45 protein-coding genes and 1 pseudogene are annotated in these 46512 nt (G+C 65.8%); 26 read left to right on the top strand and 20 right to left on the bottom strand.

What is annotated here, in order from left to right; translation table 11 throughout:
• Positions 1 to 141 precede the first annotated feature (141 nt).
• A complete protein-coding gene (locus ACQ7JA_RS24465; RefSeq protein WP_430902303.1) occupies positions 142 to 2397 on the top strand; it encodes a catecholate siderophore receptor Fiu in 2256 nt (751 codons plus the stop codon).
• Between the two features lie 29 nt (positions 2398 to 2426).
• On the opposite strand, the gene ACQ7JA_RS24460 is transcribed toward ACQ7JA_RS24465, so the two are convergent.
• Together ACQ7JA_RS24460 and ACQ7JA_RS24455 are read right to left on the bottom strand one after the other, a co-directional pair.
• Entirely contained in the window at positions 2427 to 3158 is a 732-nt protein-coding gene (locus tag ACQ7JA_RS24460) for a prolyl oligopeptidase family serine peptidase (protein ID WP_430902302.1), read from the bottom strand.
• A 196-nt stretch (positions 3159 to 3354) separates the two neighbouring features.
• Positions 3355 to 4608 (bottom strand): DUF2863 family protein, encoded by a 1254-nt coding sequence (locus ACQ7JA_RS24455; protein ID WP_430902301.1) that lies wholly within the window; start codon positions 4606 to 4608, stop codon positions 3355 to 3357.
• Positions 4609 to 4851: 243 nt separating this feature from the next.
• Here ACQ7JA_RS24455 and ACQ7JA_RS24450 point away from each other — a divergent pair, with 243 nt between their 5' ends.
• Together ACQ7JA_RS24450 and ACQ7JA_RS24445 are read left to right on the top strand one after the other, a co-directional pair.
• Positions 4852 to 7200, top strand: a complete 2349-nt coding sequence (locus tag ACQ7JA_RS24450; RefSeq protein ID WP_430902300.1) for a TonB-dependent receptor — start codon at positions 4852 to 4854, stop codon at positions 7198 to 7200.
• Positions 7201 to 7287: 87 nt separating this feature from the next.
• Positions 7288 to 7971: a Fe2+-dependent dioxygenase gene (locus ACQ7JA_RS24445; protein WP_430902299.1), complete on the top strand. Its 684-nt coding sequence runs from the start codon at positions 7288 to 7290 to the stop codon at positions 7969 to 7971.
• 71 nt (positions 7972 to 8042) lie between these two features.
• Here the strand turns inward: ACQ7JA_RS24445 and ACQ7JA_RS24440 are convergent, their stop codons facing one another.
• Both ACQ7JA_RS24440 and ACQ7JA_RS24435 read right to left on the bottom strand, forming a co-directional pair.
• Complete coding sequence (locus tag ACQ7JA_RS24440) at positions 8043 to 8189, bottom strand: lmo0937 family membrane protein (RefSeq protein ID WP_430902298.1); 147 nt, start codon at positions 8187 to 8189, stop codon at positions 8043 to 8045.
• Between the two features lie 122 nt (positions 8190 to 8311).
• The gene (locus ACQ7JA_RS24435; RefSeq protein WP_430902297.1) at positions 8312 to 8800 is read right to left on the bottom strand and encodes a type II secretion system protein; all 489 of its coding nucleotides are present in this window, start codon (positions 8798 to 8800) and stop codon (positions 8312 to 8314) included.
• A 184-nt stretch (positions 8801 to 8984) separates the two neighbouring features.
• On the opposite strand from ACQ7JA_RS24435, the gene ACQ7JA_RS24430 reads away from it, so the two are divergent.
• The gene (locus ACQ7JA_RS24430; RefSeq protein WP_430902296.1) at positions 8985 to 9269 is read left to right on the top strand and encodes a hypothetical protein; all 285 of its coding nucleotides are present in this window, start codon (positions 8985 to 8987) and stop codon (positions 9267 to 9269) included.
• Positions 9270 to 9364: 95 nt separating this feature from the next.
• On the opposite strand, the gene acnA is transcribed toward ACQ7JA_RS24430, so the two are convergent.
• The 4 genes from acnA to ACQ7JA_RS24410 all read right to left on the bottom strand — a co-directional run bounded on the left by acnA (position 9365) and on the right by ACQ7JA_RS24410 (position 14770).
• Positions 9365 to 12073: an aconitate hydratase AcnA gene (acnA, locus tag ACQ7JA_RS24425; protein WP_430902306.1), complete on the bottom strand. Its 2709-nt coding sequence runs from the start codon at positions 12071 to 12073 to the stop codon at positions 9365 to 9367.
• Between the two features lie 73 nt (positions 12074 to 12146).
• Positions 12147 to 12701, bottom strand: coding sequence for a hypothetical protein (locus tag ACQ7JA_RS24420; RefSeq protein ID WP_430902295.1), 555 nt, complete (start codon positions 12699 to 12701; stop codon positions 12147 to 12149).
• A complete protein-coding gene (locus ACQ7JA_RS24415; RefSeq protein ID WP_430902294.1) occupies positions 12701 to 13690 on the bottom strand; it encodes an HpcH/HpaI aldolase/citrate lyase family protein in 990 nt (329 codons plus the stop codon). Before ACQ7JA_RS24415 ends, ACQ7JA_RS24420 begins: the two co-directional genes overlap by 1 nt.
• A gap of 90 nt (positions 13691 to 13780) precedes the next feature.
• Complete coding sequence (locus tag ACQ7JA_RS24410; RefSeq protein WP_430902293.1) at positions 13781 to 14770, bottom strand: malate dehydrogenase; 990 nt, start codon at positions 14768 to 14770, stop codon at positions 13781 to 13783.
• Positions 14771 to 15031: 261 nt separating this feature from the next.
• Here ACQ7JA_RS24410 and ACQ7JA_RS24405 point away from each other — a divergent pair, with 261 nt between their 5' ends.
• The 12 genes and pseudogenes from ACQ7JA_RS24405 (at position 15032) to ACQ7JA_RS24350 (ending at position 26164) form a co-directional block, all read left to right on the top strand.
• Positions 15032 to 15796: a GntR family transcriptional regulator gene (locus ACQ7JA_RS24405; RefSeq protein WP_430902292.1), complete on the top strand. Its 765-nt coding sequence runs from the start codon at positions 15032 to 15034 to the stop codon at positions 15794 to 15796.
• Between the two features lie 276 nt (positions 15797 to 16072).
• Positions 16073 to 16486 (top strand): succinate dehydrogenase, cytochrome b556 subunit, encoded by a 414-nt coding sequence (gene sdhC / locus ACQ7JA_RS24400; protein WP_430902305.1) that lies wholly within the window; start codon positions 16073 to 16075, stop codon positions 16484 to 16486.
• 3 nt (positions 16487 to 16489) lie between these two features.
• Positions 16490 to 16858 carry a succinate dehydrogenase, hydrophobic membrane anchor protein gene (sdhD, locus tag ACQ7JA_RS24395; RefSeq protein WP_430902291.1) on the top strand — a complete coding sequence of 123 codons (369 nt, stop codon included), beginning with the start codon at positions 16490 to 16492 and terminating at the stop codon, positions 16856 to 16858.
• A gap of 2 nt (positions 16859 to 16860) precedes the next feature.
• Complete coding sequence (gene sdhA, locus ACQ7JA_RS24390) at positions 16861 to 18639, top strand: succinate dehydrogenase flavoprotein subunit (protein ID WP_430902290.1); 1779 nt, start codon at positions 16861 to 16863, stop codon at positions 18637 to 18639.
• 12 nt (positions 18640 to 18651) lie between these two features.
• Positions 18652 to 19362 carry a succinate dehydrogenase iron-sulfur subunit gene (locus tag ACQ7JA_RS24385; RefSeq protein WP_258825872.1) on the top strand — a complete coding sequence of 237 codons (711 nt, stop codon included), beginning with the start codon at positions 18652 to 18654 and terminating at the stop codon, positions 19360 to 19362.
• 172 nt (positions 19363 to 19534) lie between these two features.
• Entirely contained in the window at positions 19535 to 19837 is a 303-nt protein-coding gene (locus ACQ7JA_RS24380; RefSeq protein WP_430902289.1) for a succinate dehydrogenase assembly factor 2, read from the top strand.
• Between the two features lie 49 nt (positions 19838 to 19886).
• Positions 19887 to 21188, top strand: coding sequence for a citrate synthase (gltA, locus tag ACQ7JA_RS24375; protein WP_430902288.1), 1302 nt, complete (start codon positions 19887 to 19889; stop codon positions 21186 to 21188).
• Positions 21189 to 21348: 160 nt separating this feature from the next.
• Positions 21349 to 23655, top strand: coding sequence for a TonB-dependent receptor (locus tag ACQ7JA_RS24370; protein WP_430902287.1), 2307 nt, complete (start codon positions 21349 to 21351; stop codon positions 23653 to 23655).
• Positions 23656 to 23762: 107 nt separating this feature from the next.
• A pseudogene (gene gltA, locus ACQ7JA_RS24365) lies at positions 23763 to 23897 on the top strand (citrate (Si)-synthase); the annotation flags it as partial.
• 254 nt (positions 23898 to 24151) lie between these two features.
• A complete protein-coding gene (locus ACQ7JA_RS24360) occupies positions 24152 to 24706 on the top strand; it encodes a PEP-CTERM sorting domain-containing protein (protein WP_430902286.1) in 555 nt (184 codons plus the stop codon).
• A gap of 134 nt (positions 24707 to 24840) precedes the next feature.
• On the top strand, positions 24841 to 25749 hold the full coding sequence (locus tag ACQ7JA_RS24355; RefSeq protein ID WP_430902285.1) for a prolipoprotein diacylglyceryl transferase: 909 nt from the start codon (positions 24841 to 24843) through the stop codon (positions 25747 to 25749).
• Positions 25750 to 25759: 10 nt separating this feature from the next.
• Positions 25760 to 26164, top strand: coding sequence for a GFA family protein (locus ACQ7JA_RS24350; protein ID WP_430902284.1), 405 nt, complete (start codon positions 25760 to 25762; stop codon positions 26162 to 26164).
• A 13-nt stretch (positions 26165 to 26177) separates the two neighbouring features.
• Here ACQ7JA_RS24350 and ACQ7JA_RS24345 read toward each other — a convergent pair whose 3' ends face one another.
• The gene (locus ACQ7JA_RS24345) at positions 26178 to 26615 is read right to left on the bottom strand and encodes a hypothetical protein (RefSeq protein ID WP_430902283.1); all 438 of its coding nucleotides are present in this window, start codon (positions 26613 to 26615) and stop codon (positions 26178 to 26180) included.
• Positions 26616 to 27010: 395 nt separating this feature from the next.
• On the opposite strand from ACQ7JA_RS24345, the gene paoA reads away from it, so the two are divergent.
• The 5 genes from paoA (at position 27011) to rnk (ending at position 32745) form a co-directional block, all read left to right on the top strand.
• Positions 27011 to 27661: an aldehyde dehydrogenase iron-sulfur subunit PaoA gene (gene paoA / locus ACQ7JA_RS24340; RefSeq protein WP_430902282.1), complete on the top strand. Its 651-nt coding sequence runs from the start codon at positions 27011 to 27013 to the stop codon at positions 27659 to 27661.
• Positions 27658 to 28608 (top strand): FAD binding domain-containing protein, encoded by a 951-nt coding sequence (locus tag ACQ7JA_RS24335; RefSeq protein WP_430902281.1) that lies wholly within the window; start codon positions 27658 to 27660, stop codon positions 28606 to 28608. The genes paoA and ACQ7JA_RS24335 overlap by 4 nt, the downstream gene beginning before the upstream one ends.
• Positions 28609 to 28611: 3 nt before the next feature.
• On the top strand, positions 28612 to 30873 hold the full coding sequence (locus tag ACQ7JA_RS24330; protein ID WP_430902280.1) for a molybdopterin cofactor-binding domain-containing protein: 2262 nt from the start codon (positions 28612 to 28614) through the stop codon (positions 30871 to 30873).
• Positions 30874 to 31077: 204 nt separating this feature from the next.
• Positions 31078 to 32016: a hypothetical protein gene (locus ACQ7JA_RS24325; protein ID WP_430902279.1), complete on the top strand. Its 939-nt coding sequence runs from the start codon at positions 31078 to 31080 to the stop codon at positions 32014 to 32016.
• A 321-nt stretch (positions 32017 to 32337) separates the two neighbouring features.
• Entirely contained in the window at positions 32338 to 32745 is a 408-nt protein-coding gene (gene rnk / locus ACQ7JA_RS24320; RefSeq protein WP_430902278.1) for a nucleoside diphosphate kinase regulator, read from the top strand.
• Here rnk and ACQ7JA_RS24315 read toward each other — a convergent pair.
• The 5 genes from ACQ7JA_RS24315 to ACQ7JA_RS24295 all read right to left on the bottom strand — a co-directional run bounded on the left by ACQ7JA_RS24315 (position 32690) and on the right by ACQ7JA_RS24295 (position 37619).
• Positions 32690 to 33445, bottom strand: a complete 756-nt coding sequence (locus ACQ7JA_RS24315) for a phosphatase PAP2 family protein (RefSeq protein ID WP_430902277.1) — start codon at positions 33443 to 33445, stop codon at positions 32690 to 32692. The two genes, rnk and ACQ7JA_RS24315, sit on opposite strands and share 56 nt — an antisense overlap.
• 28 nt (positions 33446 to 33473) lie before the next feature.
• Complete coding sequence (locus ACQ7JA_RS24310; protein WP_430902276.1) at positions 33474 to 35123, bottom strand: phosphoethanolamine transferase; 1650 nt, start codon at positions 35121 to 35123, stop codon at positions 33474 to 33476.
• 87 nt (positions 35124 to 35210) lie between these two features.
• The gene (locus tag ACQ7JA_RS24305; RefSeq protein WP_430902275.1) at positions 35211 to 36431 is read right to left on the bottom strand and encodes a sensor histidine kinase; all 1221 of its coding nucleotides are present in this window, start codon (positions 36429 to 36431) and stop codon (positions 35211 to 35213) included.
• Positions 36418 to 37119: a response regulator transcription factor gene (locus tag ACQ7JA_RS24300; protein WP_430902274.1), complete on the bottom strand. Its 702-nt coding sequence runs from the start codon at positions 37117 to 37119 to the stop codon at positions 36418 to 36420. The genes ACQ7JA_RS24305 and ACQ7JA_RS24300 overlap by 14 nt, the downstream gene beginning before the upstream one ends.
• 29 nt (positions 37120 to 37148) lie before the next feature.
• Complete coding sequence (locus tag ACQ7JA_RS24295) at positions 37149 to 37619, bottom strand: hypothetical protein (protein WP_430902273.1); 471 nt, start codon at positions 37617 to 37619, stop codon at positions 37149 to 37151.
• 344 nt (positions 37620 to 37963) lie between these two features.
• Between ACQ7JA_RS24295 and ACQ7JA_RS24290 the strand changes: the two genes are divergently transcribed.
• Positions 37964 to 38455 carry a nuclear transport factor 2 family protein gene (locus ACQ7JA_RS24290; RefSeq protein ID WP_430902272.1) on the top strand — a complete coding sequence of 164 codons (492 nt, stop codon included), beginning with the start codon at positions 37964 to 37966 and terminating at the stop codon, positions 38453 to 38455.
• 60 nt (positions 38456 to 38515) lie between these two features.
• Positions 38516 to 39412 carry a tRNA glutamyl-Q(34) synthetase GluQRS gene (gene gluQRS, locus ACQ7JA_RS24285; protein ID WP_430902271.1) on the top strand — a complete coding sequence of 299 codons (897 nt, stop codon included), beginning with the start codon at positions 38516 to 38518 and terminating at the stop codon, positions 39410 to 39412.
• A gap of 130 nt (positions 39413 to 39542) precedes the next feature.
• Here gluQRS and ACQ7JA_RS24280 read toward each other — a convergent pair whose 3' ends face one another.
• Positions 39543 to 40007 (bottom strand): DUF421 domain-containing protein, encoded by a 465-nt coding sequence (locus ACQ7JA_RS24280; RefSeq protein ID WP_430902270.1) that lies wholly within the window; start codon positions 40005 to 40007, stop codon positions 39543 to 39545.
• Positions 40008 to 40264: 257 nt separating this feature from the next.
• Between ACQ7JA_RS24280 and ACQ7JA_RS24275 the strand changes: the two genes are divergently transcribed.
• On the top strand, positions 40265 to 42220 hold the full coding sequence (locus tag ACQ7JA_RS24275; protein WP_430902269.1) for a PAS domain-containing sensor histidine kinase: 1956 nt from the start codon (positions 40265 to 40267) through the stop codon (positions 42218 to 42220).
• Between the two features lie 10 nt (positions 42221 to 42230).
• Here the strand turns inward: ACQ7JA_RS24275 and ACQ7JA_RS24270 are convergent, their stop codons facing one another.
• Positions 42231 to 42410 (bottom strand): oxidoreductase-like domain-containing protein, encoded by a 180-nt coding sequence (locus tag ACQ7JA_RS24270; RefSeq protein ID WP_430902268.1) that lies wholly within the window; start codon positions 42408 to 42410, stop codon positions 42231 to 42233.
• 6 nt (positions 42411 to 42416) lie between these two features.
• Positions 42417 to 42797 (bottom strand): BlaI/MecI/CopY family transcriptional regulator, encoded by a 381-nt coding sequence (locus ACQ7JA_RS24265; RefSeq protein ID WP_430902267.1) that lies wholly within the window; start codon positions 42795 to 42797, stop codon positions 42417 to 42419.
• Positions 42798 to 42901: 104 nt separating this feature from the next.
• On the opposite strand from ACQ7JA_RS24265, the gene ACQ7JA_RS24260 reads away from it, so the two are divergent.
• Together ACQ7JA_RS24260 and ACQ7JA_RS24255 are read left to right on the top strand one after the other, a co-directional pair.
• The gene (locus ACQ7JA_RS24260; RefSeq protein ID WP_430902266.1) at positions 42902 to 43705 is read left to right on the top strand and encodes a lipid II flippase Amj family protein; all 804 of its coding nucleotides are present in this window, start codon (positions 42902 to 42904) and stop codon (positions 43703 to 43705) included.
• 81 nt (positions 43706 to 43786) lie between these two features.
• Entirely contained in the window at positions 43787 to 44230 is a 444-nt protein-coding gene (locus ACQ7JA_RS24255; RefSeq protein WP_430902265.1) for an FKBP-type peptidyl-prolyl cis-trans isomerase, read from the top strand.
• A 16-nt stretch (positions 44231 to 44246) separates the two neighbouring features.
• Here the strand turns inward: ACQ7JA_RS24255 and ACQ7JA_RS24250 are convergent, their stop codons facing one another.
• The 3 genes from ACQ7JA_RS24250 to ACQ7JA_RS24240 all read right to left on the bottom strand — a co-directional run.
• Positions 44247 to 44693 (bottom strand): hypothetical protein, encoded by a 447-nt coding sequence (locus tag ACQ7JA_RS24250; protein WP_430902264.1) that lies wholly within the window; start codon positions 44691 to 44693, stop codon positions 44247 to 44249.
• A gap of 84 nt (positions 44694 to 44777) precedes the next feature.
• Positions 44778 to 45425 carry a response regulator gene (locus tag ACQ7JA_RS24245; protein WP_430902304.1) on the bottom strand — a complete coding sequence of 216 codons (648 nt, stop codon included), beginning with the start codon at positions 45423 to 45425 and terminating at the stop codon, positions 44778 to 44780.
• 11 nt (positions 45426 to 45436) lie between these two features.
• Positions 45437 to 46512 (bottom strand): ATP-binding protein (locus ACQ7JA_RS24240; RefSeq protein WP_430902263.1); only part of this gene is annotated, 1076 nt, incomplete at its 5' end.

The following is a 46512-nucleotide window of genomic DNA, read 5'->3' as shown; positions in this document are numbered from 1 at the left end:
TTTCTTCTTTGGGGCAGGGTTCCGGTCATTGATAATGTTAACGCGAATAAGAATGATTCTTGTTTACATATGCGAATATTTTCTTTACAATAATTTTCTTTCTTGAACCTCCACTCTCTGATCGCTAAGGAACTGCAAGACATGAAAACAATAAAAAGCCGCAAACACCCGCAACCCCACGTGATGGGCGCAGCCCTGGCGGCCGTCCTGCTGCCGCTGGCCGCCCACGCGGCCGACGCGGACAACGCGGCGCCGGACATGAAGCCTTCGTCGAAGGTCGAAATCGTCGGCAAGACCGAAAACCCATTCAAGGCCGAGCACGCATCCTCCGCCAAGTACACCGAGAAGCTGCTCGACACCGCGCAGACCGTGCAGGTCATCAAGAAGGAACTGTTCGAGCAGCAGGGTGCCGTGACCCTGACTGAAGCGCTGCGCAACACCCCGGGCGTGGGCGCCTTCTTCCTGGGAGAGAACGGCAACACCAACACCGGCGACGCGATCTTCATGCGCGGCTTCGACACCTCGGGCAGCATTTTCGTGGACGGCGCACGCGACATCGGTTCGATCTCGCGCGACACCTTCAACCTGGAGCAGATCGACGTCCTGAAGGGCCCGGCGGGCACCGATACCGGCCGCGGTTCGCCGACCGGTTCGATCAACCTGGTCAGCAAGAAGGCCAACCTCACGGCCGGTAAATCGGGCTCCATCCTGGGCGGCACCGACTCGCAGAAGCGCGCCACCGCCGACGTCAACACGGTCCTGAACGCCGAGCGCGGCATCGCGCTGCGCCTGAACGCGATGGCCCAGGATTCGGATGCGCCGGGCCGCGAGGTGGTCAACAACAAGCGCTGGGCCGTGGCCCCGAGCCTGGGATTCGGCCTGAACGGCGCGACCCGCGTCTACCTGGACTACCTGCATGTGGACCAGGACAATGTGCCTGACGGCGGCGTGCCGACCATCGGCCTGCCGGGCTATGCCAGCCCGGACCCGACCCGCCCCTTCCTGAGCAGCGCCGCGCCTGTCGACCCGAACAATTTCTACGGCTCGAACAGCGACTTCGACAAGGTCAAGGCGAACATGGCCACCATCCGCGTCGAGCACGAGTTCGCGCCGAACATGCGCCTGTCCAACGTCAGCCGCTATGGCCGCACCAAGCAGGACTACCTCCTGACCGCCTGGCTGGCCAGCACCGCCAACTTCAAGACCCCGGTGGTCGGCGATCCCTCGACCTGGACCGTGGCGCGCAGCACCCGCACCGTCAAGGACGCCGAGAACAAGATCCTGACCAACCAGACCACGCTGACCACCGATTTCACGACGGGCGACGTGGCGCACACCCTGGTGAGCGGCCTGGAATTCGTCAACGAGACCCAGGTGACCTATGGCCGCACCGGCCTGGGCACGCTGCCGGCCGCCAACCTGTACCGTCCGAACCCGGCCGATCCGGTCACCGGCCTGACCCTGGCCCGTACCGGCGCCCACAACGAAGGCGACGTCGACACCCAGAGCTTGTTCGTGTTCGACACCATGAAGTTCGGCGAGAAGTGGATCTTCAACGGCGGCGTGCGGGTGGACCGTTTCCGCGGTACCTACAATGCGGTGGCCCTGACCAACAACGTGCTGGTCCCGACCCGTTTCAACGTCGGCAAGACCCTCGTCAACGGCAAGGCCTCGCTCCTGTACAAGCCGACCGCCAACAGCAGCGTCTACGGCATGGTCGCCAGCTCGAAGCAGCCGCCCGGCGCGGCCTTCACGGTCTCCGGCAGCGCCAGCAGCGCCCAGAACCCGGCCTACGATCCGCAGGCAACCCGCACCTACGAACTGGGCGGCAAGCTCGACCTGCTGCGCCAGAAGCTGGCCCTGTCGGCGGCCCTGTTCCGCACCGACGTGAAGAACGAGGTCGAGCAGGATCCGGTGGACCTGCAGTGGTACCAGACCGGCCACAAGCGCGTGCAGGGCGTCGAGCTGGGTATGACCGGCGCGCTGTCGACCAACTGGCTGGTGAGCGCGGGCTACCTGTACATGGACACCAGCATCGAAGCGGGACGCATGATCACTGCGGACGGCGGCAACAGCCTGACCTACACGCCGAAGTCCTCGTTCACCCTGTGGACCTCGTATGACGTGACGCCAAGCTTCAAGATCGGCGGCGGCGCCCGCTTCAGCGACGAGCTCAAGCGCGGCACCGACGGCGCGGTCGGCACGCCGAAGTACACCGAGTCCTACTGGGTCTTCGATGCGATGGCGTCCTATCGCATCAGCCCGAACCTGGACCTGCGCCTGAACGTGTACAACATCGCGGATGAAGAGTACGTGGCCAGCATCAACAAGAGCGGCTACCGCTACACCCCGGGCGCGGCGCGTTCGGCCAGCCTGACGGCGAACTTCCGCTTCTGATCACGACGCCGGCTTCGCGCCGGCGTTTTTCATTGCTTGCTCTGCTGCTGGAACCACTCGAACAGGCCGGCCTCGTTGTAGGCATGCACCCATGCCTGCACGTGCCCGGCTTCCGGCAGCATCGTGTACTTCACATTCCCTCCCTGCGCCTTGAGCGCGTCCACCATGCGCGCCGATTCCGATTCCGGCACCGCATCGTCCTTCAGGCCGTGGAAGACCCATACCGGCACGTTCTTGAGGCGGGTCGCCAGGCGCGGGATGCCGCCGCCGCAGATGGGGGCGACCGCGGCGAAGTAATCCGGGTAGCGGGCCGCGAAGTCCCAGGCGCCGTAGCCGCCCATGCTGATGCCGGTGAGGTAGACGCGCTTCGGGTCGACGTTGTAGCGCTTGAGGATATCGTCCAGCATCACCTTCAGCTGGTAGCTGTCCCACCATTCGCCCTCGGGCACCTGGGGCGAGACCACCATGAAGGGGAAGTCCGGGTCCTTCTCGACGATCGCCGGCGGGCCCCAGGTCTTGACCTTCTCCAGGTCGGCGCCGCGTTCGCCCGAGCCGTGCAGGAAGACAATCAGCGGAACCTTGTCGCCACGCGGCGAATAATTCTTCGGCAGGAAGGTGAGGTAATTGATCTTGCCCTTGATGCTGGTGCTGCGTGCGACCTGCGGCGAGCGGGCGGTGGAGGAAGAGGTGGCGGCGAGGGCGGCGCCGGCCGTGCACAGGGCGAGGGCGGCGATGGCGAGACGGGTCAGGACGCGGGGCATCTGGGACGACTCCGAAAAGAGTTGATGAGATGCATTAACTCTAGCACGGAGCGCGGGACATTCGCAGGGTGGTCGGCTTCGCCGACCGCGCGTTCAAGCGGCGTGAAATCGGACGATGCGGGTCAATGCACCGTGTATTTGAACGCGCGCACGGCGAAGCGTGGTCCAGTCCACTGGACTGGACCACGCCTACGGTTCAGTGGAAGTGCTCGGTGCCGGTTGGTGCGTCTTCCGGCATTTCGGCGTGCACCAGCTCGCCCGTCGGGTCGGCGAACAGCGGGGCGCCGCAGTCGTCGCAGTATTCGGCGACGTAGCGTTCGCTGATGCGCTTGATGTGGGCGATGCCGGCTTCGTTCAGGTGGGCGACGATCTCGTTGATCGGGGTCAGCGGGGCCGGGCCGATGGCGTAAGGGCCTTCCATCGGCGTGCCGTTCTCGTCTTCCTGGCCGTAGAGCGGCCACACGATGCCGTACATGACGTCGCTGTCCTGGCGCATCGTGAAGGAGACGCGGTATTCGTCGATCTGGATGTCGGCCGACTCTTCGCCGAAGCCGGCGATGACGGCGCGCAGGTCCGAGGGCTCCACGCCCAGGGTGTGGGTGAGGTAGTGGACGGCGGCGCGGATCGAGATCGGGCGGATCAGCTTGTCGGCTTCGCGGCAGGCCACGTAATACGCTTCCGGCAGCAGCAGCTCGACGCCGCAGCCCGGCAGCAGGCGCGCGATGTTCGCCGTGCCCTGGGCGCGCCACTGTTCCAGCGCGCGGTTGCGTTCTTCGGCGAACTGGATGTGGTGCTGCGGCTCCTGCCAGCGGAACATCGGGGCGCCCTGCGGCGCGACGATGGCCACCAGCAGGTAGCGGGTGTCGGCCAGGAAGGGCGCGGTTTCCTCGCCGCGCGCGGCGGGCTTGACCGTGCCGCCCTTGTGCGCGCTTGCCGCCAGCTTGTGGGTGAGCGCGTAGGTCTCGGCATGGGTGCGCGGCAGCTGGTCGATCGAATACAGGGTCGGCGCCATGGCGATGCGCGTGCCCTCGGCCAGCAGGTGGGCCGAGAAGTGGGCCTGCAGGGTCGACAGCATCTCTGCCGGGATATTGCCCGAGGCGATGTTGAAGCGGGTCCAGGCGAGCACGGGCGCAGCCACCAGCAGGGCCTGCCAGGTGACGTCGCTGCCGTCCTGCTGTTCCACCATGGTGGCCGACTCGCTGACCGCCTCGACGGCGTCCATCAACACGTCGTAGGAAGCGAGGTCGTCCTTGAACAGGGCGTTCAGGGCGGCGTCGATGCTGTCCTGGTGGTTGGTCTTGAGCAGCTTCTGCAGTTGCGTGTCCAGCTGGCGCTCCCAGGTCCGTTCCTCGACCCGGCTGGCGGCTTGCATGATGGCTTGCGCAAGGCTGACGAGACGCTGGCTTTCGACGGAGAGTTTAGGGGATGAATCTTTGGAAGGACGACGCATGGCGCTGTGGTTTCTCTTATTCGAAGGTGGACATCGCAAGGGCATGATAAACCCTGGTCCCCGGTATTGTAGTTGATTCGGCCACATGCCATGAACACAAGCCTTCGGCTTTCGAGCGGGAAGCGGGCATGTGCGCTTGCAAAAAACCTAAATAGAAACCATAATGCGAATCGTTCTCATTAAACTTATCAATCACTATCCTGTATGACTGGCAGGCCCGGCCGTACCCCAATTAAGAAGAAAATGACCAAGTCGAACTCGCAAGCTGGCAGCACCTTCATCAAGAGCAGGAAACACGCACGTCCTTCCGCTTCGACCCTGTCCGCACCGGCGATCGCCGTGCTGGCCACGCTGGCGATGCCGCTGGCCTACGCCGGCGGCGTGGCCGATGAAGCGCCCGCAATGCAGGAGGGCAGCAAGCTGCCGCAGGTGCACGTCAACGCCAACGGCAATGGCGACCGCGCCATCCAGGGTCCGGCCAGGTCGAGCTCCGACAAGTTCACCGCGCCCCTGCTGGATACCCCGAAATCGGTCACCGTCGTCACCTCCGAAACCATCTCGCAGACCGGCGCCGTGTCGCTGACCGACGCGCTGCGCACCGTCCCGGGCATCACCATCGGCGCCTCCGAAGGCGGCAACCCGGTGGGCGACAACCTCTTCATCCGCGGCTACAACGCCCAGACCGACACCTATATCGACGGCATCCGCGATTCCGGCTCACAGTCGCGCGAGATTTTCGCGATCGAGCAGGTCGAAGTGGTGAAGGGCCCGAACTCGGCGCTGGGCGGCCGTTCCTCGGCCGGCGGCGGCATCAACATCGTCACCAAGACGGCCAGGGACACCAACTTCAGCAACGCCACCGTGGGCCTGGGCACCGACAAGTATGCCCGCGTGACCACCGATATCAACCGCGTGATCGGCGAGGGCACCGCCTTCCGCCTGAACACGATGGTCCACAACGCCGACACCGCCGGCCGCGACGTCGTCGGCGGCGAACGCTGGGGCATCGCACCGACGGTCACCTTCGGCCTGAACGGCCCGACCCGCGCGATCCTGAGCTACTACCACATGAAGAGCAGCGAGATCCCGGACACCGGCATCCCGTTCAACAACCCGGTCACCAGCGGCGCCGACGTGGCCAAGAACGGCGGCGGCACCCCCTTCACCGTGGACCGCGAAGCCTTCTACGGCCTGAAGAACCGCGACTTCCGCGACACCCAGACCGACGTCGCCACGGTCGACCTGCGCCATGAATTCAGCCCGAGCCTGGCGGTGCGCAACGTCACCCGCTGGGGCAAGACCGGCCAGGACTACATCTACACCCAGCCGGACGACTCGAAGGGCAACACCGTCCGCTACGGCACCGTCTGGCGCCGCGCCAACACCCGCGTGGTGGACACCAGGACCCTGGCCAATGCGACCAGCCTGAACGGCGAACTCCTCACCGCCGGCATCAAGCACAGCTTCAACGTCGGCGTCGAGTTCTCGCGCGAAGACACCAACCGCGGCAGCTTCGTCTTCACTCCAGGCACCAACAACCCGCTGACCGGCACCTCGACCTGCCCGACCGCGGGCGCGGCGACGCTGTACAACTGCACCACCCTGGTCAACCCGAACCCGTATGACCCGTGGCTCTACACCCGCACCGAGTCGCCGACCCTGACCACGGTCGAGACCCGCACCCGCGCCGTCTACGGCTTCGACACCATCGAACTCAGCCCGCAATGGCTGGTGAACCTGGGCGCGCGCTGGGACGACTTCTCGAGCACGCTGTTCACCCCGGCCACCGCGACGGCCGGCGCGACCCGCGCCCGCGTCGAATCGATGTTCGACACCTACCAGGCCGGCCTCGTGTACAAGCCGAAGGCGAACGGCAGCATCTACCTGTCGTGGGCGACCTCGGCCACCCCGCCGGGCAACGACGGCGGCGACGGCCTGGATGCGCTCACGGTGCAGATCCAGAACCTGCAGCCGCAGAAGAGCCGCAACGTGGAACTGGGCACCAAGTGGGAAGTCCTGCCGGGTGGCCGCCTGTCCCTGAGCGCCGCCATCTTCAAGAGCGACATGGACAATGCCCGCGTCACCGCGCCTGACGGTGCTACCCAAAACGTGGGCCGCAAGGAGCTCAAGGGCGTCGAATTCGGCGTGTCGGGCAAGCTGACCAATGCCTGGACCGTGTTCGGCGGCTACACCTGGCTGGACGGCATCATCGCCGACAACGGCTTCGTGAACACCGGCACCACCGCAGCGCCGCGCTGGACGCCGTCGCCGTTCAACGGCAACGCCTTCCCGACCACGCCGAAGCACAGCGCCTCGCTGTGGACGACCTATGCGGTGAACAAGGCCTTCACCTTTGGCGCCGGCGCCAACTACGTGGATCGCCAGTTCGCCAACGTGAACAACAACAAGTACTCGCCTGCCTACACCCGCTTCGATGCGATGGCGAGCTACACCCTGAACCAGAGTGTTTCGTTCCAGCTGAACATCCAGAACCTGACGGACAAGTTCTACTTCGACCGCGTCTCCTCGCCGCACTATGCCGGCGTGGGCGCGGGCCGTTCGGCCAGCCTGATGGCCAACCTCAAGTTCTGAGTAACCGGGTACCACCCCCGCCGGGCAACCGGACTTCGCCCTCCTGATATCCTCAGGGGGGCTTTTTTCATCAAGAGGATCTCAATCATGATGCTGCATATCCCGGGTGTCCTGAGCCGCGAGCAGGTGGCCGACATCCGCGCCCGCATGGCGGGCGCCCCCGAGTGGGTCGACGGACGCGAAAGCGTCGGCCCGCAGGGCGCCCAGGTCAAGCGCAACCGCCAGCTGCGCGAAGGTTCGCCGCTTGCCGTGGAGCTCGGGCAGATCGTCAGCGCGGCGCTCATGAACAACCCGCTGTTCTTTTCAAGCGTGCTGCCGCTGCGCGTGCTCGCCCCTTACTTCAACGCCTACAACGGCGGCGAGCACTACGGCCTGCACGTGGACGGCGCCGTACGCGCCCAGCGCGGCGGCCTGCCGCCGGTGCGCGCGGACGTGTCGACCACGGTGTTCCTGTCCGATCCGGACGATTACGATGGCGGCGAGCTGGTGGTGGTCGATGCCTATGGCACCCACGAGGTGAAGCTGCCGGCGGGGGACGCGATCGTGTATCCGTCGGGGAGCGTGCACCAGGTGCTGCCGGTGACGCGCGGCGAGCGCGTGGCTTCTTTTCTGTGGACCCAGAGCATGGTGCGCGACGATGCGAAGCGCGGGATGCTGTTCGAGCTGGACACGAATATCCAGAAGCTGCGCGGGGTCTACGGGGAGAGCGATGCGACGGTGGGGATCACCGGGCATTATCACAACCTGCTCCGCATGTGGGCGGAGATGTAGCTGCAGAGGCAGGACAAGGAAAAGCCGGCACTCTTGAAGAGCCGGCTTTTTGTTTTTTCAGCGCGGGTTCGTCAAAGCACTTTTCGGCCGGTGAAGAGACGCACCAGGATGACGATCACGGCGGCGACGAGGAGAATGTGGACCAGTCCGCCTGCCACCGAAGTGACCATGCCGAGCAGCCACAGGACCAGAAGTACGATAGCAATGGTGTAAAGCATAATAGGCCTCCGCTTGGGGATAAGAGAGTCGCAGGCTTGCATGCCTGCTTTCCCGATGAGTCCATCGTCCTCTCATCTGCCAGGCTCTTCCGTGCGCGGACGTACGAAGCCATGAGTTTTACCTAGACGCAGGTCTCGGCGCGCGTGTTGTCGCCCATTCTGATCGTCGGCCTCGGGTTGGCAGCCGAAGCCTGCTCGTACAACAGGAAGCAGTCGTTCGCCCTCGGGGTGCCTGCGATGGACCTGGGGACGAGTGACATCGTCCCAGCGGCGACAGTCGATACCGCATAACTCGCGCTCAACCCGGCAGCGTCCGCGGTTGCCTGGCTTGCCGCAGGGTAGCCGTGGACCAGCGCTACATGGCTGTCCTCGAAGGTTTGTATCGTCCCGCCATTGATGAGGAATTTTGCATGCGACATCGCGGCCACGGTCGCGAGGGCTGCCCGGGCATTCTCGAGAGAGGCGTAGCGCGCTTCGCCGGCCATTGCCGTCAGCCTGGGCATGGCGGTGGCGGCCAGGGTGCCGACGATGGCAATGACGGCGGTCGTTTCAACGAGCGTGAAACCGCTTTCCCGACAGCGCAGTCCAAAAGGCTGTAGACGTGCTTTCATAATAAAATGATAACTATGTTAAGCTAATACTAATATGGAAGCTCGGCAGGCGGCGCTCGTTAGGGAGTGTCCGTCGCGTTCACTTCGTGTTCCTCCAGAGCTGGCAAATTCGATTGAGGCGTATGATCGGACCATCGGCCGTCAGGCTCGAGGCCAATTCAATCTGTTGCTAAAGGAGAAGGCTATGCGCGTTGACATCGTGATGGCGGCAAGCGCACTCTGCTTGCTCGGGTGCGCGACCCCACAGGACCGGGCCCTGGCCCAGCAGGCGGAAGTGGAGCGCATGATGATCGAATACGGGCCGGCATGCACGCAGCTGGGCCACGTGCCGAACACGGATCCCTGGCGGGACTGCATCGTCAGGTCGGCAAGCAACGCCGGACGCACAGGCGTATCGACCTCCATTTTCGGCGGCGTTGGCAGTGGAGGGCGCAGCAGCATCGGTATCGGCTTCGGCATCGGGCGCTAGCGCCCACCGTGCCGCGGACGTAAAAAAGGCCGGAACCTTCGCAGGTTCCGGCCTTTTCATTTGGCGAGGAGCCCGCGCGAGCGGGCTCCGGCACATTATGCAGCCAGCAGCTGGCGCAGCACGAACGGCAGGATGCCGCCATGCTTGTAGTAGTCGACTTCGATCGGGGTGTCGATGCGCAGCAGCACTTTGACTTCCTGCGATTCGCCGCCTTCGCGGTGGATCACCAGGGTTGCCAGTTGTTGCGGCTTGATCTCGCCTTCCAGGCCCTTCAGGTCGTAGGTTTCCTTGCCGGTGATGCCCAGGGACTCGACGCTGTCGTTGCCGATGAACTGCAGCGGCAGCACGCCCATGCCCACCAGGTTCGAGCGGTGGATACGCTCGAAGGAACGGCAGATCACGGCCTTCACGCCCAGCAGCTGGGTGCCCTTGGCCGCCCAGTCGCGCGAGGAGCCGGTGCCGTACTCTTCGCCGCCGAAGATCATGGTCGGGGTGCCTTCGGCGACGTACTTCATCGCCGCGTCGTAGATCGACAGCTGTTCGCCCGACGGCTGGTGGATGGTGATGCCGCCTTCGACCGCCGAACCGTCCGCTTTCGGCGGGATCATCTTGTTCTTGATGCGCACGTTGGCGAAGGTGCCGCGCATCATGATCTCGTGGTTGCCGCGGCGCGAGCCGTAGGAGTTGAAGTCGGCCTTCAGGACGCCGTGGTCCTTCAGCCATTTACCTGCCGGGCCGTCTTCCTTGATCGAACCCGCCGGCGAGATGTGGTCGGTGGTGATCGAATCGCCGAACACGCCCAGCGCGCGCGCGCCGGTGATGCCGGTGGCGGCGGCTTTCGGGGTCATCTCGAAGTCGGCGAAGAACGGCGGTTCGGCGATGTAGGTCGATTCCGGCCAGTTGTACACCTGGCCTTCGGTCGAGGACACGCGTTCCCACAGTTCGCCCGGGTTGCCCTTCACGTCGGCGTAGTTCTTCTGGAAGACTTCCGAGTTCATCGCGAAGCGCATCAGTTCGCCCACTTCCTGCGAGGTCGGCCAGATGTCGCCCAGGTAGACGTCGACGCCGTTGCTGTCCTTGCCGACCGGCTCGTTCATCAGGTCGCGGGTCATGTTGCCGGCGATGGCGTAAGCCACGACCAGCGGCGGCGATGCCAGGAAGTTCGAACGGATGTTCGGGTGGATACGTGCTTCGAAGTTGCGGTTGCCCGACAGGACGGCCGAAGCGACGATGTCGTTCTCGACGATCGCGGCGTTCAGTTCCGGGGTCAGGTCGCCGGCGTTGCCGATGCAGGTGGTGCAGCCGTAGGCGGTCACGCCGAAGCCCAGCTTTTCCAGGTAAGGCAGCAGGCCGGCGGCGGTCAGGTACTCGGTGACGACGCGCGAGCCAGGGGCCAGCGAGGACTTGATGTGCGGAGCGACGCTCAATCCACGCTCGACGGCTTTCTTGGCCAAGAGGCCGGCAGCCAGCAGCACGCTCGGGTTCGAGGTGTTGGTGCAGGAAGTGATCGCGGCGATCAGGACGTCGCCGTTCTTCACGCGCACGCCGTTGGTGGTCTCGTAGACCTTGTTCAGGTCTTCCGGCGACTTGTTGAAGCCGTTGGCGGTGGTCGGCTTGCTGAACAGGTCGGTGAAGGTGTTCTTCACGTTGCCCAGTTCGATACGGTCTTGCGGACGCTTCGGACCGGCCAGCGACGGGGTGACGGTCGACAGGTCCAGTTCCAGCACGCGGGTGTAGTCGATCTCGCCGGCTTGCGGGATGCCGAACATGCCCTGGGCCTTGTAGTAGCCTTCGAAGGCTGCCAGTTCGGCTTCGGTACGGCCGGTGCCGCGGAAGTAGTCGACGGTGGCTTCGTCCACCGGGAAGAAGCCCATGGTCGCGCCGTATTCCGGGGCCATGTTGGCGATGGTGGCGCGGTCGGTGGTCGACAGCGAGCGGGTGCCTTCGCCGAAGAACTCGACGAACTTGCCCACGACTTTTTCACGGCGCAGCATCTCGGTGATGGTCAGCACCAGGTCGGTCGCGGTGCAGCCTTCGCGCAGTTTGCCCTTCAGGTTCACGCCGATGACGTCCGGGGTCAGGAAGTAGACCGGCTGGCCCAGCATGCCCGCTTCCGCTTCGATGCCGCCCACGCCCCAGCCGACGACGCCGACGCCGTTGATCATGGTGGTGTGCGAGTCGGTGCCGACCAGGGTGTCCGGGTAGAACACGTCACCCTGCTTCATGACGCCGCGCGCCAGGTATTCCAGGTTGACCTGGTGGACGATGCCGAAGCCCGGCGGCACGACGCCGAAGGTGTCGAATGCCTGCATGCCCCACTTCATGAACTGGTAGCGCTCGTTATTGCGCTGGAATTCCAGCTTCATGTTCAGGTCCAGCGCGTTCGGCTCGCGGAAGTGGTCGATGGTGACCGAGTGGTCGACGACCAGGTCGACCGGTACCAGCGGCTCGATCTTCTTCGGATCGGCGCCGGTCTTGGCGGCGACGTTGCGCATCGCGGCCAGGTCGGCCAGCAGCGGCACGCCGGTGAAGTCCTGCAGCACGACGCGGGCAACGACGAAAGGAATCTCGTCGGTGCGCTCGGCGGTCGCGCCCCAGTTGGCGAGCTGTTTCACGTGCTCTTCGGTGACCTTCTTGCCGTCGCAGTTGCGCAGGACGGATTCGAGGACGATACGGATCGACACCGGCAGGCGCGACAGGTTCACACCGAGGGCTTCACCCAGGGCTGGCAGCGAGTAGTACTGGCCGGTCTGGCCGGCGCCAACCGGGAATTCCTTCAGAGTGTTCAGGGTGTTGTGAGACATCATCTCTCCTTCAGTGGGGATATTGTTCTTACCAATTGCAAAACATCAGACGATCCATGGCTCTCGCCCCGGATCAGCTTTTCTTCTCCGCGGGCAGGCCCGCCGTTACCGGCGCGGACTGCTCCGCATTCTTGCATTCGTTGGCCAGCTGGCGGTTCAGCTTCGAATCCAGCAGGATGCCCTTGGCCGGGATGCCGATCCAGATCAGGCCCCAGTGCGGGTTCTCGAAGCGCAGCGCGCCGGTGGTCGTGCCCACGCGGTTCAGGCGGTGCAGGCGTTTTTTCCAGCGCAGGGCGATGTGGCCGTCGTCCTGGGCGTTGGTGTAGATCGTGATCTTGTTGCCGAGTTCGCAAGCGTATTCGGTCACGACCGTATCGGTGATGTCCGGTTCGTCCACGTCCTGCGGGTTGGCCGCGGGCGCGGCGGCGACTGCCGCGGCAGCGGCGCCCGCTGCGGCGGCCTTCGCGCCTTTCTTTGCCTTCGCTTTCGGCTTGGCCTTGGACTTGGCCTTCAGGACTTCTTCGGCCTTCGGGTGTTGTTCGGTCGCGGCGGATGCGGTCGCGCACACGCCAATGCCTGCCAGCGCAAACGCGCCGGCAGCCAGGAATCGGGAGAGGAGGGAGGACATCAGTTGGAATCCGTTTGGTTGACGATTGCCGCCGCGGCTTCCGGCAGCGCCAGGCCTGCCAGCTTCGCGCGCTGCAAAACGGTCCAATAATATCGGTAGCTCGCGCGGTCGTGCAAGCGGCCGTGTTGCGCGATCGGCCCCCATCCCGCGTTCATGGCTTCTGTCAGAATATTCGTCGCTTCATTCACTTCCGACAGGCGCGGCATGAAGGCTTTCAGGATCGGCTTGATCTGGTCCGGGTGGATGCTCCACATGCGGGTGAAGCCGAATTCCGCGCCCGCGCGCTGGGCGTCGTTGGCCACGACCGCGCTGTCCTTGATATCGGTGGTGACGTTGTGCGAAGCCACCTTGCCGTGGGCGTGGCAGGCCGCGACCATCTCGAGCTTGGCGCGCACCACCAGCGGGTGGGTGAACTGGCCCGGGGTGCGCATCGCGCTGGCCGGCACCGCGCCGTAGTGGCTTGACACGAAGTCCATGATGCCAAACGAGAGGCATTCGACCTGGGGCAGGGCGGCGATGTCGTAGGCTTCGCGCAGGGCGCCGTGGGTCTCGATCAGGACGTGGACCGGCAGGTCCGTGCGGCCGGCCTTGGCGGCGTGCTGGTTGATCAGGTCGATGGCGCGAATGACTTCGGCGGCGCTTTCGACCTTCGGCAGCACCACATAAGCCAGCCGGCTTGCCGTGGCGCCGACGATCACCGCGACGTCGGCCGCGAAGTGTTCGCTGCCCGTGTCGTGCAGGCGCACGCCGATGCGGTTGAAGCGGTTGTCGTCGGAGTTCACCAGTTGGGTCACGAGCAGCGCGTGCTCGGCTTCACTGCCGGCGGCGGCGCCGTCCTCGCAGTCGAAGGTGATGTCGAAGACGGGGCCAAGCTCTTGTTGCAGGGCCATCGATTTGCGCATCAGCTTCTCCGAGCCGCAGTAGTGATCGCAGGCGGGGAGGAGGAGCGGCTGGCGTTTGCCCTGGAATAAAACCTCGGAAGGGTGCATGGTATATCTGGAAACGGATCGGCCATGCCGTCGTTGAACGGCATGGCGCGGTTGGCGCGCCCGCGACATGCGGACGCGCCGTTGTACAACTTAGCCCAGCAGATGAGCGACGCCGGCTTTCTCTTCTTCCAGCTCTTTCAGGGTCAGGTTGATGCGCTCTTGCGAGAACGCGTCGATTTCCAGGCCCTGGACGATCTTGTATTCGCCGTTTTCGGTGGTCACCGGGAAGCCGAACATGGTGCCTTCCGGGATGCCGTACGAACCGTCCGACGGGATGCCCATGGTGGTCCACTTGCCGCCCGTGCCCAGCACCCAGTCACGCACGTGGTCGATCGCTGCGTTGGCTGCCGAAGCTGCCGACGATGCGCCGCGGGCGTCGATGATGGCGGCGCCGCGCTTGCCGACGGTCGGCAGGAAGGTGTCGCGGTTCCAGACGTCGTCGTTGATCGCTTCCTTCACCGACTGGCCGTCGATGGTGGCGAAGCGGTAGTCGGCGTACATGGTCGGCGAGTGGTTGCCCCACACGGCCATCTTCTCGATGCTGCCGACCGGCTTGCCCAGCTTGGCGGCAACCTGCGACAGGGCGCGGTTGTGGTCCAGGCGCAGCATGGCGGTGAAGTTCTTGGCCGGCAGGTTCGGGGCCGACTTCATGGCGATGTAGGCGTTGGTGTTGGCCGGGTTGCCGACCACCAGGACCTTCACGTCACGCGAAGCGACGGCGTCCAAGGCCTTGCCCTGCACGGTGAAGATCTGGGCGTTGGCTTCCAGCAGGTCCTTGCGCTCCATGCCCGGGCCGCGCGGACGTGCGCCGACCAGCAGGGCCACGTCGGCATCCTTGAAGGCGGTCATCGGGTCGGCGTGGGCGGTCATGCCGGCCAGCAGCGGGAATGCGCAGTCGTCGATCTCCATCATGACGCCCTTCAGCGCCTTCTGTGCCTTCTCGTTGTCGATCTCGAGCAGCTGCAGGATGACCGGCTGGTCCTTGCCCAGCATGTCGCCGTTGGCGATGCGGAACAGCAGGGAATAGCCGATCTGGCCGGCCGCGCCGGTCACGGCGACGCGCATTGGGGTTTTAGCCATGATGAATCTCCAAAGTGGGAATGAAAACGGTCGAGCCGAAGGAATGCCTGAAAGAGGAAAGCTGCAATGATACCAAAACAGACACCCTGTCAAATGGATATCGCGCGTGTCCGTGCGTGGACAAGCGGAGGTCCAAACCGATCGCGAGTGTATGCCTCCGGTGTTCACTCTGTCAATTCATATCATATGTCTTATATAAGACACATGTCTTGACGGTCATATACTGGACTCGCATGCACATTTGTGGTGAAATCGCGGTCTATGAATCCCGTCCCGCCCTACAGCAGCGATGCAGCGAGTACCGACGCATCGCCGTCGTTTCGTCCGCTGTACCAGCAGATCAAGGCCCTGATCACCCAGAGCCTGCAGTCGGGCGAGTGGAAACCAGGCGAACTCATGCCGAGCGAGGTCGAACTGGCCGGCCGCTTCAAGGTCAGCCAGGGCACCGTGCGCAAGGCCATCGACGAGCTCGCGGCCGAGAACTTGGTGGTGCGCCGCCAGGGCAAGGGCACTTTCGTTGCCACCCATGCCGAGGAGCGCGCGCATTTCCGCTTCCTGCGCCTGATGCCCGACGAGGGCGTTCCCCACCATCCCGACAACCGCTTCATCGCCGTGCTGCGCATCCGCGCCACGGCCGAAGTGGCGCGCCTGCTCGAACTGAATTCGGGCGACACGGTGGTGTACATCAAGCGCGTGCAGTCCTTCGATGGCGTGCCCACCATCCTGGAAGAACTGTGGCTGCCGGGCGCGCTGTTCAAGGGGCTGACGGCGGAGCGGCTGGTGGAATACAAGGGACCGATGTACGGCCTGTTCGAATCGGAGTTCGGCACGCGCATGATCCGCGCGACCGAGAAGATCCGCGCGGTGCCGGCGGATGCGGCGGCGTCCGAGCACCTCAAGGTGGCGGAAGGCACGCCCTTGCTGTGCGCGGATCGCGTGTCGTTCTCGTATGGAGATAAACCGGTGGAGCTGCGCAGGGGGATCTACTCGACCGCCCGCCATCACTACCAGAACGAATTATCGTAGGGTGGGCGGTCCTCCGCCCACGCGTCCAGCCAGACCATGCGCCGCCACAGTGCATTCGTGAGTTGAACGCGTGGGCAGGAAACCTGCCCGCCCTACAGCAAGGATCGCACGAAGCGATTAAAATTAGTTGGTTTTGAGTAAGCGACGAACAGTACCCGGTTTGTTGCGCGGCTGTTGATTCTGGCAACGGAATTTGGAGCCAGTCACAAAATCGGCGAAAATCAAGGGTTCACTAAAAAACTGTCGTCATAAGGGAGGTGTTACATGTCCGAAGCCGTGAAAGATGCAGCAAAAAAAGGGCGGCCGGAGTTCCGCAACGTTGGCATTGGGGATATTACGGGTAAATATCGCATGCCGCCATCGGCCATCGTGTCGATCCTGCACCGCGTGAGCGGCGCCGGCCTGTTCCTGTTCCTGCCGTTCCTGCTCTACCTGCTGCAGGAAAGCCTGCGTTCCGAGTACTCGTTTGCCCACTTCGCGGGCATCGTCGATAACCCGTTCGTCAAGATCATCCTGCTGGGCCTCTCCTGGGCCTATCTGCACCACTTCACCGCCGGCGTTCGCCACCTGTTCATGGACAACCACCTGGCCCTGGACAAGGACGCTGCGCAGAAGACCGCACGCTGGGTGCTGGTCGTGAGCCTGGCGCTGACCGCGCTGGTCGGCCTGAAATTGTTCGGAGTGTTCTAAATCATGGCAACTAAAAATAACATCGGCCCGCGCCGCCTCGTCGTCGGCGCCCACTACGGCGTGAAAGACTGGCTGGCGCAGCGCGTCACCGCCATCGTCATGGCCGTCTACACCATCGTGCTGCTGGTGTCCTTCCTGACCGCGAACGAATTCTCGTACGAAGCCTGGGCAGGTCTGTTCGCGAAGCAGTGGTTCAAGCTGTTCTCGCTGGTGACCTTCCTCGGCCTGTTCTACCACGCCTGGGTCGGCATCCGTGACATCTGGATGGACTACGTCAAATCGGCAGGCCTGCGCCTGTTCCTGATGCTGTTGACCATCTTCTGGCTGCTCGCCTGCGCCGCCTGGACCGTGCAAATTCTCTGGAGTGTGTAATCGTGGCAGCTATCAAAACTGCAATCCCTACCCGTCGTTTTGACGCGGTCATCGTTGGCGCCGGCGGTTCCGGCATGCGCGCATCGCTGCAGCTGGCTGAAGCCGGCCTGAACGTGGCGGTGCTCTCCAAAGTCTTCCCGACCCGTTCGCACACCGTCGCCGCACAGGGCGGCATCGGCGCCTCGCTGGGCAATATGAGCGAAGACGACTGGTACTGGCACATGTTCGACACCGTCAAGGGTGGCGACTACCTGGGCGACCAGGACGCGATCGAATTCATGTGCCGCGAAGCCCCGAAGGTCGTGTACGAGCTCGAACACTTCGGCATGCCTTTCGACCGCAACCCGGACGGCACGATTTACCAGCGCCCGTTCGGCGGCCACACCGCGAACTTCGGCGAGAAGCCGGTCCAGCGCGCATGCGCCGCGGCCGACCGTACCGGCCACGCACTGCTGCACACCCTGTACCAGCGTAACGTGCGCGCCCGCACCCACTTCTTCGTCGAGTGGATGGCGCTCGACCTGATCCGCGACGCCGAAGGCGACGTGGTCGGCGTGATGGCCCTGGAAATGGAAACCGGCGACGTGATGATCCTGGAAGCGAAGACCACCATCTTCGCCACCGGCGGCGCAGGCCGCATCTTCGCCGCGTCGACCAACGCCTTCATCAACACCGGCGACGGCATGGGCATGGCGGCGCGCGCCGGTCTGCCGCTGCAGGACATGGAGTTCTGGCAGTTCCACCCGACCGGCGTGGCCGGCGCGGGCGTCCTCATCACCGAAGGCGTGCGCGGCGAGGGCGGCATCCTGATCAACTCGAACGGCGAACGCTTCATGGAGCGCTACGCGCCGACCCTGAAAGACCTGGCGCCGCGCGACTTCGTCTCGCGTTCGATGGACCAGGAAATCAAGGAAGGCCGCGGCTGCGGTCCGAACAAGGACCACGTGCTGCTGGACCTGCGCCACATCGGCAAGGACACCATCGAGAAGCGCCTGCCGTCGATCCTGGAAATCGGCCACAAGTTCGCCAACGTCGACGCGACCAAGGAACCGATCCCTGTCGTCCCGACCATCCACTACCAGATGGGCGGCATCCCGACCAACATCCACGGCCAGGTCGTCGCACCAGACGGCGCCGGCGGCCAGAAGATCGTCAACGGCCTGTACGCAATCGGCGAATGCGCCTGCGTCTCGGTCCACGGCGCAAACCGCCTGGGCACCAACTCGCTGCTCGACCTGGTGGTCTTCGGCCGCGCGGCCGGCAACCACGTGGTCGCCTCGAACCTGAAGCAGAAGCTGAACAAGCCGCTGCCGCAGGACGCAGCCGACTTCGCACTGGACCGCCTGAACCGCCTCGAGACCTCGACCGGCAGCGAAAAAGTGCAGGGCGTCGCCAACGACATCCGCGCCACCATGCAGAAGTACTGCGGCGTGTTCCGCACCCAGGAACTGCTGGATGCGGGCGTCAAGGAAATCATGAAGCTGGACGAGCGCCGCAAGCACGTGTCGTTCAAGGACAAGTCGAAGGTGTTCAACACCGCCCGCGTGGAAGCGCTGGAACTCGACAACCTGATCGAGACCGCCAAGGCGACCATCGTGTCGGCAGCGGCCCGTCCGGAATCGCGCGGCGCGCACGCCCACAGCGACTACCCGAACCGCGACGACGAGAACTGGATGAAGCACACCCTGTGGTTCTCGGAGAACAACCGCCTCGAGTACAAGGCAGTCGTCACCAAGCCGCTCACCGTCGACACCTTCAAGCCGAAGGCCCGTACTTTCTAATAGGTTTAAAACATGGCACGCACCGTCCAACTGAAGATCTACCGCTACGATCCGGACAAGGATACGAAGCCTTACATGCAAGACGTCACCGTCGAGCTGCAAGACACCGACAAGATGCTGCTCGACGCGCTGCAGCGCATCAAGTCGGACGTCGACGATTCGCTGGCCCTGCGCCGCTCCTGCCGCGAAGGCGTGTGCGGTTCGGACGCGATGAACATCAACGGCAAGAACGGCCTGGCCTGCACCACCAACCTGAACGAACTGACCCAGCCGATCGTGCTGCGTCCGCTGCCAGGCCTGCCGGTGGTCCGCGACCTGATCGTCGACATGACCAACTTCTTCAAGCAGTACCACTCGATCAAGCCCTACCTGATCAACGATTCGATCAAGCCGGAGAAAGAGCGCCTGCAGTCGCCGGAAGAGCGCGAAGAGCTCGACGGCCTGTACGAGTGCATCCTGTGCGCCTGCTGCTCGACTTCCTGCCCGTCGTTCTGGTGGAACCCGGACAAGTTCGTCGGCCCGGCCGGCCTGCTGCAGGCCTACCGCTTCATCGCCGACTCGCGCGACGAAGCCACCAACGAGCGCCTGGACAACCTGGAAGACCCGTACCGCCTGTTCCGCTGCCACTCGATCATGAATTGCACGGACGTGTGCCCGAAGGGCCTGAATCCGAACAAGGCGATCGGCAAGATCAAGGAATTGCTGGTTCGTCGCGCGATCTAAGTCGCGTCGCGTCTTTTCAGATGTGATGTGAACGCGTGGGCAAGGGATTGCCCACCCTACGTAGGGTGGGCGGTCCTCCGCCCACGCGTCCAACCAGAAGCAGCAAATCGCAGCATCGTGCGTTAAAAGATGCCGCAAATACAGTAAAAGTACCGTACTGCCGAATCCCGGCATGCGGAGTATGATGTTGACCCAACAACGGACTCTAGTGAAAACGCATCAATCCGACCCCACGAACCGCGCCCGCCTGCGCTGGCGCGCCCGCCGTGGCCTGCTCGAGAACGATTTGATCCTCACGCGCTTCCTCGATGCGCATGAAGAAGAATTGAGCGACGAGGAAGTCGATGCGCTGACCCGCTTGCTGGACCTGGCGGACAATCCGCTGATGGACCTGCTGCTGGGCCGCTCCGAGCCTGAAGGCGAGGTCGACCAGCCGCACGTGCGCGCCTTGCTGGCGCGCCTGCGGCAAGCCTGAGACAGCCGTTTTTCGTTTTTAAGATCCACTCCCACAAGAAGGAAGTGCCATGAATATCTCTGATACCAAAGCCACCCTGTCGTTCTCCGACGGCAGCCCGTCGGTCGACATGCCGATCTACAAAGGCACCATCGGCCCGGACGTCATCGACATCCGCAAGCTGTACGGCCAGACCGGCAAGTTCACCTACGACCCTGGCTTCATGTCGACTGCCTCGTGCAACTCGAGCATCACCTACATCGACGGTGACAAGGGCGAGCTGCTGTACCGCGGCTACCCGATCGAGCAGCTGGCCGTCAACTGCGACTTCCTGGAAACCTGCTACCTGCTGCTGAACGGCGAACTGCCGAACGCCGCGCAGAAGGCCGAGTTCGAGAACACCGTGACCCGCCACACGATGATTCACGAGCAGATGAACTTCTTCTTCCGCGGCTTCCGCCGTGACGCACACCCGATGTCGGTCCTGGTCGGCACCGTCGGCGCGCTGGCTTCGTTCTACCACGATTCGCTCGACATCAACGATCCGCAGCAGCGCGAGATCTCGGCCATCCGCCTGATCGCCAAGCTGCCGACCCTGGTCGCGATGGCATACAAGTACTCGGTCGGCCAGCCCTTCATGTACCCGCGCAACGACCTGTCGTACAGCGCCAACTTCATGTACATGATGTTCGCCAACCCGTGCGAAGAGTACAAGGTCAACGACGTGCTGGTGCGCGCCCTGGACCGCATCCTGATCCTGCACGCCGACCACGAGCAGAACGCCTCGACCTCGACCGTCCGCCTGGCCGGTTCGTCGGGCGCCAACCCGTTCGCCTGTATCGCTGCCGGTATCGCCTGCCTGTGGGGCCCGGCCCACGGCGGCGCCAACGAAGCCGCACTGACCATGCTGAAGGAAATTGGCAGCGTCGAGAACATCCCGGCCTTCATCGAGAAGGTCAAGGACAAGAACTCGGGCGTGAAGCTGATGGGCTTCGGTCACCGCGTCTACAAGAACTTCGACCCGCGCGCCAAGCTGATGCGCGAAACCTGCCACGAAGTGCTGAACGAACTGGGCCTGCAGGACGACCCGCTGTTCAAGCTCGCGATGGAACTGGAAAAGATCGCCCTGAACGACGAATACTTCGTGTCGCGCAAGCTGTACCCGAACGTCGACTTCTACTCGGGCATCGTGCAGTCGGCCCTGGGCATCCCGGTCTCGCTGTTCACCGGTATCTTCGCGATGGCCCGTACCATCGGCTGGATCGCCCAGTGGAACGAAATGATCGCCGATCCGGAACAGAAGATCGGCCGCCCGCGCCAGCTGTTCGTCGGCTCGCCGGTGCGCGACGTGCCGGGTATCGACAAGCGCTGATCACTTCGCGATGTCATCAGGAGCGGGCTTCGGCCCGCTTTTTTTTCGCCTATTGGATTTGTGGCAATTTTGACGCATTGTTCATCATTTCCTTGCTGAGCTGAACGACCGTTCGGTAGACTGCTTGTCTTTACAAGTGTGTCGTTCGCAAAGGAAAAGAATGAAGACTCTCCGCTCCCGCCTGACCCTCCCGACCCGCCACAGCCTGATGTGCATGGCCGTCGCCAGCGCCTTTCCCTTCAATGCGGCCCTGGCCCAAGACGCCGTCCCGGCCCCGCAAGATGCCCCGGCCGAGAAGGCGCAGGGGCAGGGCGGCCAGCGCCTCGATGTGGTCATCGTGACGGCGCAGCGGCGTGCGGAGAACATCAAGGACGTGCCGATGTCCATCACCACGGTCAGCGGCGACAAGCTCGACACGCTCACCGCCGGCGGCCAGGACATCCGCTTCCTGTCCGGCCGCTCCCCAAGCCTGAACATCGAATCCGACTACGGCCGTTCCTTCCCGCGCTTCTATATCCGCGGGCAGGGCAATACCGACTTCGACCTGAACGCCTCGCAGCCGGTCGGCCTGGTGGTCGACGACATCGTCCAGGAAAGCCCCATGCTCAAGGGCTTCCCGGTGTTCGACGTCGAGCAGGTCGAGGTGCTGCGCGGCCCGCAGGGCACGCTGTTCGGCCGTAACTCGCCTGCCGGCGTCATCAAGTTCGATTCCGTGCGTCCGGTGTTCCGCACCGAGGGCTATCTCAGCGCCGGTTTCGGCAAGGATGGCGTGAAGAACGCCGAAGGCGCATTCAACCTGCCGCTGGGCCAGACGGTCGCGGCGCGCCTGTCGCTGCAGTCGCAGAACCGCGACGACCGCGTCCACAACCCGCGCCCGACCGGCACCCGCGACTTCGAGGGCTACCACGACAACGCCGGCCGCCTGCAAGTGCTGTTCAAGCCGAGCAAGGAATTCAGCGCGCTGTTCAACTTCCACGCCCGCGACCTCGACAACAACGCGACCCTGTTCCGCGCCAACATCATCAAGCAGGGGACCAACGAACTGGTCGACGGCTTCGACTACGGCAGCTATCCGACCGACGGCGTCAACAAGCAGACCCTGCGCACCAAGGGCGGCAGCGCGCGCCTGCGCTGGGACCTGCCGAGCGTGACCCTGCACTCGATCACGGGCTATGAAACCGCCGACTTCTACAGCCGCGCCGACGTCGACGGCGGCTACGGCGCCGTGTATGCGCAGCCGATGGGGCCGGGCTACATCCCCTTCGTGGTGGAGACGGCCGACCTGCTGCCGGCGCACCGCCAGTTCACCCAGGAGTTCCGGGCCGAGTCCAACGCATCCGGCCCGCTGCAGTGGATCGGCGGCCTGTTCTACTTCAACGAAGACATCCGCATCGACAGCATCAGCTTCGATTCCCTGGCCCCGGGCAATCCGCAGAACCCGTTCTATGCGACCCAGGACCAGTCGACCAAGTCGTGGGCGGCCTTCGGCTCGGTGAACTACACCGTGTCGGACAAGCTGAAAGTGCGCGCCGGCCTGCGCTACACCAACGACAAGAAGGACTTCTCGGCGCGCCGCGTCGAGGCCACCACGGCCGGTCCCTTCATCATCAACAACGAGTCGAACAACGTCAGCTGGGATCTGAGCGGCACCTATGCGCTGGACCAGGACACCAACCTGTTCGCGCGCATCGCCACCGGCTATCGCGCGCCCAGCATGCAGGGCCGCCTGAACGGCCTGGCCGACCGTCCGTCCTTCGCCGACGCCGAGGAAGTGCTGTCCTGGGAGGCCGGCTTCAAGAAGGAGCTGTTCGACCGCCGCGCGCGCGTGTCGGCCAGCGTGTTCCAGTACCGCGTCAAGGACAAGCAGCTCACCGCCGGCAGCGGCGTGATCAACATGAACCAGCTGATCAACGCCGACAAGGTCACCGGCCAGGGCGTCGAGCTGGACTTCCAGGCGGTGCTGTCCGATTCGCTGCGCATGACCTTCGGCGGCAGCTACAACGACACCGAGATCAAGGACGGCTCGCTGTTCGTCCAGCAGTGCGGCAACTTCGCCAACACCGGCGGGCGCGCCGGCTGCACGGTGACCAACCCGGTCGGCCCCTTCCCGGGCACCGTCCGCATCGACGGCAATCCGCTGCCGCGCGCGCCGCGCTGGCAGGCCAACCTGACGCTGCGCTACAGCGTCCCGCTCGGCAATGGCGACTTCTACGCGGACACCGACTGGGCCTACCGCAGCACCTACGACATGTTCCTGTACGAAGCCAGGGAGTACAAGGCCAAGTCGCTGCTGGAAGGCGGTGCGCGCACCGGCTACAAGTGGGGCGACGGCAAGTACGAACTGGCCGCCTACGTGCGCAACATCACCGACGAAGTCCAGGTCCAGGCCGCGATCGACTTCGACAACCTGACCGGCATCGTGACCGAGCCGCGCACCTATGGCGTGCAGTTCCGCATGAACTTCTAGGCACTTCAGAACCTTGGTGTCAGGTCTGACATCTAGACACGGTCTCAGCCATAGTCCGCTGCTACTGTCGAGGTCGTGTCCGAATGTCAGACCTGACACCCAGAAGCTCGATTGCCCGTACCATCGGCTGGATCGCCCAGTGGAACGAAATGATCGCCGATCCGGAACAGAAGATCGGCCGCCCGCGCCAGCTGTTCGTCGGCTCGCCGGTACGCGACGTGCCGGGGATCGACAAGCGTTAATCCTCAACGCGGCGTCGTCAGGAAAGCGGGATTCGGCCCGCTTTTTTTCGCCCATTGGGTTTTGTGGCAATTTCGACGCATTGTTCACCATTTCCTTGCTGAGCTGAACGACCCTTCGGTGGGCGCGTGTCGAGAATATTTACATTAGTTTCATAACCAACAATGATGATTCCATAAGTCATTGATTTGTAAAAGTAAATATTGCTGGCATGCATCGTGCTTTAACATGGAGACACAAAACTAAAGGGTTTCCAATGAAAAAGCTGATCTCGTCCATCTTCGCCTCGCTCATCCTCGCTGCCAGTGTGCAAGCACATGCAGGCCTCGTCGCCCATGAGGCAGTAAGCGGCCTCGCGACCTTCAAAGACACTTCGACCAATCTGGTATGGCTCCAACTGCCTGTGTTATTCGGCAAGAGCTACGCGGACCAGCTGGCCATCGCCAATGCTGCCGGTTTCCAGGTTGCGGACCTGACCGCCGTGCAAACCCTGGCCAACGGCTCGGCCAACCTGAACACCCAGTCCTGGGGCGAGATCGCAGCCGTGATGGGCCGATCCGGCGAGCGTGAACTGATCTGGGGCAACTATGATGCGTCGGGGCAGGATCCAAGCACGGTTGGATGGTTTTACGCTTACAACAATAACGGCTGGTACCACTACGAGCAAACCGATGCTGGCGCCTTTTCCGACCTCGGTCTCTGGGCTTACCAGGTCGACGCGGCAGATGTCCCGGAACCGGCGTCCGCCGCGCTGATCGGACTTGGCCTGCTCGGATTCGCCATGTCGCGCCGTAAGCCCACAGCCAAGTAAGGTAGTGCCGGGGACGATCCCGTCGACAAGCGGACTTCGGTCCGCTTGTTTCGTTTTCTCGTCCGCGTGAACGGCGTTTGATTACCCGGCTTCGGGTACATTAGCGTGTTTCCGACAGTATTGAAGAGCACGCAATGTCATACCCCTACCTGAGCGACGTGGTACGCGCACTCACCGGCCTCGACCTCCCGCTGCCGTTCGCCACCTTCGGCCTCCTGGTCGCCTGCGCCATGTTTGCCGCCGCATCCTGCCTCACCGCCGAGCTGCGCCGACTCTACGAAGCTGGCGCGCTGCTGCCGGGGCGACGCCTCGTTAACGGCAAGCCGATCGTCAAGCCGCCGCACGAACTCGTTTCCAACCTCACCATGCTGGTCATGTTCACCGGCATCGTCGGCGCGCGGCTCTTCCACATCCTGGAGAACACCCAGCAGTTCGCGCTCGATCCCTGGTCGATGATCTTCAGCCGCTCGGGCCTCAGCGTCTTCGGCGGCCTGATCGTCGGGACCCTGGCGGGGCTGGTCTACGTGCGCCGCTGGCAGCTGCCGGTGCGCCCGATGCTGGACGCGGTGGCGCCGGCGATGATGCTGGGGTATGCGATCGGCCGTCTCGGCTGCCAAATATCCGGTGACGGGGACTGGGGCATCGCGGCGAACATGGCCTTGAAGCCCGACTGGCTGCCGACCTGGTTCTGGGCCCAGACCTACGAGAACAACATCTACGGCGAGGTCATCGCCGCGCCCGGCGTCTATCCCACGCCGGTCTACGAATCGGCGATGGCCCTGGCCTGCTTTGCGCTGCTGTGGGCGCTTCGCAGGCATCCCTTCCGCACGGGCTGGCTGTTCTCGCTCTACCTGCTGCTGGCGGGCGTGGAGCGCCTGCTGATCGAGCAGATCCGGGTGAACCCGCCGTACAGCTTCGCGGGCATGCACGCGACCCAGGCCGAGCTGATCGCCGCCGCCATGATCGTCGCGGGGATCGTCGGACTCGTGCTGCTCGGACGGCGCAATGCGGCGCCTGCCGGCGCGCAGGCGCCCCAAACCTAGAGGAGGGCATATGATCAAGCAAGTCGGCACGACCGTCATCCAGCCCGTGCACAAGGCCAGCTGCCATTGCGGCGCGGTGGAACTGGCATTGAGCCTGCCGAACGGCATCGTCGATCCGCGCCGCTGCGACTGCTCGATCTGCCGCCGCAAGGGGGCGATCGTCGCCTCGGTGCCCCTGTCCGGCATCCGGATCGTGAAGGGCGAGGACGTCCTGACGCTCTACCAGTTCAATACCATGACGGCCAAGCATTACTTCTGTTCCGTGTGCGGCATCTACACCCACCACCAGCGCCGTTCGAATCCGCAGGAATACGGCTACAACGTCGGCTGTCTCGAAGACGTCAATCCTTTCGATCTGGGCGAGGTTGCGACCAACGATGGCGTGAACCACCCGGCGGACCGGAAGCAGGCCTGATCCGGTAGCGCCCTCAGCGGTTCCAGTTGCACTTGCCGCGCACGATCGCCGTGGCCCAGAAGGGCAGGGCGAAGATGCCGCCGACGCCGATGTTCCACCCCTTGTACACGGTACTGGCCGGCTGGTGTTTCAGGGCATTCGGGCCCATGCAGTGGGGCCGCTCGGCATCAGAGAACTGGCGGGCAAATTCCTTGTAGGGACCGCCGCTGAGCGCGGCGCCGCTCCCCGACAGCGGCTGGCCCGGCATCTCGGCCAGCACCTCCCGTACGGCTTTTCCGATCGCTTCATCGCTCGGGCGCGCGTCCGGCTTCGGCTGCGGCTGCGGCGTCGGCGGGCCGGGAAGGGCGAAGGGATCCTTCCCCACATCGGTGGACACATCCTGCATGTCCGCATACACCACGAGCAGCGGTGCGCTTGCGGTGGCGAGTGCGGTGAGAAACCGGGTTTTCATCGTGATCGATCGGAATGGCGACCGCCAGACTGTAGCCGGGCAGTTCTTAATCCTGTATTAACGGACGTAAAGTCATGTGAGGTGGATAAAGCGCGCCGCTGGATTGCGCTGTGGAATTGATGAGCAAGGCTCATAAGCCCTTGCATTTTTAGCACTGAATGGCGGCGGCTCCAGCCCCTACAATCGACGGGATGTGCCCTTGGAACGCACGCTTTCAGTGCAAATGCCGCGAGACGCCTGAGGCAAGCGAACCGCACGCCTCGAAAACGCGAAAAGCGTTATGTTCCTGACTTCGGTTTCGCATGCGCGTTTTCGTCAAATCCGCCGAAAACTGCCCTGCGCGGCGAACCTCCGTATCCACGGTCCACCCATCACTCGCCCAGAAAGGAAACACGATGCCCGACTTCGATCCAAACCGGCGGCAGCTGCTGAAGGCGTCGACCGTCGCCGTCGGCGGCGTCGCGGTCGCCTCCCAGCTCGCGCCCAGCGCCCAGGCCGCGCCCGCCGCCCAGCCGGCAACGAACACCACGCCCACCACCATGAGCATCCGTCTGAAAGTCAACGGCATCGAACACCAGCTGATGGTCGACCCGCGCACCAGCCTGCTGGACGCGCTGCGCGATCGCCTGCACCTGACGGGCAGCAAGAAGGGCTGCGACCAGGGCCAGTGCGGCGCCTGCACCGTCCTGATCGACGGAAGAAGGACAACCTCCTGTCTTACTCTGGCCGTGATGCAGGAAGGCCACGAGATCACCACCATCGAGGGCCTCGGCACCCCGACCAACCTGCATCCGCTGCAGCGCGCCTTCATCAAGCACGACGGCTTCCAGTGCGGCTTCTGCACGCCGGGCCAGATCTGTTCGGCCGTGGGCATGCTGGAAGAGATCCGCGCCGGCGCGCCCAGCCATGTGACGGCCGACCTCGGCGCGAACGTCGTGGCCAGCCCGATGGAATTCCGCGAGCGCATGAGCGGCAATATCTGTCGATGCGGCGCCTACTCGAACATCCAGGAAGCCATCGCGGAAGTGGCGGGGGTGAAGCCATGAAGGCCTTTACCTACGAGCGCGCCAAGTCGCCCCAGGAGGCCGCCGCCACGGCCGCGCGCATCCCGAATTCCCGCTTTGTGGCGGGCGGCACCAACCTGCTCGACCTGATGAAGCTGCAGATCGAGACGCCGTCCCACCTCATCGACGTCAACGACCTGGCCCTCGACCGCATCGAGCCAACCCAGAACGGCGGCCTGCGCATCGGCGCCCTGGTGAGGAACAGCGACCTGGCCGCCGACCTGCGCGTGCGGCGCGACTACGGCGTGCTCTCGCGCGCCCTGTTGGCGGGCGCCTCGGGCCAGCTGCGCAACCAGGCGACCACCGCCGGCAACCTGCTGCAGCGCACCCGCTGCCCCTACTTCTACGACACCAACCAGCCCTGCAACAAGCGTAAACCCGGCAGCGGCTGCAGCGCCATCGGCGGCTTCACCCGCTTGCACGCCATCGTCGGCCAGAGCGATGCCTGCATCGCCACCCACCCGAGCGATATGGCGGTGGCGATGCGCGTGCTCGATGCGCAGGTGGAGACGGTGTCGCCCACGGGCGCGACGCGCGTGATCCCGATCGCCGACTTCCACCGCCTGCCGGGCAACACGCCGCACATCGACCACAATCTGCAGCCCGGTGAACTGATCACGGCCGTGACCCTGCCGCCGCCCATCGGCGGCGTGCACGTGTACCGCAAGGTGCGCGATCGCGCTTCCTATGCCTTCGCCATCGTGTCGGTGGCCGCCGTCGTGCAGCGCGACGGGGCCGGCCGCGTGGCGCTGGGCGGCGTGGCCCATAAACCGTGGCGCGTCGAGGCGGCGGAGAGCGCGATGCCGCGCGGTGCGCAGGCCGCGGCAGCGGGCATCCTGCAGGGCGCCCGCACGACGCAGGACAACGCATTCAAGGTGCCGCTCGTGGAACGCACGCTGGCCTCCATCATCGCTGAAGCCAAGGGATAAACCATGAAATTCAACGAACCCGCCACCACCAACCCGATCGACCAGCTGAAGGTCGTCGGCCAGCCGATCGACCGCGTCGACGGACCCTTGAAGACCACCGGCACCGCACCCTATGCGATGGACCGCCACGACGTGGTGCCGAACCAGGCGCACGGCTACATCGTGGGCTCGGCGATCCCGAAGGGACGCATCGTGTCGATCGACCTGAGCGCAGCAAAAGCCGCGCCGGGCGTCATCGCCATCGTCACCGCCCAGAACGCGGGCAAGCTCACCAAGGGCAACTTCAACACCGCCAACCTGCTGGCCGGTCCGCGCGTGCAGCACTACCACCAGGCGGTCGCCGTGGTGGTCGCGGAGACCTTCGAGCAGGCGCGCGACGCGGCAGGCCTGGTGCGTGTGAAATACGAGCGCGACAAGGGCGACTACGACCTGCACGCGGTAAAGGCGAAAGCCATCGCGCCGAAAGGCGAGAACGCCGAGACCGCGGTCGGCAACTTCACCGGCGCCTTCGCTTCGAGCCCGGTGCGCCTGGACGCCGAATACCACACCGCCCACGAGTCCCATTCGATGATGGAGCCGCACGCCAGCATCGCTGCCTGGGACGGCGACCAGTTGACGGTCTGGACCTCGAACCAGATGATCGCCTGGGGCAAGGGCGACGTCGCCAAGACGCTCGGCCTGAAGAAGGACAAGGTGCACCTGATGTCGCCTTATATCGGCGGCGGCTTCGGCTCCAAGCTGTTTGTCCGCGCCGACGCGGTGATGGCCGCACTCGGCGCGAAAGCGGCGCGCCGTCCGGTGAAGGTGGCCTTGCCGCGCGCCCTCATCCCGAACAACACCACGCACCGCTCGGCCACCATCCAGCGCATCCGCATCGGCGCCACGCGCGAAGGAAAGATCACCGCGATCGCCCACGAGAGCTGGTCCGGCAACCTGCCGGACGGCTCGCCGGAAAACGCGGCGACCCAGACCCGCGCGCTGTACGCGGGCGAGCACCGCATGACGGTCAACAAGGTGGCCTTCATGGACCTGCCGGAAGCGAACGCCATGCGCGCGCCGGGCGAGGCGCCGGGCATGGCTGCGCTCGAGATCGCGATGGACGAGATGGCGGAAAAGCTGGGCATGGACCCGGTGCAGTTCCGCATCCTGAACGACACCCAGGTGGTGCCGGACAATCCGAAAAAGGAAGGCGCGAACGACCCGCAGTCGAAAAAGCCGGATGAGAACGCCCCGCACAACCCGACCCCGCCATATTCGAAGCGCCAGTTCGTCCAGTGCCTGCAGCAGGGCGCCGAACGCTTCGGCTGGAGCAAGCGCTCCGCCAAACCGGGCCAGATGCGGGACGGCCGCTGGCTGGTCGGCATGGGCGTGGCCGCGGCTTTCCGCGACAACCTGCTCATGAAGTCGGCCGCGCGCGTGCGCCTGGACCGGCGCGGCATCCTGACGGTGGAAACCGACATGACCGACATCGGCACCGGCAGCTACACCATTCTGGCGCAGACCGCGAGCGAGATGATGGGGGTGCCGCTCGAGCGCGTGAAGGTGCGCCTGGGCGACTCCAGCTTCCCGGCGTCCTGCGGCTCGGGCGGCCAGTGGGGCGGCAACAACTCGGCCGCCGGCGTCTATGCCGCCTGCGTCAAGCTGCGCGAGGCGATCGCCCGCCAGGCCGGATTCGAGCCGGAACGCGCGATCTTCGCCGATGGCCTGATCCGCGTGGGCGAGCGCAGCCTGCCCCTGGCCCAGGCCGTGGGCGAGCGCGAGCTGGTCGGCGAAGACATGATCGAATACGGCGACATCGACAAGCGCTTCCACCAGTCTACTTTTGGGGCGCACTTCGTCGAGGTGGGCGTGGACGCGGCGACCTGCGAGATCCGCATCCGCCGCATGCTGGCCGTGTGCGCGGCAGGGCGCATCCTCAATCCGAAGACCGCGCGCAGCCAGGTGATCGGGGCGATGACGATGGGCGTGGGCGCCGCGCTGATGGAGGAACTGGCCGTGGACAAGCGCCTCGGCTACTTCGTGAATCACGACCTCGCCACCTACGAGGTGCCGGTGCACGCCGACATCCCGCACCAGGAGGTGATCTTCCTGGACGAGACGGACCCGATGTCCTCGCCGATGAAGGCGAAGGGGATTGCGGAGCTGGGGATCTGCGGCGTGGCGGCGGCGGTGGCGAATGCCGTGTACAACGCGACCGGGGTGAGGGTGCGGGAGTATCCGGTCACGCTCGACAAGCTGATCACGAAGATGCCCCTGGCTGTGTAATTGGCGGGGGTACGGCTGTTGTCGTTCGTAGGGTGGACGGGTTCCCCGTCCGCGCGTTCAACTCCCGTGTGAATGGATACGGCGCGTGATCTTGACGCACGGTTTGAACGCGCGGACGGCGGAGCCGTCCACCCTACAATATCGTGACATGTGCGGGCGGGGCGTGATGTTATGATCACGCCGTTTTCCACCCCGCCGCCTGCAATGCCCGCATTTCCTCTACGTTCTGTCCCACAAGCCGGCCAGCCTATCCGCTGGCCGCTGCTCATCGCCGCCTTCGCCCTGCTGGCCCTGGCATTGATGGCCTGGCGCTGGGGCGGTACGGTCGCGGATTCGCAGGCTTACTACGACACCGCCCGCTACCTGCGCGGCGAGACCGACGCAAGCCGGCTGGTCGCGCCTTTCCCTTACCGCGTGCTAGTGCCGGCCATCGCAGCACTCATCCCCGGCGACCTGCGCAACGGCTTCGCCGCGCTCAACTGGATACTGGTCACCGCCGGCGCCTGCCTGATGTCCGCCGCCGTGCTGCGCGCAGGCCTCGGTCAGCGGCGCGCGATCGCGGCGGGCCTGTTGATGATCGTCTCGCTGCCGACCCTCTGGTACGCGCCCTACCTGCTGGTGGACCCGGGTTCGGTCTGCGCGCGCGCCGCCTTCGTGTTCGCGGTGCTGTCCGGCCAACCCTGGCTGGCCGCCGCGGCCGGCCTGGTCGGCACCGCCGTGCGCGAGGAGAACATCCTGCTGCTGGTGTGGCTGGTGGCCATGCGCCGCATCGCCATCCTGCCCGGCCTGGCTTGCCTGGCCGCGGCCGGCGCCTGGATCGTGGCCCTGCGCTGGATCCTGATCACGGGCCTGCCGGGCTACACCTGGGAGCCGAACTGGTGGACCGTCCAGCATGCGCTGCGCGACGTCCGTTCGCTGCTGTCGATCGCCGGCAGCGCCTTCCTGGTCGTGCCGCTCGCGATCTGGGGCTGGCGCAGCGCGCCGCGCGCAATGCGGCCGCTGGCGAGCCTGCTGTTCCTGATGGCCCTCCCGCCGCTGTACGCCGCGCTGTGCGTGCGTGTGGACGGGCGCGCGGTCTGGGGACTGTACCCCTTCCTGGTGCCCTTCGCGGTGTGCCTGCGGTCGAGGTTGACGTCTGCGTAGAGCAGGCTATACTGGTCCTGATCCGGCATCGATGCCGGCCACAACACCACCATGAATCCACCATCACGTCTCGCATCGCTGCATCGCCTGACCTGCCATTCAGGCAGGGGCTTCGCCGCGTCCGTCGAGCGTGACTGCGCCGCCTGCGCGCGCGCGGTGCAGCTGTCTTCCCGCAACCTCGCCTGGCTCCTCAAGGCTCGGTAGGACAGCCACACACCGCCTGTCGTCCTCCCGAGCCTTCTCCATCGCCCCAAGCCGCCGTCCTTCGTGACGGCCACCATGTCTTCGCCCGATTGGATCGGGCAAACCAAAGGAGTGAGAATGAAACCATCGATCCTCGTGTCGTGGCTGGATATGGACCGCCTCGACCGCATGCTGGATTCCCTGCCGGCGACCCAGGCCAGCGCGCGCGACGCGCTGCTCGACGAACTCGGACGCGCCGCGCTGGCCGAGCCGTGGGAAATGCCGCCCGACGTCGTCACCATGAATTCGCGCGTGCGTTTTTCCTTCGACGGCGCGGACGAGGAAGTTGCCATGACCCTGACCTATCCGAAGGACATGCACGGCGACGCCGACCAACTGTCGATCCTGACCCCGGTCGGCACCGCGCTGCTCGGCCTCAAGACCGGCGACACCATCAGCTGGCAACGCCCCGACGGCGCCATGTTCGAGCTTACGGTGCGCGGGATCGAGTACCAGCCGGAGCGGGATGGGGTGTTTCACCGCTAGGCGCCAGGCGCGCCGCGCGCGCCTGCAGCAGCACCACGATCGACAGCACGAGGGCGCAGGCGATCCAGGCCGACCACAAGGTATGGCTGAGGAAGTGGGCGCCGCGCATCTGCTGCATCCAGCCCAGCAAGAGGCCAGCTCCCAGCCCGGCGCCGCCCGCGCGCCAGGCCGTGCCAGGCCTTCCGGGCAGCCACAGGACGGCCAGCGCCACCAGCCACAGGGCGCTCGACGCATGCCCGCCCGGGAAGCAGTGTCCCGGCAGGACGCCATCCGGCAGGGCCTCGAACAGGCGCACATAGGGCGCGCTGCCGCCGTAGCGCGCCAGGTCCCAGGGACAATGGGCGTCGCTGCCCTGCTTGATCAGGCTGATCGACGAGGGGACCAGCAGGGCCGACCAGGCCAGCACCCGCAGGCGCAGCCGCGCCAGCGGAGCATCGAGTAACTGCTGCGGCCAGGCCGCATCGAACAGCGCCGCACCGATCAGCACCAGCGCCAGCAGGGTCAGGACGCCTTTCACGATCCGGTGGCTGAAGGTCACCGTGAGCCAGGAGTCGCGCCAGGGAAAGCCGCCCAGCGCGCGGTCGTAGAACATATCGGCCAGCCGCAGGTCGGCATCAAGCCAGCGTCCCAGCGCAAAGATGATGATTGCGGCCAGGCCGAGCCAGGCGGCCATCCAGGCGGCCGTGCGGGTGTCCAGCATTGAAGCGGAGGACTGCCGCGCGCGCCCCTCACCCATTGCGCACGCAGGCGTGGAAGATGTCGAGCTTCGGATTGCGCACGGCGGTGTCGACGTCCAGCATGCCGAGCACGGAATGGAAGACGTTGTCGTGCGAGAGCGCCTGGTCGCGGCGCGCCTCGAGGCAGGCGTGGTCGAAGCCGAAGCGCTCCCGGAAGCCCTCCGACATCCACAGCATCATCGGCACATGGGTCTGCTGCTGCGGCGCGAACATCCAGGGCGCGCCGTGCAGGTACATATTGCCTTCGCCGAGCGACTCGCCATGGTCGGAGAAGTAGAGCATCGAGGTGTCGACCCCGTCCTCGCGCGCGGCCGTGCGCAGCATGTCGATGGCCTGGGCCAGCACGTGGTCGGTATACAGGATGGTGTTGTCGTAGGCGGCTACGATGGAATCGCGGCTGCACTGTTCGAACTCGCCGCTCGCGCACACCGGGCCGAAGCGGCCGAAGCCGGCCGGATAGCGTTTCGCATAGGCCGGGCCATGGCTGCCTTTCTGGTGCAGGACGATGACCAGGTCGCGGTCGGCGCGCCGGATCAGTTCCGGCAAGCCCTCCAGCAGGCCCTCGTCGTAGCACTCATCCATCGCGCAGTGGCGGTTGCCGCTCGCGGGGCTGGCCAGGTCGACGGTCTCGACGCGGTCGCAGGCGCCCTTGCAGCCGGAGTTGTTGTCGCGCCAGATCACCCGGAAGCCCGCATGCGCAAGCACGTCCAGCAGGCCTTCCTGGCGGCGCGCCCTGGCGTCGTCGTAGTGTTCGCGCCCCAGGCCCGAGAACAGGCAGGGCACCGACACCGCCGTGGCGGTGCCGCAGGACTGCACGTGGGTGAAGTTGATCAGGCCCTCTTCGCGCGCCAGGCGCGGATTGGTCTCGCGCGCATAGCCGTTGAGCGAGAAGTTGTCGGCGCGCGCGGTCTCGCCGACCACGATCACGCTGACCGTGCGGCGCTGCGTACCCGCCCAATGCCTGCCCTTGACCGCATCGCGTCCGATCGGCGCGATCTCCACCGGCGCACTCCAGCGGTTGCGCAGGTAGCCGTTCAGGGCCTGGAAGGCATTGGTCGGCGTGAGCAGGAAGCGCAGCTCGCGGTGCTCGCGCACCACCGGCGCCAGGCTCTTGAACAGCATCACCAGGATCAGGGCCGCCAACGCGAGGGAGCCGGCGCTGATGCCGACGCGCCGCAGCAGGCCGCGCACGCCGCCTTGATACGCGACCCGGGCGCGCGCCACCAGCAGCGAGGGCAGGCCGCCCGTGAGCAGCACGAACAGTACCAGGCGCCAGTTCAGCAGCTCGGCCGCCTCGCGGCTGTCGGTCTCGAACATGCTCTGGATGACGGCCTTGTCGATCACGATCCCGTATTCGTTGACGAACCAGGCCACGCTGGAGGCGACCAGGATCATGAGGATCAGCACCGGCTTGGCCACGAAGCGGAAGCTCGCCAGCGTCAGCAGGCCGTAAAAGAGCAGGGCGACGATCGCGAAGCAGCCCAGCAGCAGCGGCAGGTGGCCGGGCGTGATGCCGCCGACCGCGTGCACGAGGGTGGACCAGAAGTTCAGGTTGGCCGCGCTGGCCAGCAGCAGGGCGACGGCCAAGACGAGGGTGTTGGCGCTGATGGCGCCGGTAGAGCGGGGGAGTGCGGTGTGCATGTGTTCCACTTCGAATGCGCGCGGCCATGAGTGGCAGCGTGAGTGGAACGATAGCGAAGTGCTTGTAAGTAGCTCGTCAGCGGGATGTTAAGGCCGTGTAAAGCTGATGGTGAAGCGGCTGCCGCCACCTTCGCGCGGCGCATAGTCGAATCCGGCCCCCAGGAAATCGCAGATCCGCCGCGCCAGCGCCAGGCCCAGCCCGGTGCCGCCCGAGCCGCTCGACGGGCTGCCGCCGCTGCCCAGGGTCGCGACCACGGCGGGCGGCAGGCCGGGGCCGGTGTCCTCGACCACGACTTGCCCCTGCAGCACCGAAACCCGCACCTCGCCCTGGTCGGTGTACTGGCAGGCGTTGCGCACCAGGTTGCCGATGGCCGCCGCGCACAGTTCGCGCGGCGCGCGGATGCCCAGCGCCGGCCCGTCGGCGAAACGCAGGCTGACTGGCTTGCCGGCGACCAGCGGGCGGTATTTCTCGACCTCATCCTCGGCCACCTGGTTGATCGCCACCGTCGGCTGGGAACCGAGTTCGGGCGCGCGCGCCAGAAGCAGCAGGACGGTGACGCATTCGGCCGCTTCGTGCGCGGCGCGGTAGATGCGCTCGGCCGGGGCGCGCACGCCGGGCGCGGCTTCCTGCATCAGGATCTCGGCCGCGCCCATGATCACGGTGAGGGGGCTGCGCAGCTCGTGGCTGACGTCGCCCGTGAAATAGCGCTCGCGGTCGAGCACCGCGCGCATGGCGCTGGTGTGGGCCTCCAGCGCGCGCGCCAGCACGCCCAGTTCGTCGGCGCGGCCGGTGAGGGCGGGCGGCGCGGTGTCCATGCCGACCGACTGCGCCAGTTCGTGGATCGGCGCCACCACGCGCCTGCCGAGGAAGCCGCCGAGCAGGGCGGCCAGCAGCACGAAGCCGAGGAAGACCGCGGCGAACATCGAGTACACCACGACCTCGATCTTGTCGTAGTCGCTCTCGTGGTCGACCAGCACCCAGTTGCCGCGCGCGTCGTGGCCGGCCAGCACGTGCAGGCGCACCGTGCCGACGTCGACCTTGTGCACGCCGTCTTCCAGCCCGCGCAGCGGGGCGGGGATGGTGTCGCTGCGGTGGAAGCGCAGGCCGGCCGGCATGTCGACGTCGAGGCCGGCGGCCTGGCGCGGCGCGGCCCAGGCCACGGCGGCCTCGAGGCGCTTGTCGACCAGCTGCACCTCGATGCCTTCGATCGCCAGCGCGGCGACGATCGCGAAAAAGACCGAGGCGCCGATCCCGAACAGGAGGAAGGCGACGACGATGCGCCGGCGCAGCGAGTCAGCCGGCCGCATCGGGCTTGCTGTCGGGGTTGACGAGCTTGTAGCCGACCCCGGCGACGGTCTGCAGCATCGGCGTGGCGAAGGGCTTGTCGATGGCCTGGCGCAGCGCGTGGATGTGGGTGCGCAGGGCATCGCTGTCGGGACGGTCGTCGCCCCACACGGCCTGCTCGAGCGTTTCGCGCGAGACGATGCGCGGCGCCGCGGCCAGGAGGGCGCGCAGCAGGGTGTAGCCGGTGCGGGTGAGCGTCACGGGCACGCCGGCGCGCGACGCTTCCTGGGTCTCCGGGTCGTAGCGCAATTCGCCGAAGCGCATGGTCGCGTGCACCGCGTGGGCGGCGCAAGAGCGGCGCACCAGGGCCTTCAGGCGCACTTCGAGTTCGACCAGCGAGAAGGGCTTGACGAGGTAGTCGTCGGCGCCGCTGTCGAAGCCCGCGACCTTGTCGGTCAGGCTGTCGCGCGCGGTCAGCATCAGCACCGGGGTCGACTTGCCGAGTTCCTCGCGCAGCTTCTGGCACAGCTCCAGGCCGTTCAGCCCCGGCAGTCCGATGTCCAGGACGATGACGTCGTAGTCGTGCTCGGACGCCAGCGCCAGTCCGCCGTAGCCGTTGCGGGCGGAATCGAGCTGGTGGCCCTTCGGTTCCAGGAAGCCGTAGAGGTTGGCCAGGATATCGGGATGGTCTTCGACGATAAGGATGCGCATGAAGCTATTGTAGTGCAGCCGGGCGCCGGCTAGGCGCGGTGGAATTCGGCCAGGCAGCGGGCGCGGCGCCAGATGGCGAAGAAGCGCTCGCCGCTGAGGGGCGCGCCACCTTCAATCCCGAGCAGGGAGCGCACCAGCGCGGCATCGTGGCTGTCGAGCGACGCCAGCCGGTGGGCCCAGCGCGGATGGCCGGGCGTGCGGCCGAACAGCAGGCGCGGCAGCACCACCAGCACCATGGTCGGCCCGAACAGGGGCACCAGCACGCTCCACCACGGCGACCAGCTCAGTGCCAGCAGGACGGCGAGCAGGAAAGTGGCCGCCAGCGTGGCGGCGTAGAGGGCGCCCCAGTGGCGCTCCAGCCAGTCGGGCGGATACTTGCGCGCGAGGCGGCGTGCGACACCCTCCAGCAGCAGGTAGTGCTGGACCGATATTCCACCGGCTTGGACGTGCTCGAGGGTAGGCAATGCTGGGCTCGGGTTGGCGCGGGCGGATTGCCGCACTTCGGATCCTAGCGGACGCGGCGTTAAGTTCGTGTTAAGGACGAGATTGCTGGACCTCAGGCGTGTGCGCGCAGGCCTGCGGCGCCCCGGTGCATCGTACCGCGGGTTTCGTGCAGTGTCGCAGTTCGTACGCATGGTGGACTCCCGGTCTTTTCCTTGTCGTCAAGGCTACAAGCCATTCATAACAAGCGCGTGACGAAAGGAAGATCGTCGACGGAAGCACTGCTGGGCGTGTTGTCGTTGGAAACCTGGGGCTGCGCTGCGTTGAGCTTGCGAAAACGCCTGGTTGCAGGACTGGCAAGGCTTGCTTTATTGTAGTCACCCGACCTTTATTGAAAGCGACCATGAAACGACTCCTCGCCGCCGCCGTTCTCTTCTTCGGCATGCTGGGCCTGGCACAGGCCGGAACCGACGCCACCCTCACCAGGCAGGTCAACGCCTTCGTCGACGAGTGGCATGACGACGCGGCGAACGCCCGTATGGCCTACTTCGACAAGATCGCCAAGGACGGCATCTACATCGGCACCGACCGCACGGAGCTGTGGGGCCGCGACGCCTTCAAGGCCTGGTCCAGGAAATACTTCGATGCGAAGAAGGCCTGGAGCTTCAAGGCCACCCGCCGCAACGTCTACGCCTCCGCCGACAAGTCGCTGATCTGGTTCGACGAGCTGCTCGACACGCCGAACATGGGCCACTGCATGGCCAGCGGCGTGATCCGCAAGACCGCCAAGGGCTTCGAGATCGTGCATTACCAGCTGTCGGTCGCGGTGCCGAACGAGGTGGTCGACCAGGTCACCAAGACCATCCGCGACCACGAGAAGGCCGCGAAGAAGTAAACCTGCGGCGCCCGCCTGTGCTAAGGTGGCCGCCTTCTTCGCAACATCGACGCAAGCACCGTGAACGCACCCTATATCGGCCGGTTCGCGCCGTCGCCCACCGGTCCGCTGCATGCGGGCTCGCTGGTGGCGGCGCTGGCCAGCTACCTCGACGCGCGCGCCCACCACGGGACCTGGCTGGTGCGCATCGAGGACATCGACGAAGGCCGGGCTGTCGCGGGCGCGGCCGAAGGCATCCTGCAGCTGCTCGGGCAGCTCGGCATGCAGGCGGACGGCGAGATCGTGTGGCAGAGCCGGCGCAAGCCCCTGTATGAGGCGGCGGCCGAACGCATCGCCCTGCACACCTACCCCTGCGGCTGCAACCGCCGAGAGATCGCCGATTCGCGCCTCGGCTTCGCGCCGGACGGCGCCGCCATCTATCCCGGCACCTGCCGCCATGGCCTGGCCGAAGGGCGCAGCATGCGCAGCCTGCGCCTGCGCGTGCCCGAGCCGGGTTTCGACGTCATCAGCTTCCAGGACCGCTTCGCGGGCGAGGTGACCCAGCGCCTGTCGAGCGAGTCGGGCGACTTCGTCCTCAAGCGCGCCGACGGGTTCTGGGCCTACCAGCTGGCCGTCGTCGTCGACGATGCCGAGCAGGGCGTCACCGACGTGGTGCGCGGCGCCGACCTGCTCGACTCGACCCCGCGCCAGATCTTCCTGCAGCGCGTGCTGGACGTGCCGACGCCGCGCTACCTGCACGTGCCGGTGGTGCGCAACGAGCACGGCGAAAAGCTCTCGAAGCAGACCGGCGCGCTGGCGGTGGCGCCGGGCGACGCGAAGGCGGCCGTCGCGGCCCTGCAGGATGCGGCGCGCTTCCTCGGCCTGCAACTGGCGCCGGCGGAGTCGCTGGATGCTTTCTGGAGCGCGGCGGTTCCAGCGTGGGCCAGCCGGCTGCGCGAACGCGGCGAAGTGTCGTAGGGTGTTCGGCTTCGCCGAACACCCTACCAGATCAAGAACCCCCGCCGGAATCGGCGCGGCCGCAAGAAGCCGCGGACCTCGCCGCCCGGGTAACCCTTGCCGTGGAGGTGCGTCCCGATCGGTGGGCTGGCTATTGCGGATTGCGCAGGATGGTGATCTCGCCGTCCGCTTCGAGGAAGGCGCACTTCATCTGCGGGCGCGGGCAGTCATGCTCGCGTAGCGCTTCCTCGAGGTTGGACTCGGACAGGCGGCATTGGCGGACGATCCTGTCGAAGAACACGCCGTCACGACCGATCAGCACGGCGCTGCCGTCGACCAGCTTTTCGAAACGCTGGCTGCGCGAACTCAGCAGTGCGACGACAGAATTGATGGCCACCAGCGTCGCGGCCACGATCAGGCCCCCGATCAGTGACTGGTCGCCGCCGGTGAGCGAATTCGAGACCGCCTCCGACAGGAGGACGACGACCAGCAGGTCGAAGGGGGTGAACTGTCCGACCGTGCGGCGTCCCGAAATACGGACCATGACCAGCAGCAAGAGGTAAACAGCCAGGCCACGCACGACGAGTTCCCACCATGGAACATCCATGTCAAACATATTTGTCTCCATAACACGGTCGTTGAGCCTATTGTAATCATATTGATCAGTCCCGGTTTTTCGCCAGCGAGGTGACACGATGTCGGTGGCATCGTTTCCATCCTCCGATTATCCCGGTTTGCTCCCGGCGCTTGTATTTACGGCGCCGAATCTGTCATGTATTCTGCGTCGCGTGTCCCTCAAATGCCATGTCCCAGGGCGCTGTGCCAGGCCTGAAGGCAGACATGCCGATTTGCCCCGACCTGCCAGGAGGATGTATGCGGTGCACCAGCATTGAAGCGTCATTTGCCTTGCGTGTGCTGGACCATTCCTCGTCCATGATGGCCTATTGGGACCGCACCCTGACTTGCCGCTATGCGAACCGGGTTTACGAAAAATGGTTCGGCACACCCGGCGCGCAACTGATCGGAACCCGCTTGCCCGACCTGCTCGGGAAAGAAATCTTCGCGTTGAACGAACCGCACATCCGCGCCGTGCTGGACGGGGAAGCGCAGGTCTTCGAGCGGACCATACCCGGTCCCGACGGCGTGCACCGTCGTAGCCTGGCGCGCTACCATCCAGACCTTGTCGACGGCATTGTGGTCGGATTCATCGCCGAGGTGTCCGACGTCGGACCGCTCAAGGAACTGGAAGCCAGGCTGGAGGAAGAGGTTGCCACCAAGGGCAGGATGGTGGTGGCGCTGCACAAGAAGGAAGCGGCGCTGGAGGCGGCCCAGGAGCTGGGGCGCATGGGTAGCTGGCACTGGGAAATCGAATCCGACATCACGACCTGGTCCAGCGGCCTGTACCGGCTGTTCGGGCGCGATCCCGCCTGCCTGTCGCCGAGCTACGCCGAACATGCCCAGCTTTACACGCCGGACAGCTGGCGCCTGCTGCGGGAAAGCGTGGACTGTGCGCTGACCCGGGGAATCCCGTACGAGATCGAACTGGAGTACTACCGGCCCGAGGGCGGTACCGGCTGGCTGGCCTCGCGCGGCGAAGTCGAGCGCGACAGCACCGGGATGATCGTGGGCCTGCATGGCACTGCGCAGGACGTCACCCAGGCGCGTCGCCTGCTGCATGCCTTGCAGGCACAGACGCAGCGGCTCGAGCTTGCGCTCGACGCGGCGCGGCTCGGCATCTGGCAGTGGAACAGCCAAACCGACGCAGTCACCTGGGAAAACCGCGAAGTCCGGAGGATACTCGGCCTGGACGACGATACGCCCGCCTGCGCGAGCGGGACGGCTTTCTTTGCCGGACTGCTGCACCCTGGCGATCGCCAGTCTTTCTTCGACGCGGCTGCCGGCTTCCTGGCGGGGCGCGCCGACCGTTTCGTGTTCGAGGGACGCATCGCGCCTGCCGGTGACGGGCAGGTGCGCTGGATCGAATGTGTCGGCCGTGCGATCGACGACGCCAGCGGGCAGCGCATCCTGACCGGCACCATGCTCGATGTCAGCGATCGGGTGGCGACCAGGGAAGCATTACAGGACACGGTGGCGGTACTGCGCAACAGCTGCGAACACCAGTCGACATTCCTGTTTGCACTCGGACATGAGCTGCGCAATTACCTGAATCCCTTGTCGGCCGGATTACAGATGCTCGGCCCTGCGCTGGCGAGCGGCGCGTCGCAACGCATCGGCGCGCTCATGTCGCGTCAGCTGGACCATATCTCGCGCCTGATCGGCGATATATTCGATCTCCGACGCATCCAGAGCGGCGAACTGCTCCTCGAGCGCAGCGCGATGTCGCTGAACGGCATGGTGAACGAGGCGATCGAAGTATGCGCTCCGCTCGTCAAGTGCAGCGGGCACGCCCTGATGGTCCAGATGCCGGAGGATGAGCTGCAGGTAGAGGGAGACAAGGGCCGCCTGACCCAGGCGGTCGTCAACCTGGTCACGAACGCATGCAAGTTCACGCCTCCAGGCGGGCACATCGCTCTCGCCCTGCGGCGCGACGGCGAAGGGAACGGCGTGCTGACCGTGCGCGACGACGGCATTGGCATGGCGCAGGAAGTGCTCGACACCATCTTCCATCTCTACGTCAAGCTCGACCAGTCGGTGGTGCCGGCCTGCGCCGGTCTGGGAATCGGGCTGCATCTCGTGAAACGGATCGTGGAGCTGCATGGCGGCACGGTGGCGGCGGCAAGCGACGGTCCTGGTCAGGGAAGCACGCTGAGCATGCACATACCGCTCCGTGCAGCGCATTGCGGCGCATGCGTCGGCGATGCCGTCTAGGGATGCGGAATCAGCGGGACGTCGAGGCAGGCGGGACAGCTGGCGACCTTGCGGCCTCCCAGGCGGCCAGTTCGCGCTCGTAGCGCTCCAGCGCTTCCTCGTAGAGATCGAACACGCAGGGCGTGCAGCCGCTGCGGCAGCAATCCTCCAGCGCGGGCTGGACCGGCGGGATGGGGCGGGGGGAGGGCATGCGCGTTCAGTCTTCGCCGTTCAGGATGCGCTGGATTTCCTCGCGGTCCTTCTTGCTGACGTGGCCGCGCAGGGCGGCCAGGACGAGTTCCTTGCCGGAACCGGAAAAGGCCTTGTGGATCAGGTCCTTGATGAGGCCGGACTGGTGGCTGTCCTGCGGCTGGGCCGGCGCGTAGACGTGGGCGCGCGCGCTTTCGTCGCGGGTGAGCAGGCCCTTGGCGTGCATCATCTGCAGCAGGCGCAGCACGTTCGCGTAGGCCATGTCGGGACGCGCCTGGACCGCGGCTTCGTGCACCTGGCGGGCCGTGGCGGGGCCGAGCTGCCACAGCAGGCGCAGCATTTCCAGTTCGGACGGGGTGGGCTTGACGGGGACGGCGAGGGTGTTCATGGGTCTAGAATAAATGATCTAGACCCCGGCGTCGAGTGAGCGCAGCCGCAGGTGGAGGGACGATGTTACGATTGCAATCTTTCCTTGAGCCAAAGCCGACGATCGTGGACCCTCAATTACTGCTGATCTGCTTCCTCACCTTCGTCATCCACCTGATCGGCACCCTGGCCTATTCCGTCCGCATCGCCGGTGTGCGGACCCGGCGCATCGCCGTCTCCTTCGCCCTCTTCAGCATCCTGGTGCTGGTCTCGCGCACCTCGAATTCCTTCCTGGGTCCTTTCCTGGCGAAGCGCGTCGAAACCAGTCTCGACGGCCCGGCGCAGGGCGCGCTGCTGGGCGACTTCCGCTGGCTACTGGTGGCGGCGAGCCTGGCGACCATCGCCGGCGCCTTCCTGATCCCGACTTTCCAGCGCGTTTTCTGCCGCGCAGTCCTGCACTTCCAGGTCCATCGCTCGGTGCCCAAGCTGATCCTGCACGGCTTCTTCAAGGGCGGGCTGTCCTATGTGAAGGATGTCGCCAGCGTGCCGGCAGCGAAGAACGTCACCGACATCCGTTCGGGGCATGGTGTCTCGGCGCGCATCACGCTGCTGAACGTCGGCGCCACCGCCCTGTGGACGGTCGGCGTCTTCGCCTCGCTGTATGCCGGTGTGCTCGACCCTTCGGTGCGGGTCACGTCGAGCACGCTGTCGTCCATCATCAACGGCGGCGCCACTGTCATGATGGCGATCTTCATCGATCCGCACATGTCGGGCATGACCGACGACGTCATCGAGGGCAAGGTCGGCGAGGTGCAGTTCAGGAGGGCGATCGTGTGGCTGGTGGCCAGCCGGCTGGCCGGGACCCTGCTGGCCCAGGCCCTGCTGGTGCCGTCGGCGATGCTGATCGCCTGGGTCGCGAAGGTGATCTAGAGAGGCCAGGTTGTCACGCCATCCGCTGCACGGTATGCTGCAACGGATTTTTCAACCAGACAACCATTCCGAAAGAAGACCTTGAAAAAACTGCTCTCCTGCTGCGTCCTCGGCCTTGCGCTGGCCTCCACCCTGTCGGCCTGCAAGCGCAGCGAAGCGCCGCAAGCGGCGGCCACCACCGCGGCCGTGCCTTTCCAGAAAATCGACTCGGTGACCGGCACCGGCAAGGAAGCAGTGGCCGGCTCGACCGCCGTCGTCAACTACACCGGCTGGCTCTACGATCCGGCGGCCAACCTGCAGCGCGGCGCCCAGTTCGATTCCTCGAGCGGCCGCGAGCCCTTCAGCTTCGAGGTCGGCGGCGGCCAGGTCATCCCCGGCTGGGACCAGGGCGTGCTGGGCATGAAGGTGGGCGGCAAGCGCACCCTGATCGTGCCGGCCGAGCTGGGCTACGGCGAGAGCGGCGTCGGTCCGATTCCGCCGAACGCCACCCTGGTCTTCGAAGTCGAGCTTCTCGACGTGCGCTGATCAATGCATCGAGCGCTCAATCGGCGATGCGATACTCGCGCAGCTGGAACACCGGCTTGCCGTCCTCGCGCTCGCAGATGCCGCTCATGGTCTCGCCCTTGCGCAGCACGTAGGTGATCCGGGCGCCGTCGGCCTTGCCCGCGCAGGCGGCGTGGGCGGCGGCCGGCACCTCCGGCAGCGGCGGCGGTTCCGGCGGCGCAGGCGGGGTCGGAATCATCGGCATGGCCGGTAGCGCCGGGGGCGCGGGCGGTGCGGCGTGGGCCAGCCCGTCGTGCGGCAGGGCGGGAGGCGCGGGCGGTGCGGGAGGCGCGGGCGGTGCGGGCGGCGCCGGCGGGGGCGGGCATTTGCCCTTCTCGGTGGACGTGCATTTGTAGCGCACGCCCGCCTCGGCGTCTTGCACGGCAGCGCCGAGCAGGGCGCTCAGGACGATGGTGGCCAGCATGGCGCTCGTCGTTCTTTTCATGTTCATCTCCTTTTGGCTGCGGCCCGCGCCATGCGGCGGGCCATGGATGCATCCTGCGCGCCAATTGTGGAGAAATGATGGACGCTAGAGGTCGCAGCGGTAGCCGAGGCCGTAGATCGAGCGGATCGCTTCGAGGCCGGGTGCGATGGCCTCGATCTTGCGGCGCAGGTTCTTGATGTGGCTGTCCACGGCGCGGTCGGTGGCCTCCAGGCTGTCGGCGCGGGCGACGTCGAGCAGCTGGGCGCGCGAGAACACCTGGCCCGGCCGGCGCGCCAGCGCGGCCAGGATGGCGAACTCGCTCGGCGTCAGATCCAGCTGGCGGCCGTGCACGTGGATGCGGCGCGCCGCCTCGTCGATGGCGAGTGCGCGCGCAGGCGCCGTCGCGCCGGCCCGGCGCAGGATGGCCTTGATGCGCGCCATCAGCTCGCGCGGGCTGAAGGGCTTGCACAGGTAGTCGTCGGCGCCCACATCCAGTCCCAGCAGGCGGTCGATCTCTTCGACGCGGGCCGTCACCATCACGACCGGCACCTCGCTGAATTCGCGCACCGCGCGGCACAGCGCCAGGCCGTCCAGTCCGGGCAGCATCAGGTCGAGCACCACCAGCGCCGGCGCTTCGTCGCGGATCGCCGCCAGGGCCTCGGCCCCGTCGCCGAAGACCTGCGGCGCGTAGCCGGCGGCGCGCGCGTAGTCGGCCACCAGCAGCGCCAGTTCCGGCTCGTCCTCGACGATCATCACGCGCGGGTTCACTGCGCCTCCTTCGCCAGCGGCAGCGACAGGATCACACGCAGTCCGCCCAGCGGCGAGTGACCGAAGTTCAGGTCGCCGCCCTGCGCCTCGAGGAGGCGGCGGCACAGCGCCAGGCCCAGGCCGGCGCCGCCATGGGCCCGGCTGCGCGAGGCGTCGACACGGTAGAAGCGTTCGCCGAGCCGCGCCAGCGCTTCGTCCGGCACGCCCGGCGCGCTGTCGTCGATCGCCAGGAACATCTGGCGCTTTGCCGCATGGGCATGCAGGGCGACGCGTCCGCCCGCGGCGGTATACCGCAGGCTGTTCTCGAGCAGGTTGTCGAGCACCTGGCGCAGCCGGTCCGGATCGCACAGCACCGGCAATGCGGGCGGCGCCGCGCCGAGTTCCAGCGCGATGCCGGCGCCGCGCAGGCGTTCCTCGAAGGTGCGGGCCTCCTCGGAGGCGAGCCGCCACAGGTCCTGCGGCGTCGGCTTGCAGTCGAGCGCCCCGACGTCGGCGCGCGCCAGCGCATACAGTTCGTCGATCAGCTTGTTCAGCGCCAGCACCTGGCGCAGCATCGCGTCCACCGTTTCCGGCGTGGCGCTGCGCACGCCGTCCTGCAGGGCTTCCAGCTGGGCGCGCAGCACGGCCAGCGGGGTGCGCAGCTCGTGCGAGGTGTCGGCCACCCACTGGCGGCGCGCGGCTTCCATGCTGTCCAGCTGCTGCGCCAGGGCGTTGAAGTGGCGCGCCAGGCTGCCCAGTTCATCGCTGCGCGACTCCGGCAGGCGCACCGCGTAATGGCCGCCCGCAAGCGCTTCCGCTCCCTTGGCCAGCTGCCCGATCGGCCGGCGGAAGTGGCGCGCCAGCAGCGCGCCGGCCAGGGCGCTGAGGAGCACCGCGACGGCCACGATCAGCCACAGGCTGCTGCGCAGCTGTTCCAGGAAGGCCAGCGACATGGCGTCGCTCGGCTGGTGGCTGCGCGCGACGCCGAGGTAGCCGACGATGCGGCCGTCGACCTCGATGGGGCGGCGCGCGAGCGGCACGGCGCCGGGCGGCCGGCCCGCCAGGTAGCGGCCGTCGGCGCCCTGCAGCGTGA

This window comes from Massilia sp. BKSP1R2A-1, from assembly GCF_050586525.1.
Classification (GTDB): domain Bacteria; phylum Pseudomonadota; class Gammaproteobacteria; order Burkholderiales; family Burkholderiaceae_D; genus Telluria.
Note: the sequence above shows the minus strand (reverse complement) of the source record. Positions and strands in the feature narration are given on the sequence as shown.

What these genes read in the sequence shown, in the direction of transcription:
- ACQ7JA_RS24465 (WP_430902303.1), top strand. Translation starts at nt 142, where the DNA reads ATGAAAACAATAAAAAGCCGCAAACACCCGCAACCCCACGTGATGGGC.
- ACQ7JA_RS24460 (WP_430902302.1), bottom strand. Translation starts at nt 3,158, where the DNA reads ATGCCCCGCGTCCTGACCCGTCTCGCCATCGCCGCCCTCGCCCTGTGC.
- ACQ7JA_RS24455 (WP_430902301.1), bottom strand. Translation starts at nt 4,608, where the DNA reads ATGCGTCGTCCTTCCAAAGATTCATCCCCTAAACTCTCCGTCGAAAGC.
- ACQ7JA_RS24450 (WP_430902300.1), top strand. Translation starts at nt 4,852, where the DNA reads ATGACCAAGTCGAACTCGCAAGCTGGCAGCACCTTCATCAAGAGCAGG.
- ACQ7JA_RS24445 (WP_430902299.1), top strand. Translation starts at nt 7,288, where the DNA reads ATGATGCTGCATATCCCGGGTGTCCTGAGCCGCGAGCAGGTGGCCGAC.
- ACQ7JA_RS24440 (WP_430902298.1), bottom strand. Translation starts at nt 8,189, where the DNA reads ATGCTTTACACCATTGCTATCGTACTTCTGGTCCTGTGGCTGCTCGGC.
- ACQ7JA_RS24435 (WP_430902297.1), bottom strand. Translation starts at nt 8,800, where the DNA reads ATGAAAGCACGTCTACAGCCTTTTGGACTGCGCTGTCGGGAAAGCGGT.
- ACQ7JA_RS24430 (WP_430902296.1), top strand. Translation starts at nt 8,985, where the DNA reads ATGCGCGTTGACATCGTGATGGCGGCAAGCGCACTCTGCTTGCTCGGG.
- acnA (WP_430902306.1), bottom strand. Translation starts at nt 12,073, where the DNA reads ATGTCTCACAACACCCTGAACACTCTGAAGGAATTCCCGGTTGGCGCC.
- ACQ7JA_RS24420 (WP_430902295.1), bottom strand. Translation starts at nt 12,701, where the DNA reads ATGTCCTCCCTCCTCTCCCGATTCCTGGCTGCCGGCGCGTTTGCGCTG.
- ACQ7JA_RS24415 (WP_430902294.1), bottom strand. Translation starts at nt 13,690, where the DNA reads ATGCACCCTTCCGAGGTTTTATTCCAGGGCAAACGCCAGCCGCTCCTC.
- ACQ7JA_RS24410 (WP_430902293.1), bottom strand. Translation starts at nt 14,770, where the DNA reads ATGGCTAAAACCCCAATGCGCGTCGCCGTGACCGGCGCGGCCGGCCAG.
- ACQ7JA_RS24405 (WP_430902292.1), top strand. Translation starts at nt 15,032, where the DNA reads ATGAATCCCGTCCCGCCCTACAGCAGCGATGCAGCGAGTACCGACGCA.
- sdhD (WP_430902291.1), top strand. Translation starts at nt 16,490, where the DNA reads ATGGCAACTAAAAATAACATCGGCCCGCGCCGCCTCGTCGTCGGCGCC.
- ACQ7JA_RS24385 (WP_258825872.1), top strand. Translation starts at nt 18,652, where the DNA reads ATGGCACGCACCGTCCAACTGAAGATCTACCGCTACGATCCGGACAAG.
- ACQ7JA_RS24380 (WP_430902289.1), top strand. Translation starts at nt 19,535, where the DNA reads ATGCGGAGTATGATGTTGACCCAACAACGGACTCTAGTGAAAACGCAT.
- gltA (WP_430902288.1), top strand. Translation starts at nt 19,887, where the DNA reads ATGAATATCTCTGATACCAAAGCCACCCTGTCGTTCTCCGACGGCAGC.
- ACQ7JA_RS24370 (WP_430902287.1), top strand. Translation starts at nt 21,349, where the DNA reads ATGAAGACTCTCCGCTCCCGCCTGACCCTCCCGACCCGCCACAGCCTG.
- ACQ7JA_RS24360 (WP_430902286.1), top strand. Translation starts at nt 24,152, where the DNA reads ATGAAAAAGCTGATCTCGTCCATCTTCGCCTCGCTCATCCTCGCTGCC.
- ACQ7JA_RS24355 (WP_430902285.1), top strand. Translation starts at nt 24,841, where the DNA reads ATGTCATACCCCTACCTGAGCGACGTGGTACGCGCACTCACCGGCCTC.
- ACQ7JA_RS24350 (WP_430902284.1), top strand. Translation starts at nt 25,760, where the DNA reads ATGATCAAGCAAGTCGGCACGACCGTCATCCAGCCCGTGCACAAGGCC.
- ACQ7JA_RS24345 (WP_430902283.1), bottom strand. Translation starts at nt 26,615, where the DNA reads ATGAAAACCCGGTTTCTCACCGCACTCGCCACCGCAAGCGCACCGCTG.
- paoA (WP_430902282.1), top strand. Translation starts at nt 27,011, where the DNA reads ATGCCCGACTTCGATCCAAACCGGCGGCAGCTGCTGAAGGCGTCGACC.
- ACQ7JA_RS24335 (WP_430902281.1), top strand. Translation starts at nt 27,658, where the DNA reads ATGAAGGCCTTTACCTACGAGCGCGCCAAGTCGCCCCAGGAGGCCGCC.
- ACQ7JA_RS24330 (WP_430902280.1), top strand. Translation starts at nt 28,612, where the DNA reads ATGAAATTCAACGAACCCGCCACCACCAACCCGATCGACCAGCTGAAG.
- ACQ7JA_RS24325 (WP_430902279.1), top strand. Translation starts at nt 31,078, where the DNA reads ATGCCCGCATTTCCTCTACGTTCTGTCCCACAAGCCGGCCAGCCTATC.
- rnk (WP_430902278.1), top strand. Translation starts at nt 32,338, where the DNA reads ATGAAACCATCGATCCTCGTGTCGTGGCTGGATATGGACCGCCTCGAC.
- ACQ7JA_RS24315 (WP_430902277.1), bottom strand. Translation starts at nt 33,445, where the DNA reads ATGCTGGACACCCGCACGGCCGCCTGGATGGCCGCCTGGCTCGGCCTG.
- ACQ7JA_RS24310 (WP_430902276.1), bottom strand. Translation starts at nt 35,123, where the DNA reads ATGCACACCGCACTCCCCCGCTCTACCGGCGCCATCAGCGCCAACACC.
- ACQ7JA_RS24305 (WP_430902275.1), bottom strand. Translation starts at nt 36,431, where the DNA reads ATGCGGCCGGCTGACTCGCTGCGCCGGCGCATCGTCGTCGCCTTCCTC.
- ACQ7JA_RS24300 (WP_430902274.1), bottom strand. Translation starts at nt 37,119, where the DNA reads ATGCGCATCCTTATCGTCGAAGACCATCCCGATATCCTGGCCAACCTC.
- ACQ7JA_RS24290 (WP_430902272.1), top strand. Translation starts at nt 37,964, where the DNA reads ATGAAACGACTCCTCGCCGCCGCCGTTCTCTTCTTCGGCATGCTGGGC.
- ACQ7JA_RS24280 (WP_430902270.1), bottom strand. Translation starts at nt 40,007, where the DNA reads ATGTTTGACATGGATGTTCCATGGTGGGAACTCGTCGTGCGTGGCCTG.
- ACQ7JA_RS24275 (WP_430902269.1), top strand. Translation starts at nt 40,265, where the DNA reads ATGCGGTGCACCAGCATTGAAGCGTCATTTGCCTTGCGTGTGCTGGAC.
- ACQ7JA_RS24270 (WP_430902268.1), bottom strand. Translation starts at nt 42,410, where the DNA reads ATGCCCTCCCCCCGCCCCATCCCGCCGGTCCAGCCCGCGCTGGAGGAT.
- ACQ7JA_RS24265 (WP_430902267.1), bottom strand. Translation starts at nt 42,797, where the DNA reads ATGAACACCCTCGCCGTCCCCGTCAAGCCCACCCCGTCCGAACTGGAA.
- ACQ7JA_RS24250 (WP_430902264.1), bottom strand. Translation starts at nt 44,693, where the DNA reads ATGAAAAGAACGACGAGCGCCATGCTGGCCACCATCGTCCTGAGCGCC.
- ACQ7JA_RS24245 (WP_430902304.1), bottom strand. Translation starts at nt 45,425, where the DNA reads ATGATCGTCGAGGACGAGCCGGAACTGGCGCTGCTGGTGGCCGACTAC.